Origin of the sequence: Paraburkholderia sp. (assembly GCF_035656215.1) — a bacterium.
GTDB lineage: Bacteria > Pseudomonadota > Gammaproteobacteria > Burkholderiales > Burkholderiaceae > Paraburkholderia.
Map to the genome: position 1 here is coordinate 1 of NZ_DASRSY010000337.1, position 44,448 is coordinate 44,448.

Annotated in this window: 36 protein-coding genes and 1 pseudogene; 28 read left to right on the forward strand and 9 right to left on the reverse strand. The window is 62.5% G+C overall.

Going from position 1 to position 44,448, the window contains the following annotated elements; genetic code table 11:
* From argS to VFE81_RS19595, 6 genes are all read left to right on the forward strand, one after another.
* The coding region (gene argS, locus VFE81_RS19570; RefSeq protein ID WP_325046174.1) for an arginine--tRNA ligase at window positions 1-1,711 on the forward strand (1,711 nt) is incomplete at its 5' end.
* Window positions 1,712-1,772: 61 nt separating this feature from the next.
* Window positions 1,773-2,585: an SPOR domain-containing protein gene (locus tag VFE81_RS19575; protein ID WP_325046175.1), complete on the forward strand. Its 813-nt coding sequence runs from the start codon at window positions 1,773-1,775 to the stop codon at window positions 2,583-2,585.
* Between the two features lie 184 nt (window positions 2,586-2,769).
* Window positions 2,770-3,408: a thiol:disulfide interchange protein DsbA/DsbL gene (locus VFE81_RS19580; protein ID WP_325046176.1), complete on the forward strand. Its 639-nt coding sequence runs from the start codon at window positions 2,770-2,772 to the stop codon at window positions 3,406-3,408.
* 15 nt (window positions 3,409-3,423) lie between these two features.
* A complete protein-coding gene (locus VFE81_RS19585) occupies window positions 3,424-4,197 on the forward strand; it encodes an SDR family oxidoreductase (protein WP_325046177.1) in 774 nt (257 codons plus the stop codon).
* Window positions 4,198-4,200: 3 nt separating this feature from the next.
* On the forward strand, window positions 4,201-5,049 hold the full coding sequence (locus VFE81_RS19590; RefSeq protein WP_325046178.1) for a cobalamin-binding protein: 849 nt from the start codon (window positions 4,201-4,203) through the stop codon (window positions 5,047-5,049).
* A gap of 385 nt (window positions 5,050-5,434) precedes the next feature.
* Window positions 5,435-7,021 carry an ABC transporter substrate-binding protein gene (locus VFE81_RS19595; RefSeq protein WP_325046179.1) on the forward strand — a complete coding sequence of 529 codons (1,587 nt, stop codon included), beginning with the start codon at window positions 5,435-5,437 and terminating at the stop codon, window positions 7,019-7,021.
* 84 nt (window positions 7,022-7,105) lie between these two features.
* Here VFE81_RS19595 and VFE81_RS19600 read toward each other — a convergent pair whose 3' ends face one another.
* Window positions 7,106-8,176 (reverse strand): MBL fold metallo-hydrolase, encoded by a 1,071-nt coding sequence (locus VFE81_RS19600; RefSeq protein ID WP_325046180.1) that lies wholly within the window; start codon window positions 8,174-8,176, stop codon window positions 7,106-7,108.
* 218 nt (window positions 8,177-8,394) lie between these two features.
* Between VFE81_RS19600 and VFE81_RS19605 the strand changes: the two genes are divergently transcribed.
* The 12 genes from VFE81_RS19605 to bioB all read left to right on the forward strand — a co-directional run bounded on the left by VFE81_RS19605 (window position 8,395) and on the right by bioB (window position 22,845).
* The gene (locus VFE81_RS19605) at window positions 8,395-8,799 is read left to right on the forward strand and encodes a MerR family DNA-binding transcriptional regulator (RefSeq protein WP_325046181.1); all 405 of its coding nucleotides are present in this window, start codon (window positions 8,395-8,397) and stop codon (window positions 8,797-8,799) included.
* A gap of 211 nt (window positions 8,800-9,010) precedes the next feature.
* Window positions 9,011-10,840, forward strand: coding sequence for a bifunctional isocitrate dehydrogenase kinase/phosphatase (aceK, locus tag VFE81_RS19610; RefSeq protein WP_325046182.1), 1,830 nt, complete (start codon window positions 9,011-9,013; stop codon window positions 10,838-10,840).
* Window positions 10,841-10,943: 103 nt separating this feature from the next.
* Window positions 10,944-11,720, forward strand: a complete 777-nt coding sequence (can, locus tag VFE81_RS19615; RefSeq protein WP_325046183.1) for a carbonate dehydratase — start codon at window positions 10,944-10,946, stop codon at window positions 11,718-11,720.
* Window positions 11,721-11,727: 7 nt separating this feature from the next.
* Window positions 11,728-12,921, forward strand: coding sequence for an acetyl-CoA C-acetyltransferase (locus tag VFE81_RS19620; RefSeq protein WP_325046184.1), 1,194 nt, complete (start codon window positions 11,728-11,730; stop codon window positions 12,919-12,921).
* Between the two features lie 39 nt (window positions 12,922-12,960).
* Window positions 12,961-13,638 carry an SDR family oxidoreductase gene (locus tag VFE81_RS19625; RefSeq protein WP_325046185.1) on the forward strand — a complete coding sequence of 226 codons (678 nt, stop codon included), beginning with the start codon at window positions 12,961-12,963 and terminating at the stop codon, window positions 13,636-13,638.
* Between the two features lie 36 nt (window positions 13,639-13,674).
* The gene (locus VFE81_RS19630; RefSeq protein ID WP_325046186.1) at window positions 13,675-14,805 is read left to right on the forward strand and encodes an acyl-CoA dehydrogenase family protein; all 1,131 of its coding nucleotides are present in this window, start codon (window positions 13,675-13,677) and stop codon (window positions 14,803-14,805) included.
* 7 nt (window positions 14,806-14,812) lie between these two features.
* Complete coding sequence (locus tag VFE81_RS19635) at window positions 14,813-15,262, forward strand: YchJ family protein (protein WP_325046187.1); 450 nt, start codon at window positions 14,813-14,815, stop codon at window positions 15,260-15,262.
* 584 nt (window positions 15,263-15,846) lie between these two features.
* Window positions 15,847-17,121 (forward strand): dienelactone hydrolase family protein, encoded by a 1,275-nt coding sequence (locus VFE81_RS19640; protein WP_325046188.1) that lies wholly within the window; start codon window positions 15,847-15,849, stop codon window positions 17,119-17,121.
* Between the two features lie 1,345 nt (window positions 17,122-18,466).
* A complete protein-coding gene (gene bioA / locus VFE81_RS19645; protein ID WP_325046189.1) occupies window positions 18,467-19,816 on the forward strand; it encodes an adenosylmethionine--8-amino-7-oxononanoate transaminase in 1,350 nt (449 codons plus the stop codon).
* Complete coding sequence (gene bioF, locus VFE81_RS19650) at window positions 19,816-21,000, forward strand: 8-amino-7-oxononanoate synthase (RefSeq protein WP_325046190.1); 1,185 nt, start codon at window positions 19,816-19,818, stop codon at window positions 20,998-21,000. Before bioA ends, bioF begins: the two co-directional genes overlap by 1 nt.
* A complete protein-coding gene (bioD, locus tag VFE81_RS19655; RefSeq protein WP_325046191.1) occupies window positions 20,997-21,728 on the forward strand; it encodes a dethiobiotin synthase in 732 nt (243 codons plus the stop codon). The genes bioF and bioD overlap by 4 nt, the downstream gene beginning before the upstream one ends.
* 34 nt (window positions 21,729-21,762) lie before the next feature.
* The gene (gene bioB / locus VFE81_RS19660; protein WP_325046192.1) at window positions 21,763-22,845 is read left to right on the forward strand and encodes a biotin synthase BioB; all 1,083 of its coding nucleotides are present in this window, start codon (window positions 21,763-21,765) and stop codon (window positions 22,843-22,845) included.
* 153 nt (window positions 22,846-22,998) lie between these two features.
* Here bioB and VFE81_RS19665 read toward each other — a convergent pair whose 3' ends face one another.
* The gene (locus VFE81_RS19665) at window positions 22,999-24,024 is read right to left on the reverse strand and encodes a sulfate ABC transporter substrate-binding protein (protein WP_325046193.1); all 1,026 of its coding nucleotides are present in this window, start codon (window positions 24,022-24,024) and stop codon (window positions 22,999-23,001) included.
* A gap of 193 nt (window positions 24,025-24,217) precedes the next feature.
* Window positions 24,218-24,820, reverse strand: a complete 603-nt coding sequence (locus tag VFE81_RS19670) for an alpha/beta hydrolase (RefSeq protein WP_325046194.1) — start codon at window positions 24,818-24,820, stop codon at window positions 24,218-24,220.
* 323 nt (window positions 24,821-25,143) lie between these two features.
* Between VFE81_RS19670 and VFE81_RS19675 the strand changes: the two genes are divergently transcribed.
* The 6 genes from VFE81_RS19675 (at window position 25,144) to VFE81_RS19700 (ending at window position 29,338) form a co-directional block, all read left to right on the forward strand.
* Window positions 25,144-26,085: a glyoxylate/hydroxypyruvate reductase A gene (locus VFE81_RS19675; protein WP_325046195.1), complete on the forward strand. Its 942-nt coding sequence runs from the start codon at window positions 25,144-25,146 to the stop codon at window positions 26,083-26,085.
* Between the two features lie 144 nt (window positions 26,086-26,229).
* The gene (locus tag VFE81_RS19680; RefSeq protein ID WP_325046196.1) at window positions 26,230-27,156 is read left to right on the forward strand and encodes a hydroxymethylglutaryl-CoA lyase; all 927 of its coding nucleotides are present in this window, start codon (window positions 26,230-26,232) and stop codon (window positions 27,154-27,156) included.
* A gap of 29 nt (window positions 27,157-27,185) precedes the next feature.
* A complete protein-coding gene (locus VFE81_RS19685) occupies window positions 27,186-27,707 on the forward strand; it encodes a YbaK/EbsC family protein (RefSeq protein WP_325046197.1) in 522 nt (173 codons plus the stop codon).
* A gap of 4 nt (window positions 27,708-27,711) precedes the next feature.
* A complete protein-coding gene (locus VFE81_RS19690; protein ID WP_325046198.1) occupies window positions 27,712-27,939 on the forward strand; it encodes a DUF1289 domain-containing protein in 228 nt (75 codons plus the stop codon).
* Window positions 27,936-28,421 (forward strand): MaoC family dehydratase, encoded by a 486-nt coding sequence (locus VFE81_RS19695; RefSeq protein WP_325046199.1) that lies wholly within the window; start codon window positions 27,936-27,938, stop codon window positions 28,419-28,421. Before VFE81_RS19690 ends, VFE81_RS19695 begins: the two co-directional genes overlap by 4 nt.
* A complete protein-coding gene (locus tag VFE81_RS19700) occupies window positions 28,418-29,338 on the forward strand; it encodes an MBL fold metallo-hydrolase (RefSeq protein ID WP_325046200.1) in 921 nt (306 codons plus the stop codon). Before VFE81_RS19695 ends, VFE81_RS19700 begins: the two co-directional genes overlap by 4 nt.
* A gap of 340 nt (window positions 29,339-29,678) precedes the next feature.
* Here the strand turns inward: VFE81_RS19700 and VFE81_RS19705 are convergent, their stop codons facing one another.
* The gene (locus tag VFE81_RS19705; RefSeq protein ID WP_325046201.1) at window positions 29,679-30,578 is read right to left on the reverse strand and encodes a DMT family transporter; all 900 of its coding nucleotides are present in this window, start codon (window positions 30,576-30,578) and stop codon (window positions 29,679-29,681) included.
* Between the two features lie 114 nt (window positions 30,579-30,692).
* On the opposite strand from VFE81_RS19705, the gene VFE81_RS19710 reads away from it, so the two are divergent.
* A complete protein-coding gene (locus VFE81_RS19710; protein WP_325046202.1) occupies window positions 30,693-31,163 on the forward strand; it encodes an Lrp/AsnC family transcriptional regulator in 471 nt (156 codons plus the stop codon).
* 133 nt (window positions 31,164-31,296) lie between these two features.
* Here VFE81_RS19710 and VFE81_RS19715 read toward each other — a convergent pair whose 3' ends face one another.
* Window positions 31,297-32,187 carry an alpha/beta hydrolase gene (locus tag VFE81_RS19715; protein WP_325046203.1) on the reverse strand — a complete coding sequence of 297 codons (891 nt, stop codon included), beginning with the start codon at window positions 32,185-32,187 and terminating at the stop codon, window positions 31,297-31,299.
* Window positions 32,188-32,501: 314 nt separating this feature from the next.
* Between VFE81_RS19715 and VFE81_RS19720 the strand changes: the two genes are divergently transcribed.
* On the forward strand, window positions 32,502-33,461 hold the full coding sequence (locus VFE81_RS19720) for a nitronate monooxygenase family protein (RefSeq protein ID WP_325046204.1): 960 nt from the start codon (window positions 32,502-32,504) through the stop codon (window positions 33,459-33,461).
* Window positions 33,462-33,467: 6 nt separating this feature from the next.
* Here VFE81_RS19720 and VFE81_RS19725 read toward each other — a convergent pair whose 3' ends face one another.
* From VFE81_RS19725 to VFE81_RS19740, 4 genes are all read right to left on the reverse strand, one after another.
* Window positions 33,468-37,205, reverse strand: a complete 3,738-nt coding sequence (locus VFE81_RS19725) for a methylmalonyl-CoA mutase family protein (protein WP_325046205.1) — start codon at window positions 37,203-37,205, stop codon at window positions 33,468-33,470.
* Window positions 37,206-37,429: 224 nt separating this feature from the next.
* The gene (locus tag VFE81_RS19730; RefSeq protein ID WP_325046206.1) at window positions 37,430-38,374 is read right to left on the reverse strand and encodes a LysR family transcriptional regulator; all 945 of its coding nucleotides are present in this window, start codon (window positions 38,372-38,374) and stop codon (window positions 37,430-37,432) included.
* A 203-nt stretch (window positions 38,375-38,577) separates the two neighbouring features.
* Complete coding sequence (locus VFE81_RS19735) at window positions 38,578-39,669, reverse strand: porin (RefSeq protein ID WP_325046207.1); 1,092 nt, start codon at window positions 39,667-39,669, stop codon at window positions 38,578-38,580.
* A gap of 510 nt (window positions 39,670-40,179) precedes the next feature.
* Window positions 40,180-40,683 carry a hypothetical protein gene (locus tag VFE81_RS19740; RefSeq protein ID WP_325046208.1) on the reverse strand — a complete coding sequence of 168 codons (504 nt, stop codon included), beginning with the start codon at window positions 40,681-40,683 and terminating at the stop codon, window positions 40,180-40,182.
* 556 nt (window positions 40,684-41,239) lie between these two features.
* On the opposite strand from VFE81_RS19740, the gene VFE81_RS19745 reads away from it, so the two are divergent.
* Both VFE81_RS19745 and VFE81_RS19750 read left to right on the forward strand, forming a co-directional pair.
* On the forward strand, window positions 41,240-42,268 hold the full coding sequence (locus tag VFE81_RS19745; RefSeq protein ID WP_325046209.1) for a bile acid:sodium symporter family protein: 1,029 nt from the start codon (window positions 41,240-41,242) through the stop codon (window positions 42,266-42,268).
* A gap of 277 nt (window positions 42,269-42,545) precedes the next feature.
* Window positions 42,546-44,399 (forward strand): annotated as a pseudogene (locus VFE81_RS19750) (EAL domain-containing protein).
* Window positions 44,400-44,448: the final 49 nt, after the last annotated feature.

Below are 44,448 nucleotides of genomic sequence, written 5' to 3' on the forward strand. Positions count from 1 at the left end.
GAGCGAAGCCGCCTTCGTCTCGCCCACGATCACGCTGGAGCGCCCCAAAGTCGCCGCGCACGGCGACGTCGCGTGCAATGTGGCGATGCAACTCGCCAAGCCCTTGCGCGCCAACCCGCGCCAGCTGGCACAACAGATCGTCGACGCGCTGCTCGCGCAGCCGCAGGCCAAGGGTCTCGTGGATGCCGCCGAAGTAGCCGGCCCCGGCTTCATCAACCTGCGCCTCGCGGCCGCCGCCAAGCAGGCGGTGATCGCCGCCGTATTCGCTGAAAAGAACGCCTTCGGCCGTTCGCAGCGCGACGCCGGCAAGCATGTGCTGATCGAATTCGTCTCGGCCAACCCGACCGGCCCGCTGCACGTCGGCCACGGCCGCCAGGCCGCGCTCGGCGACGCGCTCTCGAACGTGCTGGCCTCGCAAGGCTGGGACGTGCATCGCGAGTTCTATTACAACGACGCCGGCGTGCAGATTCACACGCTCGCCGTGTCGACCCAGGCCCGTGCCCGCGGCATCGCCCCGGGCGACGAAGGCTGGCCGGCCTCGGCGTACAACGGCGAGTACATCGCCGACATCGCCAAAGACTATCTGGGCGGCGCCACGGTTGCGGCGAGCGACGGCGAGCCCGTCACCGGCGCGGGCGACGTCGAAGATCTCGATGCGATCCGCCGTTTTGCCGTGGCGTATCTGCGCCGCGAGCAGGACATGGACTTGCAGGCCTTCGGCGTGAAGTTCGACCAGTACTACCTTGAGTCGTCGCTGTACAAGGAAGGCCGGGTCGAGAAGACTGTCGAGGCGCTGATCGCCGCCGGCAAGACCTATGAACAGGAAGGCGCGCTGTGGCTGCGCACCACCGACGACGGCGACGACAAAGACCGCGTGATGCGCAAGACCGACGGCACCTACACGTACTTCGTGCCGGACGTCGCCTATCACGTCGCCAAGTGGGAACGCGGCTTCACCAAGGTCATCAACATTCAGGGCTCGGACCACCACGGCACGATCGCGCGGGTGCGCGCCGGCCTGCAAGGTCTCGGCGTCGGTATCCCGAAGGGCTATCCCGACTACATCCTTCACAAGATGGTCACGGTGATGCGCAACGGCGAAGAGGTGAAGATCTCCAAGCGTGCAGGCAGCTATGTGACGGTGCGCGACCTGATCGAATGGTCGGGCGGCGCCACGCCGGGCTCGGAAGCTGCCGTCGATCTGATCGACGAAGAGACGATTCGCCGCGGCCGCGACGCCGTGCGCTTCTTCCTGATTTCGCGGAAGGCGGATACGGAATTCGTGTTCGACATCGACCTGGCGTTGAAACAAAACGACGAAAATCCGGTGCATTACGTGCAGTATGCGCATGCACGGATCTGCTCGGTCATCGCCGAATGCAAGGCGCGCTACAGCACGGACGAGAGCACGCTGGCGCAGATGGACGTGTCGCCGCTCACCAGCGAACGCGCCATGGCCTTGCTGAACAAGCTCGCCGAGTTCCCGGACATGCTGGAGCACGCCGCCGACGAACTCGCGCCGCACGCGGTCGCGTTCTATCTGCGCGACCTCGCCGGGGAATTCCACTCGTTCTACAATGACAGAGCCGAACGCGTGCTGGTCGACGACGCAGTCGAGCGCAATGTACGCGTCGCGCTGCTTGCGGCCACGCGTCAAGTGTTGGCCAACGGTCTCGCGACGATCGGCGTCTCCGCTCCCGTCAAGATGTAAGTCCTCCGGCGCAACATGCACGCGGCCGTCGTTATAATCGACGGCCGTTCCAGGATTCTTTTTGCAGGTGATTCATACGATGGCAAAACCACGCCGCACAACAAAGCAATCGCAATCGAAACAAACCGGGGGGACTTTTCTCGGCATCGTGCTGGGCCTGATCGTCGGTCTCGCGATCGCGGTAGTGGTGGCGCTGTATATCACCCGCGCGCCCACGCCGTTCGTCTCGAAGGTCGCGCCGCCCGCTACGCCTGACACCGGCGCGAGTCAGGCGCAGCAATACGACCCGAACCGTCCGCTGCAAGGCAAGACGCCGGGTCAGCCGGTGCCGCAAGCCGCGCAACCGGCGCCGCCGAACACCGCACCGGGTCAGACCAACTCGCAGACCCAGTCGGGCATGCTGGAAGAGCCGCAAATCGTCGAAGTGCCGCCGTCGAGCGGCAATGCGAACGGCACGGCAGTCGCACCGAAGCCCGCGCAGGATAACGGCAACGGCACGGCCACCGCACCGGCGAAGAAGCCGCAAGGCGCCAGCGCACCGGCCACCACGGCGGCAAGCTCGGCACCGAAGAGCACGTCGTCCAGCACGGCGGCCAACGCCAAGCCGGGTTCGGGCGTGGCGCCGGGTGACGCGAACACGGGCTACTTCCTGCAAGTGGGCGCCTACAAGACCTCGGCCGATGCTGAGCAGCAGCGCGCGCGCCTCGCCTTCCAGGGCTTCGAATCGAAGGTCACGCAGCGCGACGCGGGCGGTGTGACCTACTATCGCGTGCGTATCGGACCATTCTCGAAGTTCGAGGACATGAATTCGAGCCGTCAGCGTCTGTCCGACGCGGGCGTGGATACAGCCGTGATCCGCTTTACGAAGCAATAAGCAAACAATAAACAAACGGTGATTTGCCGGAACGCGCCGCCGCCGAACTATCGGCGTGCGGCGCGAGTCACAGGCACAACCGACAAGCACAACGGACGACTAGAACGTCTAACGCCGACATTGAAAAGGGTGACGGGCATTTGCGTGGCGCCACCGCTTTACTGCCTACCTGGGTCAACAAAACATGAAAAAACTGCTGAGCATTCTGTTCCTTTCGCTGGGCCTCGTTGCCGCCACGGCGCATGCATCGCCGGCCGCGCCGGTGTCCGGCAAGGACTACACCGTGCTGTCCACGCCGCAACCTACGGACGTGCCCGCTGGCAAGATCGAAGTCATCGAATTCTTCTGGTACGGCTGCCCGCACTGCAATGAATTCGACCCGTACCTCGAGGCTTGGGTGAAGAAGCAGGGTCCTGACGTCGTGTTCAAGCGCGTGCCGGTTGCCTTCCGCGACGACTTCATTCCGCATTCGAAAATGTTCCACGCGCTCGACGCGTTGGGCCTCCAGCAACAGCTCACACCGAAGGTCTTCAATGAAATCCACGTCAACAAGAACTACCTGCTGACGCCGGAAGACCAAACCAAATTCCTCGCGAAGAACGGCGTCGATCCGAAGAAGTACATGGACGCGTACAACTCGTTCTCGACGCAAAGCGCGTTGCAGAAGGATAAGAAGCTGCTCGACGACTACAAGATCGACGGTGTGCCGACGATAGCCGTGCAGGGCAAGTATGAAACCGGTCCGGCTGCGACCAACAGCCTGCCTGGCACGATCCAGGTGCTGGACTACCTGGTCGCCCAGGTCCGCGCCAAGAAGATGTAAAGCCGAGGCGCCGGAATGAGTTCACCCCTGAAGGTTTTCATTACCGGCGCCTCAAGTGGCATCGGCCTCGCGCTCGCCGCCGAATATGCACGGCGCGGCGCGATTCTCGGCCTCGTTGCTCGCCGCGGCGACGCCCTCGCCGCCTTCCAGCAGTCCCATCCGCAGAATTCCATCTCTACCTATTCCGTCGACGTCCGCGACGCCGAGGCGCTCGCCGAAGCAGCCGCGCAGTTCATCGCGCAGCACGGTGTGCCGGACGTAGTAATCGCCAATGCCGGCATCAGCCGCGGCGCGCTCACCGGGCACGGCGATCTGCGCACGTTCCGCGAAGTGATGGACATCAACTACTTCGGCATGGTCGCCACCTTCGAGCCGTTCGCCGCCGCGATGGTCGCCGCGAAGAAAGGCACGCTGGTCGGGATCGCCAGCGTCGCCGGCGTGCGTGGCTTACCGGGATCGGGCGCGTATAGCGCGTCGAAGTCAGCCGCGCTCAAGTATCTGGAAGCGTTGCGCGTCGAGATGCGGCCGCTGGGCGTCGGCGTAGTCACCATCGCGCCCGGCTATATCCGCACGCCAATGACGGAGCACAACCCGTACAGCATGCCGTTCCTGATGGACGCCGACCGCTTCGCGGTGAAGGTCGCCGGGGCGGTCGAGCGGCAGACGGCCTTCGCCGTGTTCCCGTGGCAGATGCGTATCGCGACGATGCTGCTGCACGTGCTGCCGCGCTGGCTCTATGACCGCGCCTTCGAACGCGCGCCGCGCAAGCCCCGCGCCGTCGTCGAATAAATCATGCAGCCACGTGCGGTCGATGCAGCCGGCGTCGCACACAAAATGGCGGGCGTCGCTACGCGGGGCGCCCATGCGTCGGACACCCCTACCCGCATCGTCTCGCTGGTGCCGAGCATCACCGAATTGCTGTTCGCTCTGGGGCTCGACAGGCAAATCGTCGGGCGCACCGGTTTTTGCGTGCATCCACACGACAAGGTGCGGCAGGTACGCAAGGTCGGGGGCACCAAGGCGGTCAATGTCGACGCAATTCGCGCGTTGCGGCCCACCCATTTGATCGTCAATATCGATGAAAACGAGCGCGACACCGTCGAACAATTGCGCGCGTTCGTGCCGCATATCGTCGTCACCCATCCGCAGACGCCGCAGGACAATCTCTCGCTGTACGCGCTGCTGGGCACGATCTTCGACCGTGCACAAGAAGCGCAGCGCCTGAGCGAGGCGCTCGAAGCGCGTCTGCACGAGGCCGCCACGCGCGTGTTTCCTACGCAAAACGTGCTGTATCTGATCTGGCGCGAACCATGGATGACGGTCGCACGCGATACCTATATCGCCGCGATGCTGAGGCTCGTGAACTGGCAAACGTTGCCTGACGTAAAAGGCGGAGCGGCAGGCGCGGCACGCTATCCCACGCTCGACTTCGACCACGCGCCATGGCTTGCCGGCGTCGATCGCATATTCCTCTCAAGCGAGCCGTATCGCTTCACTCAGGCCCATTGCGACGCGCTGAAACGCGATCCGCGTCTGGCCGGCAAACGCGTCGAGTTGATCGACGGAGAGTTAGTGTCGTGGTACGGCGTGCGCGCTATCGACGGCATCGGTTATCTGCTCGAGCGCGCGGCCGCGCCATGAGCGCCCGCGCAGAGCCAAGGCCACCGGGTGGCGCCGCCTGCCGCGCGCATGCGCCGCATCACTGCCACACGCGGCGTGAAGCGTAGCCTGGCCACCGCGCGAAGCCGTGCCACAGCACACCGACTCACGCTGTCCATATGGATATGCGGATTAAATTGTTGTCGCCACAACCACCCTTCGATAAGCTTTCGCGAAGGCGAGGACGTGCAAGGACGTGCGGATAGCGCAACATCCAGACCATGCGCCAGCGCCGGAAACGTATCACAATAAAGATGACGGTCACGCTGCCCCCGAATATCGGACGGCCTGTTCCCCGTCCTTCGTCAACGGAATACAACCACACAACCAGACGCACTGCCTGACTGCGCTTGTTATGGGAGATCCTATGCGCTTCAAACTGCTCGCAGCCGCCGTACTGTTCACGGCGCCCGCGCTCGTGCTCGCCAAACCGCTGACCGTCTGTACCGAGTCGAGCCCCGATGGCTTCGATGTCGTGCAGTTCAATTCGCTCGTCACGACCAATGCGTCTGCCGATGTGATCTTCAATTCGCTGGTCTCGTACGACGAGGCCGCCAAGAAAATCGTGCCCTCGCTGGCCGACAAGTGGGACGTGAGCGCCGACGGCCTCACCTACACGTTCCATCTGCGCCCGAACGTGCAGTTCCAGACCACCGACTACTTCAAGCCCACCCGCGCGCTGAATGCCGACGACGTCGTCTTCACGTTCGACCGCATGCTCAACGACAGCAATCCGTGGCACAAGGTGGCGGGCGCGAGCGGCTTCCCGCATGCGCAATCGATGGGCCTGCCGAAGCTCATCAAGTCGATCAGCAAGGTCGACGACAACACCGTCAAGTTCGAACTGAACGCACCGGACGCGACCTTCGTGTCGATCCTGACGATGGGTTTCGCCTCGATCTATTCGGCTGAATACGCCGACCAGTTGCTCAAGGCCGGCAAGCAGGTCGATCTGAACTCGAAACCGATCGGCACGGGTCCGTTCGAATTGAAGAGCTACACCAAAGACGCGGTGATCCGCTACGACGTGAACCCGGCGTACTGGGGCGCGAAGCCGAAGATCGACCGCCTGATCTACGCGATCACGCCAGACGCCACAGTGCGCGCGCAAAAGGTGAAGGCCGGCGAATGCCAGATCGCGCTGTCGCCGAAGCCGCAGGATCTCGCCGAAGCGAAAGGCGACAAGTCGCTCGCCATTGTGCAGACGCCCGCGTTCATGACCGCGTTCGTTGCCCTGAATACGCAGAAGAAGCCGCTCGATAACCAGAAGGTGCGCGCCGCACTGAACATGGCATTCGACCGCACCACGTATTTGAAGGCGATCTTCGACAACACTGCGACGCCGGCCGTCAATCCGTATCCGCCGAACACGTGGAGCTACGACAAGGCCGTGAAGTCGTGGCCGTACGATCCGGCGAAGGCAAAGAAGCTGCTCGCGGAAGCGGGCTATCCGAACGGCTTCGAAACGACGATCTGGGTGCGTCCGAACGGCAGCGTGCTGAATCCGAACCCGAAAGCCGGCGCCGAACTGCTGCAAGCCGACTTCGCCAAGATCGGCGTGAAGGCGGAGGTGAAGGTGATCGAATGGGGCGAGCTGATCAAGCAGGCCAAACAAGGCCAGCATGACACGCTGTTCATGGGCTGGGCCGGCGACAACGGCGATCCGGACAACTATCTGTCGCCGCTCTTCAGCTGCAACGCCGTGAAGTCGGGGATCAATTTCGCGCGCTTCTGCGATCAGGATCTGGACAAGCTGATCGCCGACGGCAAAGCGACGCCGGATCAGGCCAAACGCGCGAAGGCGTATGAACAGGCGCAGCAGATTATTCACGATCAGGCGCTGTGGATTCCGCTGGGTTACCCGACCGCAGCGGCCATCACGCGTACGAACGTGAGCGGCTATCACGTGAGTCCGTTCGGACGGCAGAACTTTGGGACGGTGGCGGTGCAGTAAGCATCTGCCACGCCGTTTAAAGAAAAAGCCCGGTTGCGAAAAGCAATCGGGCTTTTTTATCGACGTATCAACCTATCGCAGCGATCAGGCCGAGAACCGGATCACCCCATCCGCATCCTGCGTGCGCTTCAACTCGCCGGCGAGCCACAGCAGATGCAAATGCGCCAACGCTTCGCCGAGCGCGAACGTCATCTGATGGATGTCGAGCTGGCGCTTGAACATCAGCGGCACAATATCCGCGGCGCTCTGCGGCTTCTCAGCACACGCCTCGCGCACTTCGGCCAGACGCGCGTCATGATGCTCACGCAGTTGCTTGATACGCGTGTGCACGCCGCGAAACGGCTTGCCATGCGACGGCAGCACGAGCGTGTCTTCGGGCATCGTCTCGTAGCGGCCGAGCGACTCCAGATACAGTGCGAGCGGCGTGCCTTCCGGCTCCATGCCGAACACCGAGACATTGGTCGAAATGCGCGGCAGCACCATGTCGCCGGAGATCAGCGTGCCCGTCTCTTCGCAATGCAACGCGCAGTGTTCGGGCGAATGACCGTAGCCGGTCACCACGCGCCATGTCCTGCCGCCGATCTTCACGCCATCAGCTTCGCGCAGGCGGCGGTATTGACCAGGAATCGCCGGCACGAGGCTCGCGTAGTAGCTCGTACGATTACGCAGCTTGTCGAGCGATGCCTCGTCGTTCAAACCATGGCGCGCAAAGTGCTGCGCCGCGGCCTCCCCGCCCGCGTTCGAACCGTCGCCGGCCGCCATCACGCGTGCCTGCATGTATTCGCCGAGCGTCATCCACAACCGCACGTCCCAGCGCTTCTTGTCGCCGCCGTTGCAGATCCAGTGCGCGAGGCCGATGTGGTCCGGATGGCAATGCGTGACGATCACGCGCAGCACCGGCAGGCCGTCGAGCACGGAGTCGAACACTTTCTCCCAGTTCTCCTTGATCGTGTCCGATGCAATGCCGCAGTCGACTACCGTCCAGCCTTGCTGACCGTCGATTTCATCGCGTAGCAGCCACAGGTTGATGTGGTCGAGCGCGAACGGCAGCGGCATGCGCAGCCAGAACACGCCGGGCGCGACTTCCATCGCGTGGCCCGCTTCGGGCAGCGTGTCGGTGAAGGGGTAGTCGAGTTGATGTTCGAGTGCATTCATTGTGGGTGTCTTCCTCCGTCGGCCGTCCGGCATGGCGAGGTATGCGATGCCGCACGGCGTGGTTGCGGCCCGGTCGTGACAAACCGGTGCCGTACTGCGCGGTGCCGTACTGCGCGGTGCCGTATTGCGCCGTAGTTGCGTTTCGATCAAGTTGACGATAACGTAAACGTCGATTCTATCGTTCAATCCGATTTTCTGCCCGGTCACGGGATGCCCCGATGAACACGCAATACACGATCACCGAGCTCGCGCGGGAATTCGACGTCACGCCGCGGGCGATCCGCTTCTACGAAGACCAGGGTTTACTCTCACCCAGCCGCGAGGGTTCGAGTGGCTTGCGGCGCGTCTATTCAGGCCGCGACCGAACCCGCCTGAAGCTCACGCTGCGCGGCAAGCGGCTCGGCTTCACGCTGTCGGAAATCCGCGATCTGCTCGATGTCTACGAGTCGCCGACCGACACCGTGCCGCAATTGCACGCCTTCCTTGCCACGGTGACGCGCCATCGCGAGGTGCTGGAACGTCAACTGGAAGACCTGAACGCGACGCTCGAGGACCTTGCGCAATACGAAACCCAGGCGCGCGCGCTGCTGGAGAGCGGCGTACGCGAGACCAAGTCCGCCTAAGCGGAGCTCGCGCAAATATTTTTGCAGAAAGTTGTGTCGATTAAGACATGCCAAACTGAGGCATTGAGCGGAGATAGTCTGAAAGTCGGCTAACGCCTGGCAACTTCCAAGAGACGCCAAGGCATGAGTCGAGCGGCGCGATGCGTCGCGGGCCCACCCGGACGATACAATCGCGGGTGTCTTCACGACATGGGACGAATGCACGGTCGACATGAATCACTTCCCCAAACTGTTGTCGTCGCAGATCGGCTTTGACGTCGCTCAGACGATGCTCGAAGGATTCGATCGGCACTACCGGATCTTCCGCGACGCTGCGATCCATGCCAAAACGCTCTTCGAAGCTGGCGATTGGCACGGCCTGCAAACGCTGGCGCGCGAGCGCATTACCTCGTACGACGATCGCGTCGAGGAATGCGTCGAACTGCTTGAAGACGAATACGACGCCGAGAATATCGACGACGAAGTGTGGCAGCAGATCAAGCTGCACTACATCGGCCTCCTGACCACGCACCGCCAGCCCGAGTGCGCGGAGACGTTCTTCAACTCAGTGTGCTGCAAGATCCTGCACCGTTCGTATTTCAACAACGACTTCATTTTCGTGCGCCCGGCGATCTCGACCGAATACATCGAGAACGACGAACCCGCCGCGAAGCCGACCTATCGTGCGTATTACCCCGGCAAGGACGGTCTTGCCGCGACGCTCGAGCGCGTCGTTACCAACTTCCAGCTGGAGCCACCGTTCGAGGATCTGAAGCGCGATGTCGGGTGTGTGATGCAGGCGATCCTCGATGCGTTCGGCGTGTTCGACGAAGCGCCCAACTTCCAGATTCACGTCCTCTCGTCGCTGTTCTATCGAAACAAGGCGGCATATATCGTCGGACGAATCATTAACGGCGACTTGCTATTGCCGTTCGCTGTGCCGCTGCGTCATTTGAAGCCGGGCGTGCTGGCGCTTGATACGGTACTGCTCAAACGCGATCAGTTGCAGATCATCTTCAGCTTTTCGCATTCGTATTTCCTGGTGGACATGGAAGTGCCGTCCGCTTACGTCGAATTTCTTGGCACGATCATGCAGGGCAAACCGAAGGCGGAAATTTATACCTCGGTGGGTTTGCAGAAACAGGGCAAGAATCTGTTCTATCGCGATCTGCTGCACCACCTGAAGCACTCCAGCGATCACTTCATCATCGCGCCCGGCATTAAGGGACTCGTGATGCTGGTGTTCACGTTGCCGTCGTTTCCGTATGTATTCAAGCTGATCAAAGATCATTTTCCACCGCCGAAGGAAACCACGCGCGAGCAGATCAAGGGAAAGTATCAGCTCGTCAAACGGCATGACCGGTTGGGCCGCATGGCCGATACGCTCGAATATTCGAGCGTCGCACTGCCGGTTTCGCGGCTCGATGAAGCGCTGGTGCGCGAACTCGAAAAGGAAGTGCCGTCGTTGATCGAATACGACGGCGACAACCTGGTGATTCGCCACATGTATATCGAACGCCGGATGGTGCCGCTCAATCTGTTCCTGCAAAACGGCAGCGACGCCGACGTCGATCACGGCATCAAGGAATACGGCAACGCGATCAAGGAACTGATGCAGGCGAACATCTTCCCTGGCGACATGCTGTACAAGAACTTCGGCGTGACGCGTCATGGCCGCGTCGTGTTCTACGACTACGATGAAATCGAATACCTGACGGAATGCAACGTGCGCGCCGTGCCGGCGCCACGTAACGAGGAAGATGAAATGTCGGGCGAGCCTTGGTACTCGGTCGGCCCGCACGACATTTTCCCGGAGACATACGGCACGTTTTTGCTCGGCGACCCACGCGTGCGCCGGTCCTTCATGCAGCATCACGCGGACTTCTTCGATCCAGCGCTGTGGCAACGGCACAAGGATCATTTATTGAAAGGCGAACTACCCGACTTTTTCCCGTACGACAGCAGCGTGCGCTTCTGCATCCGCTATCCGGAACGATTCGCCGATGCGGCGTCCGGCATCTCGGAGAGCCAGGCAGACGAGCGCACCGTGCGCGCGGCTTAAACCTCATGCGCATCCCGCGCCGCCCGCATTGTTGAATGCATCGTACGAACCTTATGTAACGACATCGACCGGTCAATCGGTCGAGCAACCGCCCAGACTCACCATGACCATGAACGCTTCTCCCGCTACCCATCCGCTGGCCCATCTGTTCGACAACAACGACGCGTGGGTGGCCCGCAAGCTGTCCGAAGATCCGGAGTACTTCTCGCGTCTCGCGCACCAGCAGACGCCCGAATATCTGTGGATCGGCTGTTCCGATTCGCGCGTGCCGGCCAATCAGATCATCGGCCTGCCGCCGGGCGAAGTGTTCGTGCACAGAAATATCGCCAACGTGGTGGTGCATACGGATCTGAACTGCCTGTCGGTGATCCAGTTCGCCGTCGATCTGCTCAAGGTCAAGCACATCATGGTGGTGGGCCACTACGGCTGCTCGGGCGTCGGCGCGGCGCTGCACGGCCGTCGCGTGGGTCTGGCGGATAACTGGCTGCATCACGTGCAGGACGTGCGCACCAAGCACGCCGCGTTGATCGAAGAGTGGCCGCTTGGCGAGGCGCGCCATCGTCGCCTGGTCGAGCTGAATGCGATCGAGCAGGTCATGAACGTATGCCGGACCACCATCATCAACGACGCATGGGCACGCGGCCAGGAACTCACGGTTCATGGCTGGGTGTATGGCGTCCATGACGGCAAGGTGCGCGACCTCGGCATGACAATCAACGACCCCGCGGCACTCGATGCAACCTACAAGCGCTGCATCACGGCCGTATCGGCCGGCGGTGCGTACCAGGAAGACAACGATGCAGCGGCCGCCGACGCGGCCCAGCTCGGCGATGTGCCGGCCATCGTCGAAGGTGTGATCAAAGAGCTTAAACACGAGTGAGACAAACATGAGCGAGACAAAGTCTGATCCAATCGTAATCGTAGGTGTAGCCCGCACGCCGATGGCGGCATTTCAGGGCGATTTCGCAACGCTAACCGCGCCGCAGTTGGGCTCGGTCGCAATCGAAGCCGCGGTGCAACGCGCCGGCCTGAAGCCTGAGCAGATCGACGAGGTGGTGATGGGTTGCGTGTTGCCCGCCGGTCTCGGCCAGGCACCGGCGCGTCAGGCCGCGCTCGGCGCCGGCTTGCCGTTGAGCACCGGCAGCACGACCGTCAACAAGATGTGCGGCTCCGGCATGCGCGCGGCAATGTTCGCGCATGACATGCTGGCCGCGGGCTCGGTCGACGTGATCGTCGCCGGTGGCATGGAGAGCATGACCAACGCACCGTACCTTTTGCCGAAGGCGCGTAACGGCATGCGTATGGGCCACGGCCAGGTGATCGACCACATGTTCTACGACGGTCTCGAAGACGCCTACGAAAAAGGCCGCCTGATGGGCACCTTCGCGGAGGAATGCGCGGCGTCGTTCGACTTCACGCGCGAAGCGCAGGACGCGTTCGCCATCGAGTCCCTGAATCGTGCAAAGCGCGCGAATGAAGACGGCTCGTTTGCATGGGAAATCGCGCCGGTGAAGGTGGAAAGCCGCAAGGGCGACGTGACCATCGATCACGACGAGCAGCCGTTCAAAGCGAACCTCGACAAGATCCCGACACTCAAGCCAGCGTTCAGTAAAACCGGCACGGTCACGGCGGCGAACTCGTCGTCGATTTCCGATGGTGCCGCAGCGCTCGTGATGATGCGCGAATCGACCGCGAAGCGTCTCGGCGTCGAGCCGCTTGCTCGCGTGGTTGGCCACGCCACCTTCGCGCAAGAACCGGCGAAGTTCACCACCGCGCCGGTCGGTGCGATTCGCAAGTTGTTCGAGAAGAACGGCTGGCGCGCCGACGAAGTGGATCTGTATGAGGTCAACGAGGCGTTCGCGGTGGTCACGATGGCCGCGATGAAGGAGCATCATCTGCCGCACGACAAGGTGAACGTGAACGGGGGCGCCTGCGCACTCGGTCATCCGATCGGCGCGTCGGGCGCGCGGATTCTCGTCACGCTGATCGGCGCGTTGAAAAAGCGCGGTCTGAAGCGTGGCGTTGCGACGCTGTGCATCGGCGGCGGCGAAGCGACCGCGATGGGCATTGAACTGGTTTAACACGCTGTTTCCAGGCGTTCGAGGGCTTGAGGTGATTCGATGAAGACAGTGTTGATCGTCGGTGCATCGCGCGGCATCGGTCAGGAGTTTGTGCGGCAGTACAGGAAGAGCGGCTGGCGCGTGCTCGCCACCGCGCGCGACGGCGCTGCACTCGACGCGTTAAAGGCGCTCGGCGCGGAGACCTTTTCACTCGACGTCACCGTGCCCGAGGAAATTGCCGCGCTCGGCTGGAAGCTCGACGGCGAACGGCTCGACGCGGCAGTGCTGGTGTCGGGCGTGTACGGCCCGCGCACGGAAGGCCTCGAGACGATCACCGCCGACGATTTCGACCAGGTCATGCATACCAACGTGCGCGGCCCGATGCAGCTGATCCCGATCCTGCTGCCGCTCGTCGAAGAGGCCGGCGGTGTGTTCGCGGTAATTTCAAGCAAGATGGGCAGCATCGGCGATGCAAGCGGCACGACCGGCTGGCTGTATCGGGCGAGTAAGGCGGCGCTGAACGACGCGCTGAAGATCGCCTCGCTCGAAACAACACGCGCCACGTGTATTTCACTGCACCCCGGCTGGGTGCGCACCGACATGGGTGGCGCGCAAGCGGCGATCGATCCGGCGCGTAGCGTCACCGGCATGCGTGACGTGCTCGCGCAGGCAGCGGCGGCACCCGAAGCGTTCAACGGACGCTTCTATCAATACGACGGCACGGCGCTCGACTGGTAAAGAGACACGTGGAGAGATTAACGAGGAGACCAAGCCATGGTGCTTGATCAGGATCACCAGATGATCCGCGATGCGGTGCGTACGTTCGTCCGCGAAGCGGTCACCCCGCACGCAGCGCAATGGGACCGTGAGCGCATCTTTCCGAAGGACGTGCATCGCCAGCTCGCCGAACTCGGCGCGTATGGCGTGCTGGTGCCCGAAGCGTACGGCGGCGCCGGCATGGATGCGCTGGCGCTCGCGTTGATCCTCGAAGAAATTGCTGCGGGCGACGGCGGCACCTCGACCGCGATTTCGGTCAACAACTGCCCGGTATGCAGCATCCTGCTGACCTATGGCAACGACGCGCAGAAACGCGACTGGCTCACGCCGCTCGCGCGCGGCGAGATGCTCGGTGCGTTTTGTCTGACTGAACCGCAAGCGGGCTCGGACGCCTCCGCGCTGCGCACCACCGCGACACGCGATGGCGACGGCTACGTGTTGAACGGCGTCAAACAGTTCATCACGAGTGGCAAGAACGGCAACGTCGCGATCGTCATGGCCGTGACCGACAAGGCGGCGGGCAAGCGCGGCATCAGCGCGTTTATCGTGCCTACCGATACGAAGGGCTACGTCGTTGCGCGTGTCGAAGAAAAGCTCGGTCAGCATTCGTCGGACACGGCACAGATTATTTTCGAGGATTGCCGTGTGCCGGCCGCGAACCTGATCGGCGCGGAAGGCGAAGGCTATCGGATTGCGCTATCGGGGCTCGAAGGCGGACGCATCGGTATCGCGGCGCAGAGCGTCGGCATGGCGCGCGCCGCGTTCGAGGCGGCATTGGGCTATGCGAAAGAGCGCGAGAGCTTCGGCCAGCCGCTGTTTTCGCACCAGGCCGTGCAATTCCGTCTCGCCGATATGGCGACCCAACTCGGAGCCGCGCGTCAGTTGATCTGGCACGCCGCATCGCTAAAAGATGCCGGCCAGCCGTGCCTGACCGAAGCGGCCATGGCCAAGCTGTTCGCTTCCGAAGCCGCGGAGCGTATCTGCTCGGCAGCCTTGCAGATTCATGGCGGCTACGGCTATCTGAGCGACTTCCCCGTCGAACGCATCTACCGCGATGTGCGCGTGTGCCAGATCTACGAAGGCACCAGCGACATCCAGAAAATTTTGATCGCGCGCGGTCTTGCCTGAAAGCCTGATGAATAAGCCATTGTTGTCAACGCAACGACCGTCCGACTGTCCCTGCGGCGGCGCCGCGCCCGATCAGCGCAGCGGCGCCAAACCGCCGCGCTTCGCGCAATGTTGTGGCCGCTATATTGATGGCGGCGAAGCGGCACCGCGCGCGCTCGAACTGATGCGCTCGCGTTACAGCGCATATGTTGTGGGCGCAACGGATTATTTGCGCGCGACCTGGGCACCGCACACCTGCCCCACGGATCTCGACACCGACCCTGCCGCCCCCGACGCGCCGCGTTGGCTCGGACTGCAGATCAAGACCTTCGCCGAAACCAACGCCGATCATGCAACGGTCGAATTCGTCGCACGATACAAGATAGGCGGCCGCGCCCACCGGCTACACGAACTGAGTCGCTTCGTACGTGGCGAAGACCGATGCTGGCGCTATGTCGACGGCGACGTGCGCGAATAAGCCGCACCTTCCAAAGCCTTACACAACTCAACTACGTAACTCCCAGCGTGATCACATATGGCCCTCAAACGAGGGCTTTTTTTCGTGTTGGCTCGACACCACAGCCCGCACGATGCGACGAATTGCTTCGTGCAGCCAGGCACCGCGAGATCGGCGCTTTGCAGCCGCCCGGCAGGCGAAGGTGCCTCGATCCACATGCGGCAATTTTTTCGTCGCGGGTTCTCCTTGATTGCACAAAACAAAATTGTCGTGCCAGGATGAGGCCGTAGGTTTGTGACGTCACGTTGCGAGAACAGGTCCATACCGATTCCGCAAAATGCGCAGGCGCCCAGCCGAGCCCATCAGTCAGGGGTCGACGGCGGTGCCGGGCAGCGTCTGTGGCGCTCATCATCGGCGCGTGGGGTCGCGTCGGCCATTTGGGTTTATCCCGTGCGATCTCGATTAGCGTGCGTGCGCTTGGCGCACTTCGTACGCGAGTGTGTTTTTGTTTGTCGAAAACGCTAATGAAAGGCAATTGTTAGCGATGACATTCGACAGACAAAACATCACGGTGTTCAGGGCAGGTTTTTGAGGCAGGTGCGTCAATGGTGTTCAGCAAGGTTCTGACGAAGGGTGCGGTGATGTGTGCAACGGCGATCTGCGCTGTCGCACTCGCGCATGCCGACCCCCTCGCCGACACCCAGACGGGGCCGCTCACCCGTGCACACGTGCCGCGCATCGCGCTCGACGACGACGTCTATCTGCCCACTGCGGGCCTCAACGAACAGATCATCCGCGTACCGGTCAACGCTGCCGGCACGGTCACGCTCGAAACGACGATTTACAAACCGGACGGCGCAGGCCCGTTTCCGATGATCGTTTTCAACCACGGCAAGATTCCCGGCGACCCGCGCACGCAGGAGCGCAGCGACCCACTGCCGTTCGCGCGCGAATTCGTGCGCCGCGGCTACGTGGTGGTGGCGCCGAACCGTCAGGGCTTCGGCCATTCGGACGGCACTTATCAGCAGGACGGCTGCGACGTCGAACGCAACGGCGTCGGTCAAGCCGGCGACGTGGCCGCGACGATCGATTTCATGTCGAAGCAGCCGTACGTGGATGCGACGCACATTGTGGTGGCCGGTACCTCGCACGGTGGCCTTGCGACGATAGCTTATGGTCCTGAGGCTGCACCGGGCGTGCGGGCCTTGATCAATTTCTCGGGTGGTTTGCGGCAGGACGCATGTGCTGACTGGCAGGGCAACCTGACGCACGCATTCGGCGCGTATGGCGAAAAAACGAAGGTGCCATCACTGTGGTTGTATGGCGATAACGATTCGGTATGGACCGCGCCGCTGGTGGCCGGCATGTATGCCGCGTATGCCGCGCACGGTGCGAGCGCGAAGATGGTGGATTTCGGCAACTACAAGAATGACGCACATCGGCTCGTGGGCGATCGCGATGGCGTGCATGTGTGGTGGCCTGCGGTCGAGGCGTTTCTCGCTCAAGCGGGTATGCCTACTGGCGTTCAATATCGGGTCGATGATCCTTCAGCGCCGAAGGCGAGCGGGTTTGCTGCTGTCGATGCAGTCAACTCTGTCCCGTTTGTCGACGAAGCGGGCCGCAATGGATATCGCAACTTCCTGCATCAGTACCCTAGCCGGGCTTTTGCTGTGTCGGATACGGGGGCTTGGTCGTGGGCGGAAGGCGGCGACAATCCGATGTCGGTCGCTATTGCGAATTGCCAGAAGCAGAGTTCGGCGCCTTGCCGGTTGTATGCGGTGGATAACTCCGTTGTATGGGGGGCTCAGTCTTCGCAGACGGCGGAGTCTTCTTCGTCTGGCTCTGATAGTGAGCGACGGGCTATTGCTAGTCGGAATTAAGGGTTAGGTTTTGGCCTGTTCCGCGCGTCTTGTCTGATGGCCTATGGCGTTGGGCTTTCCTTGATCTGTTTGCCTAGTCGGCGCTTGTTTGTCTGTTGACCTGTGGCGTTCGCCATTCCCTGATTTGTTTGCCTGCGCGGCGCTTGTTCGTCTGGTTGCCTGTGGCGTTGGCCTTTCCTTGTTTTCTTAGTGGTCTATTAGCGTCGCCCCTGTGCGGGGCGGGCACCTACTTCTCTTTGCCGCCGCAAAGAGAAGTAGGCAAGAGAAAGCGGCTCAAACCGCTAATTCTTAAGCGGGCCCCCGCACAGTCGCGGTAGTGGTGCATCTGGAATCTGTGTTCTCGCACATTCGACGTGAGTGACGAGGCCGTCATACTTCCGGCGGCGCTGCGCGCGCCGACGCGTACTTCAAAGAACCGATCGCCGCGTTTTCGCCCTCGCGCTCCATTCGGCGCCCCGCCAAAGCAAAGCCAATGGTCCCCACTGCGCTTAAACGAAGCCCTTGGTTCCCCACGCAACGCCGTCGTCGCGGAGGCGAAGCCGACGGCTCCTACCACGCCCAAACGAAACCTCTAGTTTCCCCAGCAACGGCGCCGTCGCCGAGGCGGAACCGATGGCCCCCACACGCTCAAACGAATCCCCTGGTTTCCCCAGCAACGCCGCCGCCGCCGAGGCGAAGCCGACGGCTCCTACTACGCCCAAACGAAGCCTCTGGTTTCCCGTGCATGCCCATCCGCGACGCACGCAGTGCGGAGTGGGAGCTGATGAGCCCCTTGTCGTTCACGCGGAATGTGCGAGGGCACGGATTCCAGATGCACCACTACCGTGGCTGTGCGGGGGGCCCGCTTAAGAGTTAGCGGTTTGAGCCGCTTTCTCTTGCCTACTTCTCTTTGCGGCGGCAAAGAGAAGTAGGTGCCCGCCCCGCACAGGGGCGACGCTAATAGACCACGAAGAAATCAAGGAAAGGCCAAAAAGCCAGACCAACGAAAGGCCAACGCCACAGGCATACAGACAAAAAAGCGCCGCGCAGGCAAAAAAACAAGCAACCCCGCCCTAAACCCCAAATTCCCGCCCACAAGGTCCAACTACTTTGCCGTCGTCAACTCCGCCGATCAGCGAGCTTCAGAACAAAACTGAAACGACCTGCATCGAACAGCGCCAAACCCCAGCGCCGCAGGCAAAAACCAAACCCCAGCCCCTGGTGCACAGCGCGAAATAAACCGCTAATCTCGACCCCGCACGCCTTCCCAAGGCCGCGCGCAGCGCAAAGAAAAAAAGCGCAGCGCGAATGAAGGCCCGAAAAAAGCCAGCCGGGCAGCAGGCAAAAAAGCACCCTGGAGTACCTTTTGGAAAACTCAGCATCCCCTGAAGACTGGATCACCCGCAGCCTGCGTGCCGTCTGGCACCCCTGCACCCAGATGAAGCATCACGAGCGCCTGCCGCTAATCCCGGTTGCACGAGGCCAGGGCGCGTGGCTTTACGACCGCGCAAACAACCGTTATCTGGACGCGATCAGCTCCTGGTGGGTCAACCTGTTCGGTCACGCCAACCCGCGCATCAACGCGGCACTGAAAGATCAGCTCGACACGCTAGAACACGCGATGCTCGCCGGCTGCACGCATGAACCGGCCATCGAACTCGCGGAGCGCCTCAGCGCGCTCACCAACAACACACTCGGTCACGCGTTCTTCGCGTCCGATGGCGCATCGGCGGTCGAAATCGCGCTGAAGATGAGCTTCCACTCGTGGCGCAATCGCGGCTTCGCGGACAAGCAGGAATTCGTCTGCATCGCCAACGGCTATCACGGCGAAACCATTGGCGCACTCGGCGTCACCGATGTCGCACTCTTCAAAGACGCCTACGATCCGTTGATCCGCAACGCACACGTCGTCGCTTCGCCCGATGCGCGCCTGACGCAAGCCGGCGAAAGCGCAGCCGACGTCGCACGCCGCGCGCTCGATCAGGTTCGCTCGTTGTTCGAAGCACGCGCCACGAAAATCTCCGCGCTGATCGTCGAGCCGCTCGTGCAATGCGCGGCCGGCATGGCGATGCACGACGCGTCGTATATCGCCGGCTTGCGCGCGCTCTGCGATCAGTACGGCGTGCATCTGATCGCCGATGAAATCGCCGTCGGTTGCGGACGCACGGGAACCTTCTTTGCATGCGAACAAGCCGGTATCTGGCCGGACTTCTTATGTCTGTCGAAAGGCATCAGCGGCGGCTATCTGCCGCTTTCGATCGTGCTGTCGCGCGATGAAATTTTCCAGGCCTTCTATCACGACGATACCGCGCGCGGCTTCCTGCACTCGCATTCGTACACGGGCAATCCGCTCGCATGCCGCGCGGCGCTCGCCACGCTCGATCTGTTCGCGAGCGACAACGTACTCGCCGTCAACGTGCAGAAGTCCGCGAAGTTGAAGGCCGCGCTCGCACCGCTCGCCGAACACAAGCAGGTGCGCAATCTGCGTCAGTGCGGCACGATCTTCGCGTTCGATGCAGTGATCGACGACGCTCAGCAAGCCAAAACATTCTCGCGCCGCTTCTTCGAAAACGCGTTGCAGCGCGAACTGCTGCTGCGCCCGATTTCGACCACGGTGTATCTGATGCCCCCCTACATCCTCGACGACGAAGAAATCGCGCTGCTCGCCTCGCGCACACGCGAGACCTTCGAAGCGACGCTCGCGGAGACCCGCTAATGCAATTGCTCGACACGCTCACACAAGGCCTCAAGGAAATCGATGAACGCGGCCTGCGCCGTCGGCGCCGCACCGCCGACACGCCGTGCGCCGCGCACATGACGGTCGACGGCCGCGCAATCATCGGCTTCGCCAGTAACGACTATCTCGGGCTCGCCGCGCATCCGCTATTGATCACTGCTATCGCAGAAGGCGCGCAACGCTACGGCGCGGGCAGTGGCGGCTCGCATCTGCTCGGCGGCCACTCGCGCGCGCATGCACAACTGGAAGACGATCTGGCCGAATTCGTCGGTGGATTCGTGGATACGCCACGCGCGCTCTATTTCAGCACCGGCTACATGGCAAATCTCGCGACGCTCACCGCGCTCGCGGGCCGGGGCACGACGCTCTTCTCCGATGCGCTGAATCACGCGTCGCTGATCGACGGCGCGCGCCTGTCTCGCGCCGACGTGCAGATCTATCCGCATTGCGATATGGAAGCGTTGAGCGCGATGCTCGAGGCGTCGGACGCCGACGTCAAAGTCATCGTCTCCGATACCGTGTTCAGCATGGACGGCGATATCGCGCCCCTAGCGCGTTTGCTCGAACTCGCGGAACAGCACGGCGCGTGGTTGATCGTCGACGATGCGCACGGTTTCGGCGTACTCGGTCCGCAAGGCCGCGGCGCAATCGCCGAGGCCGCGTTGCGCTCGCCGAATCTGATCTCGATCGGCACGCTTGGCAAGGCCGCAGGTGTTTCGGGCGCTTTTGTCACCGCTCATGAGACCGTGATCGAATGGCTCGTGCAACGCGCGCGTCCGTACATCTTCACGACCGCTTCGGTTCCCGCTGCAGCGCATGCCGTGTCGGCGAGTCTGCGCATTATCGGTGGCGAAGAAGGTGACGCGCGGCGCGCCCATCTCCAGCAATTGATCAGACGCACGCGCGCCATGCTAAAAGCCACGCCGTGGCTGCCGGTCGATTCGCACACCGCCGTGCAACCACTGATCATCGGGGCGAACGATGCCACGCTCGACATCGCGGCCACGCTCGATCGCGCGGGTCTCTGGGTGCCGGCGATCCGTCCGCCGACCGTGCCCGCGGGTACGTCGCGGCTGCGCATTTCGCTTTCCGCCGCGCATTCGCAAGCGGATCTGGACCGGCTCGAAGCGGGCTTGCAACAACTCGGGGCGAAGGCGGCATGATTGGTTCGAGTCAAAGCGCGCTGTCGTTATTCGTCACCGGCACCGATACGGAAATCGGCAAGACGTTCGTGTCCGCAGCGCTTCTGCGCGGCTTCGTTCGCGAAGGCCTGCAAGCCGCCGCGATGAAGCCGATTGCCGCGGGCGCATTCGAAGTCGACGGCGTCTTGCATAACGAAGACGCGGATCAGCTCGACGCGGCGTCGAGCGTCCTGCTGCCGCCAGCGATTCGCACGCCCTATCTGTTGAAGGAACCCGCCGCGCCGCACATCGCCGCCGCGCTGGAAAACGTTACGTTCGATCTCGACCACATCGTCGATTGTCATGCGCAAGCTTTGAAGCAAGCCGAGATCGTCGTAGTCGAAGGCGTCGGCGGTTTTCGCGTGCCGCTGACCGTGACGCAAGACACCGCCGATCTCGCCGTCGCGCTGAAACTGCCGGTCGTACTGGTGGTCGGCATGCGCCTCGGCTGCATCAGCCATGCGCTGCTCACCGCTGAAGCGATCACTGCGCGCGGCCTCACGCTTGCCGGCTGGGTGGCGAATCGCGTCGATCCCGACATGACGTTCCCCGACGAAAACATTGCCTCGATTCGCGAGCATCTTGCGCGTGAACACGACGCGCCCCTGCTCGGCATCGTGCCGCATTTGAGCCCGATTTCGCCCGAACTCGCGGCGGATCAACTCGACATCAACCGACTCCTGCAGACGCTGCGTCACGCGCAGCGCTGAAAACCCATTACATCCGTCCACGAGGATTGACGACATGACGCAACTGAACATCGCTCCGACGCCAGCCGCCGCCAACAACAATGCCGCAGCAGGCGCCAAGCCGGTGGCCAAGTGGCGCGTCGCCGACATCGTCGCGTTGTACGAACTGCCGTTCAACGACCTGATGTTCCGCGCGCAGCAAATCCACCGCGAGCATTTCGACGCCAACACCGTGCAACTGTCAACGCTGCTGTCGATCAAGACGGGCGGTTGCGAAGAAGATTGCGCGTACTGTCCGCAGTCGGTGCATCACGACACGGGCCTGCAAGCCGACAAGCTGATGCCGGTCGATGAAGTCCTGGCCGCTGCAAAGGTCGCCAAGGAAAACGGCGCGACGCGCTTCTGCATGGGCGCGGCGTGGCGCAATCCGAAGGACCGCCACCTCGAGCCGATCAAGGACATGATCCGCGGTGTAAAGGCGATGGGCCTCGAAACCTGCGTGACGCTCGGCATGCTCGAGACGCATCAGGCGCAAGGTCTGCGCGATGCGGGTCTCGACTACTACAACCACAACCTCGATACGTCGCCGGAGTTCTACGGCCAGATCATTTCAACGCGCACGTATCAGGACCGTCTCGACACGCTGGAGCGCGTGCGCGATGCGGGCATCAACGTATGCTGCGGCGGTATTGTCGGTTTGGGCGAATCGCGCCGTGAGCGCGCCGGCCTGATCGCGCAACTGGCGAACATGGAGCCGTATCCGGAATCGGTGCCCATCAACAACCTGGTGCAAGTGGAAGGTACGCCGCTGACCGGCACCGAAGCAATCGATCCGTTCGAATTCGTCCGAACGATCGCGGTTGCCCGCGTCACGATGCCGCGCGCAATGGTGCGTCTGTCGGCTGGCCGCGAGCAGATGGACGAAGCGTTGCAGGCCTCGTGTTTCCTGGCTGGCGCGAACTCGATTTTCTACGGCGACCAGTTGCTGACCACCAGCAACCCGCAAGCCGAAGCGGACCGCAAACTGCTCGAGCGCCTTGGTATTCGCGCGGAAGCGGCGCAGCAGATGCCGCTGGATCAAAGCGGCTGCGAGCATAGCTGCGCACATGATCAAAACGCGCACGCTGCGCCGAACTAAAGCACTGCGCGTACGAGGCGTGTGTGATCAAATACACGCATAAAAAAGGCCGCCTCGTTTCTGAACTGCATCCCAAAGTAAGTTGGGCATCTGTCCGACGATTCGGGATGCAGTTCAGAAACGAGGCGGCCTTCTTACGTCTGACGCAGAGATTTACTTCTTGTCCACGATGATCTGATCGAACGTCCCACCATCGGAGAAATGCGTTTGCTGCGCTTTCTGCCAGTTGCCGAACATCTCTTCAACGGTGAAGGTCTTGATCGACTTGAACTCCGCCGCATGCTTCGCGAGCACGTTCTTGTCGCGCGGCCGCAGATGATGCTCCGCAATGATTTCCTGCGCGGCCGGCGACCACAAATAGTCGAGGTACGCCTGCGCTTCCTTGCGCGTGCCGCGCTTGTCGACCACCTTGTCGACGATCGATACCGGTGGTGCAGCCAGCAGGCTCACCGACGGATACACCGCTTCGAAATTGCCCGCGCCCACACCCGTGTCGATCAACGACACTTCGTTCTCGAACGTCACCAGCACGTCGCCGATGCCGCGTTGTGTAAACGTGGTCGTCGCGCCGCGGCCGCCCGTGTCGAGCACCGGCACGTTTTTGAAGATCGCCTTTTCGAAGTCGAGCGCCTGGGCATCGGTGCCGCCGTGTTGCTTGCGATAGCCCCACGCCGCCAGATACGCGTAGCGGCCGTTACCCGAGGTCTTCGGATTCGCGATCACCACTTGCACGCCAGGTTTGGCGAGATCGTCCCAGTCCTTGATGTGCTTCGGATTGCCCTTGCGCACGAGGAACACCATCGTCGTGGTGTACGGGGCGCTGTCGTCCGGCAAACGCGCGCGCCAGTTGGCGGGTACCAGTTGGCCCTTTTCGGCGAGCAGGTCGATGTCGTTCGGCTGGTTCATCGTCACGACGTCAGCCTGCAGTCCTTGCAATACCGACAGCGCCTGCGCGCTCGACGCGCCATGCGACTGGCGAATCGAGACCGTCTCGCCGCTCTTCTGCTTATATGCCGCGATGAAGCCGGCGTTGATGTCCTTGTACAACTCGCGCGTCACGTCGTACGACACGTTGAGCAGCGACGTGTCCGCGTGCGCGGTCGAGATCCCGCTGAGCGCGAGCGTCATTGCCGTCATGCCGGCTGCGAACCAGCGTGATGTCCCCGTCTTGCCTGCCATCCTGTCCCCGCCTATCGATGATAAAAATCTGTGGCCGCACAATCGTGCAGCGTGAAGCGGGATTCTAACGGATCGCTTACTTGTTCACTCGCGCTCGACTGGGCGCTCAGTTATGCATCTGATGACGCAATCACCTGTCCGGCAATCGACACCGAAACGCCGGACGGAAGCACTCAAACCCACTCAAACTCACTCAAACGAACGCGTGCTGCGCGACCTCGAACGCCTCCTCGCGAAAGCGCAGCGGCGCCGCGCAATGCACCAGCGTATCGACGAAATACTTGGCACGCGGCCACGGACCGAATCCCGCCGCGGTGTTGATGTGTCCCGCGTCGCCAAGATTGACGAATGCGCTGCCGAAACGCTGTGCGAGATCGCGCGACCCGGCGAGCGGCATCCACGGGTCGGTTTCGCTGCCGATCAGAATCGACGGCACGCCAAGGCGCCGTGCGTCGAACGGTCCGGCAAAGGCGAATTTCTCCGGGCTCGCAGGCGCGACGAACAGCACACCGACCACGTCGTTCGCATAAGAGGCCTGCTGCAACGCATGCGCAGTCGCAAGGCAGCCGAAGCTGTGGGCGGCCAGCACGAACGGCCCACGCTCGCGCGCGATCAGATCGCGCAGCGACTTCGCCCAGACAGCGACGTCCGGAGCGTCCCAATCGGCCTGTTCGACGCGCAGCGAGCGCGCGAATTGCCTCTCGAGCCATGTTTGCCAGTGCGCGCCCTCGCTGCCGTGCAGACCGGGAACGGTGACGAGCCGCGGCGGCCATGTCGATTTGGTGCATGAAAGCATGTCTGTCCCTCGCTGCCGGAATCCGGAAAATGATTGTCCCGCCAGGCGCGGCAGGGGTGAACCAAGTTTTTGTGCTTTGGTTATGGGGTGAATGTGCAGCCGCCGCGCCAAGCCGAGGTACGTAGCCAAGCCGGTGTTGCCGCCAAAACCGCACGCTCGTGCGCAAACGCACGCGATTCGCCTCGAAAAAGTAGAATGAAGCCTATCCATAAAAGGAGGAGGCCCATGCCGCAAGCGTCGTCTGAAGCGCCGCGGGCGCTGCAGCCGTACTTTCGGGCCTTTCCCGCCACCAGACTCGACAACGCACGCGCCTTCCGGACCGTATGAAAATCCTCTTCTACATGCCGCATGCCGACGCCGCCGCGTGGCTTCACGACTTCGCCCGTGCGCTGCCGGAAGCCGATCTGCGCGAATGGCAGACGGGCGACACCGAACCGGCCGACTTCGCGGTCGTATGGCGCCCGCCACGTGAGATGCTGGCCGGCCGCGACGATCTGCGCGCGATCTTCAATCTCGGCGCGGGCGTCGATGCAATCCTCGCGCTCGAACACGAACAACCCGGCACGCTGCCGCGCAACGCCCAGTTGATCAGGCTCGAAGACACCGGCATGGCGCCGCAAATGGCCGAGTATGTGACGCATGCGGTGCTGCGCTACCTGCGCCGTTTCGACGAATATCAAACGCTGCAAAGCGAGCACCGCTGGGAAGTGCTCGATCCGCATCCGCGCGAGACCTTCACCGTCGGCGTGCTCGGGCTGGGTGTGCTCGGTGCGCATGTCGCACAAGCGGTCGCGGCGTTCGGCATGCCGGTGCGCGGGTATAGCCGCGGTGCGCGGCAAGTCGACGGCATTACGACGTTCGCAGGCGTTGCGCAGTTCGATGCGTTTCTCGACGGCGTGAAAGTGCTGGTGAATCTGCTGCCGCATACGCCGGATACGGGCGACGTGCTGAACAAACGCACCTTTTCGAAGCTCGTGAAGGGGGCGTATCTGATCAACGTCGCACGCGGCGGCCACCTGGTCGAACAGGATCTGCTCGAAGCGCTCGCAAGCGGCCAACTCGCCGCCGCGACGCTGGACGTGTTTCGCGAAGAACCGTTGCCGGCCGATCATCCGTTCTGGCAGGAGCCGCGCATCACGATTACGCCGCACATCTCCGCGCTCACGTTGCGCGAAGACAGCGTCGCGCAGGTTGCACGAAAAATGGCAGCGCTGATGCGCGGCGAAACGGTTACCGGCGTGGTCGATATTGAGCGTGGATACTGAGCGTGGAGACTGAACTCGGATATCGAGCACGGGTTTTGAACACTACTGAATCGAACTGAAGGAGCGCCGCCACGCGCGGGCTCATTGCATGGGACCGGAGTAATGCGCTAAAGCGCAAACTCCGGTCGACACAGGAGACACATCATGGCCTTGCCCCAACGCGTCAAAATCGTCGAAGTCGGTCCGCGTGACGGCCTGCAGAACGAGAAAGAATTCGTCGCCACCGCGATCAAGATCGAGTTGATCAACCGCTTGTCCGCAGCGGGTGTTCGCAACGTCGAAGCAGCGTCGTTCGTGTCGCCGAAATGGGTGCCGCAAATGGCCGACGGCGCCGACGTCATGGCCGGCATCGAGCGCCGTGCCGGCACGATCTACTCGGTGCTGACGCCGAACCTGCGCGGTTTCGAAGGCGCGCTCGCCGCGCGCGCGGACGAGATCGTGATCTTCGGCGCCGCCAGTGAAGCGTTCTCGCAGAAGAACATCAATTGCAGCATCGCGGAAAGCATCGATCGATTCGCGCCCGTCGCTCAGGCGGCCAAGGAACACGGCCTGCGGATTCGCGGCAGCGTGTCGTGTGCGCTCGGGTGTCCGTATCAAGGCGAAGTGCCGGTGGCGTCGGTGGTCGACGTGGTCGAACGTTTCGCGGCCCTCGGCTGCGACGAGATCGATATCGCGGATACGATCGGTGTCGGCACGCCGAAACGCTCGCGCGAAGTGTTCGAAGCGGTCACCAAGGTATTCTCGCGTGAACGTCTGTCGGGTCACTTCCACGACACCTACGGTCAGGCGCTCGCGAACATCTACGCCGCGTTGCAGGAAGGCATCGAGATCTATCACGCTTCAGTGGCAGGGCTCGGCGGCTGCCCGTATGCGAAGGGCGCGACCGGCAACGTCGCGACCGAAGACGTGCTGTATCTGATGAACGGCCTCGGCATCGAAACCGGCATCGACCTCGCGCAAGTTGTCGCGATCGGCGATTTCATTTCGACGTCGATCGGCCGGCCCAACGTCTCGCGCGCCGGCAAGGCGCTGCTTGCCAAAGCACGCAGCGAACAGGCCAACTGCGTCTGACCCTTGCAATCCATTCAGGACATAGAACAATGACGGATCACGCTTCCCTCGATTCCGACGATCTCGCCGCGTTGCCCGACTCCGCACGCCGCGTCGCACTGTTGTTGCGTGAACGCGGCCACGCTGGGCGGATCGTGATGCTGCCGGAAACCGGCAAGACCTCCGCGGAAGCCGCAACCGGTCTCGGCTGCTCGGTCGCGCAGATCGCCAAGTCGATCCTGTTTCGCCGCCGCAAAGACGACGCACCGGTACTGGTGATCGCGAGCGGCGCGAATCGCGTCGACGAAAAAAAGGTCGCGGCGCAAGTCGGCGAGATCGGCCGTGCAGACGCGAAGTTCGTCCGCGAGAAAACCGGTTATGCGATCGGCGGTGTATGCCCGATCGGCCACGCCACGGAACCGGTCACGCTGATCGATGCCGATCTGCTGGAACTCGACAGTCTGTGGGCCGCCGCGGGTCATCCGCATGCGGTGTTCAATTTGACAGCACAGGAATTGATCGCGTTGACGGGTGCACCGGTGATCGACGTGGCGTTGCGCGAGACGGTGTGAAGCCATGATAGCGGGCATCGATAACGAAGACGACGAGGCTGCCGTGCCATCGCCCTGCATCAGCGTGTGCAAGATGGACGCTTCGACCGGTTGGTGCGAAGGCTGCTTGCGCACGATCGACGAAATCGCCGGCTGGTCTTCGTTCGACGACGACGCGAAGCGCGCCATCTGGGACGCGATCGAGGAGCGCCACGCGGAGTTCATGGCGAAACAGGCAAAGGCGCAACGATGAACGCAGCGCCGCGTATCGTGACGATCGGCGAAACGTTCAGTTCAACGCTGGAACTATCGGCCGAATCGGTGAAATCGTTCGCCACGCTCGTCAACGACTTCAACCCGTTGCATCACGACGATGCATACGCCGCGCAAAGCCGCTTCGGCGGTTTGATCGCGTCCGGCACGCAACCCACCGCGTATTTCATGGCGCTGCTGGCGACGCATTTTTCGACCTACGCGCAACCGCTCGGACTCGAGTTCGATATCAAGCTGAAGAAAGCCGTCCACGCAAACGATACGCTGACGATCACCTGGCGCGTGCGCGACGCTTACTGGAAGCCGAGTCTGAACGGCGATCTGACGCATCTCGAGGGAACCGTGGTGAATCAGCGCGGCGACACCATGTTGATCGGCACGTCGACGATCCTGGTGATGCCGAAACCGGACGCGTCGGCACATTCAAACGCGGACACACGCATGGGCAAAAGCACACTATGATCACGCTACCGGAATCGATCCGGGTCTTCGAACGCGGCTGGCTGTCGTCGAACAACGTGCTGCTGGTCGACGACACGTGTGCGGCACTCGTCGATACCGGTTACGCGACGCACGCGCCGCAAACCCTCGCGCTGCTCAGGCAGGCGCTCGGCGCGCGACCGCTCGATCTGATCGTCAACACGCATCTGCATTCGGATCACTGCGGCGGCAACGCGCTATTGCAGTCGACGTGGCCATGCCGTACCGCAATTCCCGCCTCCGAAGCCGACGCGGTGCGCGATTGGGACGAAGCCCGCCTGACGTTTCGCGCCACTGGTCAGCATTGCGAGCGCTTTAACTTCACCGAAACGATCGCGCCCGGCGCGCAACTGCGGCTCGGCGCGCTCGATTGGCAAGTGCTCGGCGCACCAGGCCACGATCCACATTCGTTGATGCTGTATTGCCCGGACGAGCGCATTCTGATCAGCGCGGACGCGCTGTGGGAAAACGGCTTTGGTGTGATTTTTCCCGAACTGGAAGGCGAAAGCGGTTTCGCCGAGGAGCAGGCGGTGCTCGAAGCCATTGCGAAGCTCGACGTGCGGCTCGTGATTCCCGGCCATGGCGCGCCCTTCACGAACGTCGAGCAGGCGCTTGAACGGGCGTTTTCGCGCGTCGCATGGCTGCGCGCCGATCCGGCGCGTAATGCGAAGAATGCGTTGAAGGTGTTGATCGTGTTCAAGCTGCTCGAAGTCCGCGCGATGCGCTTCGACACCCTGCTGCAGATGGTCGACGATGCCACCGTGATGCGCGCCGCCGCGGCAATGCTCAAGCCGCGTGGCGAATGGCCCACGTTGGTGCACACAATTGTCGAGGAGCTGGCGGCCAGAAACGGGCCATTGGAAATCGATGGCGAGCGCATTGTCGCGCGCCCGGCATGACGCGCACGGGGCTGGCGATAAGCGGCGTACGGCACGCGAAAACACCATAAACGTCGCCACAAAAAGAAAGCCGCTCGACTACCAAGGCGAGCGGCGGAAATTCTGTCGGACGTGATCAGCGTCGAAGTGAATCATACGCGTGCCGGTTTTTTGACCGCATCAGTAATTTCCCTACAGAAGCTTGACGCCGCCTTGCAAACCAGCATACAGACCACGCTACGAAGCCCCGTAGTGGCGCGAGTTCGGCGTCATTGGTCCGTTTATATGAACAAAGCAGCGCTGCTGTTGCTCCGGAATCCATAGTATTACCGGCCACTCCATCGGCACCGCAACCCTTACATCAGGTCGAAGACAGGCGTTTCTGAGGCACGATCCGCCAGCCGAGATTCACGCCGGCGGCCGCGACCAGGATCAGCACTGCACCGAGCACCTGAATCCACGCGAGCTTCTGCCCGAACGCGACCCGATCGACGATGATCGCCACCACCGGATAGATGAACGACAACGCGCCGGTCATCGAGGTCGGCAGCTTCTGGATCGCACCGTAGAGCAGCACGTACATGAGCCCGGTGTTGACGACTCCGAGCACGATCAGTTCGAGCCACTGTACGCCGCTAGTCGGCAACGCATCGAAGTGCACGAACGGCGTCAGCATCACGACGCCGAGCGACACCTGAATCAGTGCAATCAGATGTGGTGGCGTGCCCTTGAGGCGCTTTGTGATGATCGACGAGACCGCATACATGGCCGCCGCGCCCACGGCATAGGCGACGCCGACCAGATACTGTCCCGGCACCGCCAACACCGCCGGCTCGACCTTCACCACGAACACGAGGCCAATAAACGCGACCACCAGCCAGGCGACCGTCGACGCGCTGATGCGCTCGCGAAACACCAGCGCACCGAGCGCGACCAGCATGAACGGCTGCGTGTTGTAAACGGCGGTTGCCATCGAAATCGAAGCGCGCGAATAGGCCGCGAACAGCAACACCCAGTTGATGACGATAGCCGCGCCGCCGATCAGCGCGAGGCCGAGCATCTTCCACGAAAAGAGCTTGCGCCTGAACAGGCCGAGCACGGCGCACACGAGCGCCAGCGTCGCCCCGCCGAAGATGCAGCGAAAGAACACCACGTTGAACGGGCTCTGCTGCGACGACACCACCAGCCAGCCGATGGTGCCGGACATCAGCATGGCCATGGTCATTTCCGCCGCGCCGCGGCGAATTTCATTTGACGCCATGATTCGATCCTCGAATTGATTCCTGCATGAGAAGCAGTGTAATTAATCCAATCGCCCGAATACATGGCTAAACTTAAAACTTCCTGCGAGGGAACCTAATAATCGAAGGCCATCATGACCAAACGCCTTGCTCCCGCCACACCCGCGACACTCGATGAAACCGACCGCGCGCTGCTCGCCGCCCTGGCGGTGGACGCCCGCCAGCCGGTCAGCGAACTGGCCCGTCTGGTTGGCCTTTCGGCACCAAGTACGGCGGAACGCGTCCGAAGGCTCGAAGCGCAAGGCGTGATCGAGCGCTTCACCGTGCAGATCGATCCGCGCGCGCTCGGCTTTACGTTGCAGGCAATCGTGCGCGTGAAGCCCTTGCCCGGGCAGTTGCATCTGGTGGAGGACGTGATCAGGCGGATCCCGGAGTTTGTCGAATGCGACAAGGTGACGGGCGACGACTGCTTCATCTGCCGCCTATATTTGCATTCGATCGAGCAGCTCGACGAAATTCTGTCGAGGGTCACCGAGCGCGCGGAAACCAGCACCGCAATCGTCAAGTCGACGCCGGTCGCGCGCCGCTTGCCGCCGTTAGGCTGAGCGAGGCGCGCGTCAGAGGCACCCCGCGCCTGCGAGAAACGGTGGCCGCATCGAGCGGTGAACGAAACACCAGCCGCGTCACGCATGGGCGAGCCGGCGGCCGCACATTGTGTACGACCCCAGCCGCTTACTCTTACTGTTCGACCGCTTCGAAGAACGACAGCATTTCCGCGACCAGTTCGTCCGATGCCTCTTCCGGAATGTAATGCCCGCACGGCAATGATCGCCCGCTCACGTCCCGCGCGACGTGACGCCATTCCGCCAGCGCGTCGAAGCACTTCTCGATCACACCCTTATCGCCCCACAGCACACGCAGCGGACAGCCGATCTTGTGGCCGCGCTCGATGTCGGCACGGTCGTGTTCGAGGTCGATGCTCGCCGACGCCCGGTAGTCCTCGCACATCGCATGCACGGCACCGGGTTGCGCCAGCGCGCTGCGATAGGCGTTGAGCGCTTCGGGCATGAACGGCGCCAGACCCGCGTGACGGCTACCCATCACCGCATCGACATACGCGGCCGGGTTTGCGCCGATCAGCGTCTCCGGCAGCGGTTCGGGCTGGATCAGGAAGAACCAGTGGAAGTAATACGTGGCGAAGGCGCGATCAGTGGCTTCGTACATCGCGAGCGTCGGCGCAATGTCGAGCAGCATCAAACGTTCGACGGCCTCGGCATGATCCAGCGCCATCCGGTGGGCGACCCGGGCGCCGCGATCATGTGCGCACACCAGGAAACGTTCGAAACCGAAGTGGCGCATCACGGCGACCTGATCGGCCGCCATCGCGCGTTTGGAATACGGCGTGTGGTCGGCGTCGCTCGGCGGTTTGCCCGAGGCGCCGTAACCGCGCAAGTCGGTCGCAATGACGGTGAAGTGTTCGGCCAGTTGCGCCGCGCAACGCTGCCAGATCAGATGCGACTGCGGGTGGCCGTGCAGCAACAGAAGGGGCGGCCCTGCCCCGCCCTTCACTCCGAAAATATCGACGTCGCCCACGGCGACACGAAAGGGCGTGAAATCCTCGAAGGCCATAGCGGGTCTCTTGTCGTTTAGGAGTCAAAGCATTGTAGGAGCGCAATGTGTCGGCGCGGGGTGGGATAGCCCACGCAAGCGTAGAACCTGAACACTCCTTCCAACTGTTCTAAACGGACATGACGCGGCAGGTTCGCCTATAATCGAACGATCGTTCTTAAATTTTTGGGCGACCGTGGAAAATGCGTGGTGATGAAATCGCGGCGGCGGCATGATGCCGGTCAGCCTCGACGCACCCCAGGCCATGTGCCGCTAAACTCACAATCGCCGGGCGTACTACACCGCACCGGTCCGCTTATCAGGAGACTCGCACCATGGCATTGCCCGCCGTCCTGCAAAAACTCGCACTGCCCGTCGTCGCTTCGCCGATGTTCATCGTCAGCTATCCCGAACTCGTGTTGGCTCAATGTAAGGCTGGCATCGTCGGCTCGTTCCCTGCGCTGAATGCTCGCCCGGCCGAACTGCTCGACGAATGGCTCACGCAGATTCAGGCACAGCTCGCCGAGCACAAGGCGGCCAACCCCGACGCGATCATCGGACCGATCGCCGTCAACCAGATCGTCCATCAGTCGAATACGCGGCTCGAGCACGACGTGCGGGTGTGCGTCGAGCACAAGATACCGATTTTCATCACCAGCCTGCGCGCACCGGCACGCGAGATCGTCGACGCGGTGCATAGCTACGGCGGCATCGTGCTGCACGACGTGATTAACCTCCGGCATGCGCAGAAGGCCCTGGAAGCGGGCGTCGATGGGCTGATCCTGGTGGCGTCGGGTGCGGGCGGCCATGCAGGTACGACCTCGCCGTTCGCGCTGGTCGGCGAAGTGCGGCGCATGTTCGACGGCCCGATCGTGCTGTCCGGTTCGATCGCCAACGGCGGCTCGATTCTCGCCGCGCAGGCAATGGGCGCGGACCTCGCCTACATGGGCACGCGTTTCATCGCGACCAAAGAAGCGCACGCGGTCGACAGCTACAAGCAGGCGATCGTCAATTCCACGGCGTCAGACATCATCTACACGAACCTGTTCACCGGCGTGCACGGCAACTACATCCGCGAAAGTATTCTGAACGCGGGGCTGGACCCGGACGCGCTGCCGGAATCGGACAAGACCGCGATGAACTTCGGCAGCGACAAGGCGAAGGCGTGGAAAGACATCTGGGGCGCAGGCCAGGGCGTCGGCTTGATGGATGATGTGCCGAGTGTCGGCGAACTGGTCGAGCGCCTGTCGAAGGAATATAACGACGCGAAAGCGCGCCTCGGCATCGCGCGGTAAGCGCAGTCACATATTGCGGCGGTACTGTCCGCCCACTTCAAACAACGCGTGCGTGATTTGCCCAAGCGAGCAGACACGTACGACGTCCATCAGCACCGCGAACACGTTGTCATCGTCGATTACGGCGCGCTTCAGGCGTTCGAGCGCCGCGGGCGCGTCGCCACAGTGCTGCGTCTGAAAATCGCGCAGACGCTTCAACTGGCTCTGCTTTTCTTCGTCGGTGGAGCGGGCCAGCGCGATCGGCTGCGGCGCTTCATGCGGATGCGTGCTCAAAAACGTGTTTACGCCGACGATCGGATACGAGCCATCATGCTTGCGATGCTCGTACAGCATCGACTCATCCTGAATCCGCCCGCGCTGATAGCCGGTTTCCATCGCGCCGAGCACGCCGCCGCGCTCGGTGAGTCGATCGAATTCCGCCAGCACCGCTTCTTCCACCAGATCGGTCAGCTCCTCGATCACGAAGCTGCCCTGATTCGGATTCTGATTCTTCGCCAAGCCCCATTCGCGGTTGATGATTAACTGGATCGCCACCGCACGGCGCACTGAATCTTCGGTGGGCGTGGTGATCGCTTCGTCGAATGCATTGGTGTGCAGCGAATTGCAGTTGTCGTAGATCGCGATCAGCGCCTGCAGCGTGGTGCGGATATCGTTGAAGTCGATCTCCTGCGCATGCAGGCTGCGGCCCGAGGTCTGCACGTGATACTTGAGTTTCTGGCTGCGCTCGTTCGCGCCGTAGCGTTCGCGCATGGCAATCGCCCAGATGCGTCGCGCGACACGGCCGAGCACCGTGTACTCCGGGTCCATGCCGTTCGAAAAGAAGAACGACAGATTCGGCGCGAAATCATCGATTGACATGCCGCGCGCGAGATACGCCTCGACATACGTGAAGCCGTTCGCGAGCGTGTAGGCCAGTTGCGAGATCGGATTCGCGCCGGCCTCGGCGATGTGATAGCCGGAGATCGACACCGAATAGAAATTGCGCACGCCGTGATCGACAAAGTACGCCTGAATATCGCCCATGACTTTCAGGCTGAACTCGGTCGAAAAGATGCACGTGTTCTGGCCTTGGTCTTCCTTCAGGATGTCGGCTTGTACCGTGCCGCGCACGTTTTCAAGCGCGATGCGGCGGGCGGCGGCGAGTTCGTCCTCCGTGAGCGGACGGTCTTGCTGCTGCGCCATGCGCGCGATCTGCTGATCGATCGCGACGTTGAAGAACATCGCGAGAATCGTCGGCGCCGGGCCGTTGATCGTCATCGATACCGACGTCTCAGGCGCGCACAGATCGAAGCCGTCGTAGAGCGTTTTCATGTCGTCGAGCGTTGCGACGGAGACGCCCGAGTTGCCCACCTTGCCGTAGATGTCCGGCCGCTCGTGCGGCTCTTCGCCGTAGAGGGTGACCGAGTCGAACGCCGTCGAAAGACGTTTGGCCGGCATGCCTTCGGAGAGCAATTTGAAGCGGCGATTGGTGCGGAACGGATCGCCTTCGCCCGCGAACATCCGTGTCGGGTCTTCGTTTTCGCGGCGGAATGGGAACACGCCGGCAGTGAACGGAAAGTAGCCGGGAAGATTGTCGAGCATCAGCCAGCGCAGGATTTCGCCGTGGTCGACGAATTTCGGCAGCGCGACTTTGCGGACCTCGGAACCGGATAGTGTCGTAACGGTGAGCGCGGTGCGGATTTCGCGATCGCGAATGCGGACGATGTGTTCGTCGCCGGAATAGGCGGCCACGGTTTGCGGCCAGGCTTCGAGCAGCTTGCGTTCGCGCTCGCCGAGGGCGGCGGTGCGTTGGGCGATGAGTGTGTCGAGTTGGGTTGGTGCGTGTTTCGCTGGTTCTGTTTCGGTTGCTGCAGATGCGCTTGCGGTATTTCGGGTTGCTGCTTTTGCAACTGCAGTGGGAGCATCTCGGCCTGCTGCTTTTGCAACCGCATCTGCGCCTCCGGCGCCGCCCGCGTTTGCGCCTGCGCTCGCACCTGCGTCTGAACTCGTGCCTGCGCCTGCGCCTGCGTTCGCGTTCGCGTTCGCTTCGTCGAGCATCCGCCGCGTTTCGGTGAGTTGCCAGCGCTCACGTGCCACGCGTGCTTGCGCGTCGGCGCGCTCGCGGTACGCGTGAACGGTCTGTGCAACATCCGCCAGATATCGCACACGCGCGGGCGGCACGATTGCGTTGCGGCCGCTCGAAAAGCGCAGGTCGTCGAGCATCGGCAGGCGGCCCCCGCCTGAACGCAGACCGTGCGTGCGCAGCGCCTCGGCAACGTGCTGATAAAGCGAGGTCACGCCGTCGTCGTTAAAGCGCGAGGCGATCGTGCCGAACACCGGCATCGCATCAGGCGCCTTCGTGAAGTCGCCGCGATTGCGCTGCACCTGCTTCGCCACGTCGCGCAACGCGTCCGGCGCGCCTTTACGGTCGAACTTGTTGATCGCGACGAAGCTGGCAAAGTCGAGCATGTCGATCTTTTCCAACTGGCTCGCGGCGCCGAATTCGGGCGTCATCACATACAGCGATTCGTCGACGAACGGCACGATCGCCGCGTCGCCCTGCCCGATCCCGGACGTCTCGACAATGATCAGATCGAAGCCCGCGGCCTTGCACAGCGTGAGCACGTCGGACAACGAATCGGTGATTTCACTCGATGCGTCGCGTGTCGCCATCGAGCGCATGTAGACGCGCGCGCCGCCGCCCCAATTGCCGATTGCGTTCATGCGGATGCGGTCGCCGAGCAGCGCGCCGCCGGATTTGCGGCGCGACGGGTCGATAGCCAGCACGGCGATGGTGAGCGCGTCGCCATAGTCGAGACGAAAGCGGCGGATCAGTTCGTCGGTGAGCGAGGATTTGCCGGCGCCCCCGGTGCCAGTGATGCCCAGGACGGGGACCTCGATCGCTTCAGCGAGAACGGATAGTATTTCCTGCTCTGCCGATTTGACGCGGCCCGCTTCGTACGCGCTGATCAGTTGCGCAAGGCGGCGGAAAGTGAAGGTGGCGGGGTCGGGCTGTTCGGTGGTACTGGCTGTGTCGGCGGTGTCGGCTGTGCCGGCTGTGTCGGCTGTGTCGGCTGTGTCGGCTGTGTCGGCGGTGTCGGCGGTGTCGGCGGTCTGATTGGCGTGGAGGGTCTCGGCCGCTTGCCGTGCCTTACCGGAAAGATCGGGCGCGTTGACGTGATCGCCGGCACCTGGCTCGACGTGCGACTCTGCGCGCGGCTCAAAACGCGACAACCCATTCGCCGACAAATCGGCTACCCAATCGCCGACCGTACTTTCCCGTACGGCGGCAGCAGCACGCGCAACTTCAGCGCAGCGCGCAATCATGTCGTCGATCATGCCTTGCAGGCCGAGTCGCTGACCGTCATGCGGCGAGTAGATCTTCTCGACACCGTAACGTTCGAGTTCGGCAATTTCTTCGGGGACGATCACGCCGCCACCGCCGCCGAACACCTTGATGCGCTCACCGCCACGCGCACGCAGCAGATCGACGAGATAACGGAAGTATTCGTTGTGGCCGCCCTGGTAGCTCGACACGGCGACGCCATCGGCGTCTTCTTGCAATGCGGCGGTGGCGACTTCATCAACCGAGCGGTTGTGGCCGAGGTGGATCACCTCTACGCCGCTCGCTTGCAGAATGCGCCGCATGATATTGATCGACGCGTCGTGGCCATCGAACAAGGCAGCGGCGGTGACAAAGCGCAGGCGCCGGCCCGCCGACAGCGTGTGGCCGCCAGCGCGCTGCGGCGTGGAAAGATCGGTCATGTCTCCCCCAGATCGTTACGCGTATGGGTGCTGGCAACCAGTATAGCTAAACGGGTGGGAGCGCCTCGACTGGCCTGGCTGTGCAACTCGGCGCGTCAGTGTCCCGGAGCGCACCGCTTGCTACGCTGGATGACCGGGCGACCGCGCCACTTACCGCGCTGGGTGACCGAACCGGCCGCACCGCTTGCCGCCTGCCCGCTGCACGGCTGCGCTTCTCAGCCCGCCTATCGCACCGCCAGCGCCTTGATCTGCTCGAGCGAAGGCCAGAGCGATTCGTTCGCAAACCGCTCAGCAAGGAAGTCGACAAACGAGCGCACCTTGGCCGACAGATGCCGACGGCTCGCGTAGACCACATGGATTGGTAACTCGCGCGGCGGCACGTCGTCCACCAGCAACGGCACAAGGCGCCCAGCGGCCAGATCGTCGCCGATCACCTCGGTGCCGAGCATCGCGATGCCCGCGCCTTGCAGCACGATCACACGCTGTGCCTCCAGGTGGTTGACGATCAGATTGCCGGACAGACGCACACGCGGCGCGGCATCGCCGGTCGCGGACGCGGACGCGATTTCGAGCGCGGACACACCCGCGTACTGCAAATAGTTGTGGCGCGCCAGATCGGCAACGGTCTTCGGCGTGCCATGCCGGCGCAGATAGGCCGGCGACGCGCACAGCACCAGATGGGCGGTCGCAATCTGCCGCGCGATCAGTGAAGACGACTTCAGTCCGCTCGGCGAAGCCCGGATCGCGACGTCGAAACCTTCGTCGATCAGTTCGACCACGCGATCCGACAGGGTCATGTCGACGGTGACCTGCGGATACTGCGCGGCGTAGTCGGCCACTGCGGCCATCACGTGGCTCAAGCCGAATGCCGACAGCGACGACACCCGCAAGCGCCCTTGCGGCACAACGCTCGCCGCGCCGACCACCTGCTCAGCTTCTTCGAGTTCGGTGAGCACCTGGCTCAGGCGTTCGTAGTATTCGCGGCCCGCCTCGGTCGGCGCAACACGCCGCGTGGTGCGGTTCAGCAAACGCGCGCCGAGCTGCTGCTCGAGGTGCATCACGTGCTTGCTCGCCATGGCTGCCGACATCTCCATCCGTTCAGCCGCGCCGACAAAACTGCCGACTTCGACCACGTGACGGAACACTTTCATGCTGACGAGGGTATCCATCTCAATCGCTCGCTTCAGGAATCAATCGACGTCATTCTGCCGGGTTTATCAAAAGATGGTCGGCAAATCGGGTAGAAGCGGGCGCCACAAGCGACAAAGCCCACCTTCCGAAGAAAGTGGGCTTTGCAGGCGTTGCCTGGTTCGGCAGAGTTGGCGTCACGCGGCACCTGCTTGCAGGCGCCGCCCGCCTTGACCCGAGACGCTTAGAACTTCGCGCGAAGGCCTACGCCGTACGTGTCGCCGCTCGACTGGCTGCTGATCTTGTCGTACATATAGGCCGCGTAGATATCCGTGCGCTTGGACAGCGGATAGTCGTAGCCGACCGAAGCCGTTTGACGGGTCTGGTTGAAGCCGCCACCGTCGCGCGAATAGGCGTACGACGCCATCACCGAGCCCGGGCCGGCCGGTACCGTCACGCCGCCCTGCCCCGTATTCACGTGCCAGCTCGAAACGGTCTGCTGGTTATACGTGTACATGTACTGGCCATAGAACTTCACGAATTTCATGTCGTACGACGCGCCGACTTGCGCGACGCTCTGGCTCTTCAGGCCCGGAACGCCCGACGTACTGAAGCTGCCGAGGTCGCCCGGCACGCTGTTGAAGTTCACGTACTGGTACACCGCGGTCGCCGCAAACGGGCCGTGGAAATACAGCACCTGCCCGCTCCACTTCTTCGAACCGTTCTCACCCGCCGTGTTGCCGAGCGCATACATCGCCGTCGCGGACAGGCCGTTGAAGTTCGGCGATGCGTACGACACCGAGTTGCTCCAGCCCGAGTCGCCGGTCACGCCCTGATCGGTCGAGTAGGTCGGAAACGTGCCGAGGCCGAGATACGTATGCCATACCATCGGCGAGAACTGGTACGAGTCGACGAACGGATTGAACAGAATCGTCGACACGAACAGCGGCGTGGTCTGACGGCCTGCCGTCACCGTGCCGTACGGCGATTCGATACCGACATACGCGTTACGCGAGAACATCGTGTCGCCTGTGAAACGGCCGTACTGGCCGTTCTGCGCGAGGAAGAAGCCCTCCAGCGCGAAGATCGCCTTGTAGCCGTTGCCCAGATCTTCAGCCCCCTTCAATCCCCAGTACGACGTCGACATGCCGCCGCCGGACACCTGGACAGCCGTCTTGCCCCCCGGGAATTTCTGCGCGCCGACCCATTCGTCGACCTGACCGTAGAGTTGCACGCTCGATTGCGCAAAAGCAGACGATGCACTGGCGGCCAGCAGGGCGGCACACGCGGTTGCCTTGAGGGTGGTCTTCAGCGCACTGCTGATGCTTGTTTTCATGGGTTCTCCTGTCTTTGTCAAAAAGGTGTGGCTGTGCGAAAGGGGGAGCTCGCGCGAATTGTTGTTGTCCGTTCGATCATCGAGCCAATCTGGGCGAGACCATCTTTGCGGACCATTTTTATGGACAAAAATATCGTGGCTTATTGCGGGTATAGCGATCTGATTAGTTTTGTCACTTATCGGCCTGATAAAGCACTGGCTGCGTCCGTAGTCACCGCATCGCCGCGGACCTTGCGGTCCGGCGCAAAACGTTACTGACATGGCACCCGACCGGGTGATAACGCTTCAGATGACATGCGGATGACGCGTCGCGGCAAATTCCACCAAATTTGACGACGGGAGACGGTTTGTTGCCGAATGTTTTCAAAAAAGTGTGGCGTCGAAACGTCACATTGACACGGGCTTTTTGGACGGAAGCGAGGTGAGATGCCGCCGCAAGCCGGCTTGAATGCCGGAAAGGCGGATTCGGCGAAGCGTGGGAGGGGAGTTCGGTGAGACGAAGAGGGGTGTTTAGTTACGGTACGGCAAACCTTCCTGCTGACGCGGATCGTCCGTCTGGCGCTGCATTGAACGCGAGGAGCCGCGCTCTTCGTTGTAGCGGGCGACATCGGCGCGAATCGAACCGGCGCGAACCGGTGCGTTGGGCGGCGGCCGCGGCACTGCGCGCGATTCGGCGCTGACAGGGGTGATAGCGCCGGCGTACTGCATCCCGCTGCGGCCCTCGTTAGGATATCCGCCCGGTCCGGCAACCCGGCGCATACCTAGGTTGTAGCCACCAAAGCCGTTGCCGTAGCTGCCGGCCACGTTATTGCGAGCCGGGCTTACATTGGCGGCGCCATAGTAATAGCCGCCGTTGCGCGCATCACCGCGCATGGCGTGCCCCGCAGCGGCATGCGAGTAACCGTCACCACCGCCGCCGTGCGGCATGCCCGGCACTTTCGCGTAGGCGAACGAACACAGCGCAGCGATAACCGCGCCCAACGCCCAGTGCTTCGTTCTCGAGAACCCGTCCACCAAGTGACTCACATGCCCGAAGACCTGCCTGAAGCCCACCGTTCGAGCTGCGATGGACTTGTTCTGGGACCGGCACGAGCGCTGCGTATCTGTCGCGGCGCGAGGCATCCCGATGGCCTTTGAGCAGTAATTTATGGGTGCAGGCAAAGGGTGTCGAGCCAAAAAGTGTTAGGCCTCGACCGCTGTTGTAACACCTTGTTACTGCGACGTTTTTCCGCGACAAGGCCCTTGCGCGAAAGCCTTGAAACAGCTTGATTGCGCGGCTATATCGAGACCCGCTAAACGTGCTTGCGTATGACGAATTTCAACCGGAATTTTCGCCGGATTGTCAAAACGGCAGTGGACCAAACAGAGACGGTCGCCAATACTGGAATTGGCCGTGGGCATTGGCTGAAGGCGGTCGATGCAGCAACTTAATGCACGAAGCTCATTAATCGATTCGGCAAATGAATTTGCATATTCAATCAATTTTCAACAACAATAGTCGTTTTCCATAGCTTGAGGCGGCGCATTCGCGCGCGCCCTGCTTTCCGCATCACCGAATTGAGATTCCGCCATGGCTCGCCCGAAACTGCTTCCCGACAATTTCACCTTGTGCCTCGTGAGCACCGTGATCCTTGCCAGCCTCCTGCCGGTTCACGGGCAAGCCGCCGTCGGGTTCAACTGGGTGACGAACATTGCGGTCGGCCTGCTGTTTTTCCTGCACGGCGCCAAGCTCTCACGCGAAGCGATCGTTGCGGGCGCGACGCACTGGCGCCTGCATCTGGTAGTGCTGCTCAGCACGTTCGCGCTGTTTCCGCTGCTCGGCCTCGCGCTTAAGCCGCTCCTTTCGCCACTTGTCACGCCGGCGCTCTACGCGGGGATCCTCTTCCTCTGCACGCTGCCGTCGACGGTTCAATCGTCTATCGCGTTCACGTCCATTGCTAAAGGCAATGTGCCGGCCGCGGTGTGCAGCGCGTCGGCCTCGAGCCTGCTGGGTATCTTCATCACTCCCGCACTCGTCAGCCTCGTTGTCACCAATCAGGCTGCGAGCGGCGGCGCCTCGCCGTGGCACACGGTGGGCAACATCGTTCTGCAACTGCTGGTGCCGTTCGTGGCCGGGCAGTTGCTGCGCCCGTTGATCGGCAAGTGGATCGAGCGTAATCGCGGCGTGCTGAAGTTCGTCGACCAGGGCTCGATCCTGCTGGTGGTGTTCGGCGCGTTCAGCGAGGCCGTCAATGAGGGCCTGTGGCACCAGATCCCGCTGTCCGCGCTCGGCGGCCTGCTGTTGATCTGCGTTGTGCTGCTCGCGCTCGCGCTGGCCTTGACGATCTTCGTCAGCAAACGGCTCGGGTTTAGCCGTGCCGATCAGATCACGATCATCTTCTGCGGTTCGAAGAAAAGCCTCGCTGCCGGCGTACCGATGGCCAAGGTGATTTTCGCCTCGCACGCAGTGGGCGCGGTGGTCTTGCCGCTGATGCTGTTCCACCAGATCCAGCTGATGGTGTGCGCCGCGCTCGCGCAGCGCTGGGGTGCTCGCGACACCAGTGGCGAAACCCACACCGCCTCGCGCGAGCGGCCCGCCGCCGCTGTCGTGCGCCATTGAATACGCGCGCAATGCAAACAGGACATTCATAAGCGCCCTCCCTGAGCGTCATTTGAAGAAAGCCGCCTCGTGCGGCTTTTTTGTTATTTCACGCTCAAACGCCGTCGCTGTCGCCTCGGCCGGATGGCATAGGCAAAGTCCTGACCGCGGCAAAACCAGTCGGCAGCGGGCCCAAGGTCGCGACGCACCACTCCGGTGCGTCGCTTCACTAAAAGTTCACTTAATTCCAGGCCGGATGGGTCGATAAGACGAAGGTCGATCGCCACGCCCAACTGCCATGCAACCTCGTTCGCCCTCCCGGTCCGCTACGCCGCGTATCGATGAGTTGATCGCCCGGCGTGACTTGTCCGCCGTATTCCAGCCGATCATCGATTTCGACGACGGCGCGGTCCTCGGTTACGAAGGGTTGATCCGTGGGCCGGCCGGCACACCGCTCGAAGCGCCATTCGCCCTGTTTTCGCAGGCGCTCGCCGAAGGCTGCGCGCTCGAGCTCGAACAGGCCGCCGCGCGCACCTGCATCGACGCGTTCGCAAGGCTCGATTTCGACGGCAAGCTGTTTCTCAACTTCAGCGCCGGCGCGATCCGCCAGTTGGCCGCAGCGCTCGACGACACGCTCGCGCTACTGCGTCATCGCGGCGTCGATCCGCAACGAATCGTGATCGAGCTGACCGAGCAAAGCACGATTCTGGATGTCGCCAGCTTCCTGCCGGTGATTTCGTCGCTGCGCATGGCGGGCGCGCAATTCGCGCTCGACGATTACGGCACCGCGAACGCGAGCATGAATCTTTGGGTGCGCCTGCAACCGGACGTCGTGAAGATCGACCGCTTTTTTATTCACGGCATCTCCGGCGATTCGCTCAAATTCGAAGCCGTGCGCGCCATGCAGCACTTCGCCAGCGCAAGCGGCGCACGGCTGGTGGCCGAAGGCATTGAAGACGAAGCGGATCTGATCGTGGTGCGCGACATGGGGATCGGCTGCGGACAGGGGTATTTCTTCGGCCGGCCCCATGCCCAGCCGGCCCGCCGCGTCACCGACGACGCGCGCGACGCACTGCGCGCGGGTCACATCGCCGTGTTCCCGGAGAACACGCGCACGGTGAGCAGCGCGTCGCCGTCGGGCGGCATGGCGTCGGCGAAGATGATGGTGCATGCGCCGGCGCTACCGCGCCACGCGACCAACAACGACGTGTTAGAACTGTTCAACCACCTGCCCGATCTGCATGCAGTGGCGGTGGTCGAGCACGACGAACCGGTCGCGCTGATCAATCGCCGCAGCTTCATGGACCGCTACGCGCTGCCTTACCATCGCGAGCTATTCGGCAAGCGGCCGTGCCTGCTGTTTGCGAACGCATCGCCGGTGATCATCGAGCAATCGATGACCGTCGAGCAGATGGCCAAGCTGCTCGCGAGCGACGACCAGCGCTATCTCGCCGACGGCTTTGTCATCACCGACAACGACGGCAAATACGCCGGTCTCGGCACCGGCGAGAAGCTGGTGCGCGCGGTGACTGAAGTGCGCATCGAAGCGGCGCGCTACGCGAACCCACTGACCTTCCTGCCGGGCAACATCCCGATCAGTTCGCACATAGCCCGCCTGCTGGGGAACGACTCGGGCTTCTGCGCGTGCTACGTCGATCTGAACCACTTCAAGCCTTTCAACGATCAGTACGGCTACTGGCAGGGCGATGAAGTCCTGAAATTCGCCGCCGCCGTACTCGCCGACGTCTGCGACCCGACCCGCGATTTCCTGGGTCACGTCGGCGGCGACGACTTCCTGATCCTGTTCCAGAGCGATGACTGGCAGGACCGCGTACTGCGCGCGATCCACCTGTTCAACGAAGGCGCGCAGCGCTTCTACGCACCCGCCGACCGGCTGGCCGGCGGCATCCACGGTGAAGACAGGCGCGGCAATCCGACCTTCTTCGACTTCGTGACGATGGCGATCGGCTGCGTGCGCGTCGAGTCGGACGAGGGGCCGTCGCTTTAGAGCAGCGAGGAAATTGCGTCCGTCGCGGCGCTGGCGAAGCGGCGCGCAAAACACGAGACGAGCGGTTTCGTGCTGATCGATGCGGATGAGAGCGTGGCGCTGCTGCGTGGACAGGCGGACGTGGCGGCGATGCCTTTCGACTAAGCGCGTGGGCGCGCCAGCGCCAGCGCCAACGCCAACGCCAACGCCAACG

What these genes read in the sequence shown, in the direction of transcription:
- VFE81_RS19635 (WP_325046187.1), top strand. Translation starts at nt 14,813, where the DNA reads ATGAATAAGCCATTGTTGTCAACGCAACGACCGTCCGACTGTCCCTGC.
- VFE81_RS19725 (WP_325046205.1), bottom strand. Translation starts at nt 37,205, where the DNA reads ATGACCGATCTTTCCACGCCGCAGCGCGCTGGCGGCCACACGCTGTCG.
- VFE81_RS19585 (WP_325046177.1), top strand. Translation starts at nt 3,424, where the DNA reads ATGAGTTCACCCCTGAAGGTTTTCATTACCGGCGCCTCAAGTGGCATC.
- bioD (WP_325046191.1), top strand. Translation starts at nt 20,997, where the DNA reads ATGATTGGTTCGAGTCAAAGCGCGCTGTCGTTATTCGTCACCGGCACC.
- VFE81_RS19680 (WP_325046196.1), top strand. Translation starts at nt 26,230, where the DNA reads ATGGCCTTGCCCCAACGCGTCAAAATCGTCGAAGTCGGTCCGCGTGAC.
- VFE81_RS19705 (WP_325046201.1), bottom strand. Translation starts at nt 30,578, where the DNA reads ATGGCGTCAAATGAAATTCGCCGCGGCGCGGCGGAAATGACCATGGCC.
- VFE81_RS19715 (WP_325046203.1), bottom strand. Translation starts at nt 32,187, where the DNA reads ATGGCCTTCGAGGATTTCACGCCCTTTCGTGTCGCCGTGGGCGACGTC.
- can (WP_325046183.1), top strand. Translation starts at nt 10,944, where the DNA reads ATGACCATGAACGCTTCTCCCGCTACCCATCCGCTGGCCCATCTGTTC.
- VFE81_RS19620 (WP_325046184.1), top strand. Translation starts at nt 11,728, where the DNA reads ATGAGCGAGACAAAGTCTGATCCAATCGTAATCGTAGGTGTAGCCCGC.
- VFE81_RS19690 (WP_325046198.1), top strand. Translation starts at nt 27,712, where the DNA reads ATGATAGCGGGCATCGATAACGAAGACGACGAGGCTGCCGTGCCATCG.
- VFE81_RS19720 (WP_325046204.1), top strand. Translation starts at nt 32,502, where the DNA reads ATGGCATTGCCCGCCGTCCTGCAAAAACTCGCACTGCCCGTCGTCGCT.
- VFE81_RS19695 (WP_325046199.1), top strand. Translation starts at nt 27,936, where the DNA reads ATGAACGCAGCGCCGCGTATCGTGACGATCGGCGAAACGTTCAGTTCA.
- VFE81_RS19630 (WP_325046186.1), top strand. Translation starts at nt 13,675, where the DNA reads ATGGTGCTTGATCAGGATCACCAGATGATCCGCGATGCGGTGCGTACG.
- VFE81_RS19605 (WP_325046181.1), top strand. Translation starts at nt 8,395, where the DNA reads ATGAACACGCAATACACGATCACCGAGCTCGCGCGGGAATTCGACGTC.
- bioB (WP_325046192.1), top strand. Translation starts at nt 21,763, where the DNA reads ATGACGCAACTGAACATCGCTCCGACGCCAGCCGCCGCCAACAACAAT.
- VFE81_RS19600 (WP_325046180.1), bottom strand. Translation starts at nt 8,176, where the DNA reads ATGAATGCACTCGAACATCAACTCGACTACCCCTTCACCGACACGCTG.
- bioF (WP_325046190.1), top strand. Translation starts at nt 19,816, where the DNA reads ATGCAATTGCTCGACACGCTCACACAAGGCCTCAAGGAAATCGATGAA.
- VFE81_RS19700 (WP_325046200.1), top strand. Translation starts at nt 28,418, where the DNA reads ATGATCACGCTACCGGAATCGATCCGGGTCTTCGAACGCGGCTGGCTG.
- VFE81_RS19670 (WP_325046194.1), bottom strand. Translation starts at nt 24,820, where the DNA reads ATGCTTTCATGCACCAAATCGACATGGCCGCCGCGGCTCGTCACCGTT.
- VFE81_RS19675 (WP_325046195.1), top strand. Translation starts at nt 25,144, where the DNA reads ATGAAAATCCTCTTCTACATGCCGCATGCCGACGCCGCCGCGTGGCTT.
- VFE81_RS19745 (WP_325046209.1), top strand. Translation starts at nt 41,240, where the DNA reads ATGGCTCGCCCGAAACTGCTTCCCGACAATTTCACCTTGTGCCTCGTG.
- VFE81_RS19735 (WP_325046207.1), bottom strand. Translation starts at nt 39,669, where the DNA reads ATGAAAACAAGCATCAGCAGTGCGCTGAAGACCACCCTCAAGGCAACC.
- VFE81_RS19665 (WP_325046193.1), bottom strand. Translation starts at nt 24,024, where the DNA reads ATGGCAGGCAAGACGGGGACATCACGCTGGTTCGCAGCCGGCATGACG.
- VFE81_RS19580 (WP_325046176.1), top strand. Translation starts at nt 2,770, where the DNA reads ATGAAAAAACTGCTGAGCATTCTGTTCCTTTCGCTGGGCCTCGTTGCC.
- VFE81_RS19595 (WP_325046179.1), top strand. Translation starts at nt 5,435, where the DNA reads ATGCGCTTCAAACTGCTCGCAGCCGCCGTACTGTTCACGGCGCCCGCG.
- VFE81_RS19730 (WP_325046206.1), bottom strand. Translation starts at nt 38,374, where the DNA reads ATGGATACCCTCGTCAGCATGAAAGTGTTCCGTCACGTGGTCGAAGTC.
- VFE81_RS19685 (WP_325046197.1), top strand. Translation starts at nt 27,186, where the DNA reads ATGACGGATCACGCTTCCCTCGATTCCGACGATCTCGCCGCGTTGCCC.
- aceK (WP_325046182.1), top strand. Translation starts at nt 9,011, where the DNA reads ATGAATCACTTCCCCAAACTGTTGTCGTCGCAGATCGGCTTTGACGTC.
- VFE81_RS19640 (WP_325046188.1), top strand. Translation starts at nt 15,847, where the DNA reads ATGGTGTTCAGCAAGGTTCTGACGAAGGGTGCGGTGATGTGTGCAACG.
- VFE81_RS19625 (WP_325046185.1), top strand. Translation starts at nt 12,961, where the DNA reads ATGAAGACAGTGTTGATCGTCGGTGCATCGCGCGGCATCGGTCAGGAG.
- VFE81_RS19590 (WP_325046178.1), top strand. Translation starts at nt 4,201, where the DNA reads ATGCAGCCACGTGCGGTCGATGCAGCCGGCGTCGCACACAAAATGGCG.
- VFE81_RS19710 (WP_325046202.1), top strand. Translation starts at nt 30,693, where the DNA reads ATGACCAAACGCCTTGCTCCCGCCACACCCGCGACACTCGATGAAACC.